This window comes from Micromonospora sp. NPDC000316 (assembly GCF_042898885.1).
Taxonomy (GTDB): Bacteria; Actinomycetota; Actinomycetes; order Mycobacteriales; family Micromonosporaceae; genus Micromonospora.
This window is the reverse complement of record NZ_JBIAZG010000001.1, coordinates 269,982-327,302: the sequence shown is the minus strand read 5'-3', so window position 1 is coordinate 327,302 and position 57,321 is coordinate 269,982. Positions and strand designations below refer to the sequence as shown.

The 57,321-nt window shown below is 71.3% G+C and carries 50 protein-coding genes (2 of these 50 running past the window's edge); 29 read left to right on the top strand and 21 right to left on the bottom strand.

Annotation, left to right across the window (positions count from 1 at the left end):
• The 12 genes from ACFY2Q_RS01485 to ACFY2Q_RS01430 form a co-directional block, all read left to right on the top strand.
• A protein-coding gene (locus ACFY2Q_RS01485) for an NADH-quinone oxidoreductase subunit D (protein WP_387126462.1) crosses the window boundary here: on the top strand, nt 1-1,118 show its 3' portion. Its footprint begins 208 nt before the window's first position; only the last 1,118 of its 1,326 coding nucleotides appear in the window; its start codon lies beyond the left edge, outside the window; it ends in the stop codon at nt 1,116-1,118.
• Entirely contained in the window at nt 1,115-2,284 is a 1,170-nt protein-coding gene (gene nuoE, locus ACFY2Q_RS01480) for an NADH-quinone oxidoreductase subunit NuoE (RefSeq protein ID WP_387126460.1), read from the top strand. The genes ACFY2Q_RS01485 and nuoE overlap by 4 nt, the downstream gene beginning before the upstream one ends.
• Complete coding sequence (nuoF, locus tag ACFY2Q_RS01475) at nt 2,281-3,597, top strand: NADH-quinone oxidoreductase subunit NuoF (RefSeq protein ID WP_357003975.1); 1,317 nt, start codon at nt 2,281-2,283, stop codon at nt 3,595-3,597. Before nuoE ends, nuoF begins: the two co-directional genes overlap by 4 nt.
• Nucleotides 3,597-6,104 carry an NADH-quinone oxidoreductase subunit G gene (locus tag ACFY2Q_RS01470; RefSeq protein WP_387126458.1) on the top strand — a complete coding sequence of 836 codons (2,508 nt, stop codon included), beginning with the start codon at nt 3,597-3,599 and terminating at the stop codon, nt 6,102-6,104. Before nuoF ends, ACFY2Q_RS01470 begins: the two co-directional genes overlap by 1 nt.
• A 61-nt stretch (nt 6,105-6,165) precedes the next feature.
• Nucleotides 6,166-7,512 carry an NADH-quinone oxidoreductase subunit NuoH gene (gene nuoH, locus ACFY2Q_RS01465; RefSeq protein WP_387126456.1) on the top strand — a complete coding sequence of 449 codons (1,347 nt, stop codon included), beginning with the start codon at nt 6,166-6,168 and terminating at the stop codon, nt 7,510-7,512.
• Between the two features lies 1 nt (nt 7,513).
• Nucleotides 7,514-8,155 (top strand): NADH-quinone oxidoreductase subunit NuoI, encoded by a 642-nt coding sequence (gene nuoI / locus ACFY2Q_RS01460; RefSeq protein ID WP_387126454.1) that lies wholly within the window; start codon nt 7,514-7,516, stop codon nt 8,153-8,155.
• Nucleotides 8,152-8,922, top strand: coding sequence for an NADH-quinone oxidoreductase subunit J (locus tag ACFY2Q_RS01455; RefSeq protein WP_387126452.1), 771 nt, complete (start codon nt 8,152-8,154; stop codon nt 8,920-8,922). The genes nuoI and ACFY2Q_RS01455 overlap by 4 nt, the downstream gene beginning before the upstream one ends.
• 58 nt (nt 8,923-8,980) lie before the next feature.
• Entirely contained in the window at nt 8,981-9,298 is a 318-nt protein-coding gene (gene nuoK, locus ACFY2Q_RS01450; RefSeq protein WP_306272991.1) for an NADH-quinone oxidoreductase subunit NuoK, read from the top strand.
• A 79-nt stretch (nt 9,299-9,377) separates the two neighbouring features.
• Nucleotides 9,378-11,267 carry an NADH-quinone oxidoreductase subunit L gene (nuoL, locus tag ACFY2Q_RS01445; protein WP_387127544.1) on the top strand — a complete coding sequence of 630 codons (1,890 nt, stop codon included), beginning with the start codon at nt 9,378-9,380 and terminating at the stop codon, nt 11,265-11,267.
• A gap of 64 nt (nt 11,268-11,331) precedes the next feature.
• Nucleotides 11,332-12,864 (top strand): NADH-quinone oxidoreductase subunit M, encoded by a 1,533-nt coding sequence (locus ACFY2Q_RS01440; RefSeq protein WP_387126450.1) that lies wholly within the window; start codon nt 11,332-11,334, stop codon nt 12,862-12,864.
• Nucleotides 12,861-14,414 carry an NADH-quinone oxidoreductase subunit NuoN gene (nuoN, locus tag ACFY2Q_RS01435; protein ID WP_387126448.1) on the top strand — a complete coding sequence of 518 codons (1,554 nt, stop codon included), beginning with the start codon at nt 12,861-12,863 and terminating at the stop codon, nt 14,412-14,414. The genes ACFY2Q_RS01440 and nuoN overlap by 4 nt, the downstream gene beginning before the upstream one ends.
• 90 nt (nt 14,415-14,504) lie before the next feature.
• Nucleotides 14,505-15,590, top strand: coding sequence for a polyprenyl synthetase family protein (locus ACFY2Q_RS01430; protein WP_387126446.1), 1,086 nt, complete (start codon nt 14,505-14,507; stop codon nt 15,588-15,590).
• A 37-nt stretch (nt 15,591-15,627) separates the two neighbouring features.
• On the opposite strand, the gene ACFY2Q_RS01425 is transcribed toward ACFY2Q_RS01430, so the two are convergent.
• The gene (locus ACFY2Q_RS01425) at nt 15,628-16,821 is read right to left on the bottom strand and encodes an MFS transporter (protein WP_387126444.1); all 1,194 of its coding nucleotides are present in this window, start codon (nt 16,819-16,821) and stop codon (nt 15,628-15,630) included.
• A 153-nt stretch (nt 16,822-16,974) separates the two neighbouring features.
• Here ACFY2Q_RS01425 and ACFY2Q_RS01420 point away from each other — a divergent pair, with 153 nt between their 5' ends.
• Nucleotides 16,975-17,757, top strand: a complete 783-nt coding sequence (locus tag ACFY2Q_RS01420) for an IclR family transcriptional regulator (protein ID WP_387126442.1) — start codon at nt 16,975-16,977, stop codon at nt 17,755-17,757.
• An 80-nt stretch (nt 17,758-17,837) separates the two neighbouring features.
• Here ACFY2Q_RS01420 and ACFY2Q_RS01415 read toward each other — a convergent pair whose 3' ends face one another.
• Nucleotides 17,838-19,952: a PhoX family protein gene (locus tag ACFY2Q_RS01415; RefSeq protein WP_387126440.1), complete on the bottom strand. Its 2,115-nt coding sequence runs from the start codon at nt 19,950-19,952 to the stop codon at nt 17,838-17,840.
• A gap of 258 nt (nt 19,953-20,210) precedes the next feature.
• On the opposite strand from ACFY2Q_RS01415, the gene ACFY2Q_RS01410 reads away from it, so the two are divergent.
• The gene (locus ACFY2Q_RS01410) at nt 20,211-20,705 is read left to right on the top strand and encodes a sigma-70 family RNA polymerase sigma factor (RefSeq protein ID WP_053652241.1); all 495 of its coding nucleotides are present in this window, start codon (nt 20,211-20,213) and stop codon (nt 20,703-20,705) included.
• Entirely contained in the window at nt 20,702-21,412 is a 711-nt protein-coding gene (locus ACFY2Q_RS01405; RefSeq protein WP_387126438.1) for an anti-sigma factor family protein, read from the top strand. Before ACFY2Q_RS01410 ends, ACFY2Q_RS01405 begins: the two co-directional genes overlap by 4 nt.
• A 9-nt stretch (nt 21,413-21,421) precedes the next feature.
• Here ACFY2Q_RS01405 and rarD read toward each other — a convergent pair whose 3' ends face one another.
• The 4 genes from rarD to eccE all read right to left on the bottom strand — a co-directional run bounded on the left by rarD (nt 21,422) and on the right by eccE (nt 25,189).
• Complete coding sequence (gene rarD / locus ACFY2Q_RS01400; protein WP_387126436.1) at nt 21,422-22,348, bottom strand: EamA family transporter RarD; 927 nt, start codon at nt 22,346-22,348, stop codon at nt 21,422-21,424.
• Nucleotides 22,345-22,842 (bottom strand): GNAT family N-acetyltransferase, encoded by a 498-nt coding sequence (locus ACFY2Q_RS01395; protein ID WP_387126434.1) that lies wholly within the window; start codon nt 22,840-22,842, stop codon nt 22,345-22,347. The genes rarD and ACFY2Q_RS01395 overlap by 4 nt, the downstream gene beginning before the upstream one ends.
• 131 nt (nt 22,843-22,973) lie before the next feature.
• The gene (locus ACFY2Q_RS01390; RefSeq protein WP_387126432.1) at nt 22,974-23,360 is read right to left on the bottom strand and encodes a phage holin family protein; all 387 of its coding nucleotides are present in this window, start codon (nt 23,358-23,360) and stop codon (nt 22,974-22,976) included.
• A gap of 62 nt (nt 23,361-23,422) precedes the next feature.
• A complete protein-coding gene (gene eccE / locus ACFY2Q_RS01385; protein ID WP_387127542.1) occupies nt 23,423-25,189 on the bottom strand; it encodes a type VII secretion protein EccE in 1,767 nt (588 codons plus the stop codon).
• Between the two features lie 547 nt (nt 25,190-25,736).
• On the opposite strand from eccE, the gene ACFY2Q_RS01380 reads away from it, so the two are divergent.
• Entirely contained in the window at nt 25,737-26,057 is a 321-nt protein-coding gene (locus ACFY2Q_RS01380; protein WP_387126430.1) for a WXG100 family type VII secretion target, read from the top strand.
• A 20-nt stretch (nt 26,058-26,077) separates the two neighbouring features.
• Complete coding sequence (locus tag ACFY2Q_RS01375) at nt 26,078-26,371, top strand: WXG100 family type VII secretion target (protein ID WP_387126428.1); 294 nt, start codon at nt 26,078-26,080, stop codon at nt 26,369-26,371.
• 160 nt (nt 26,372-26,531) lie between these two features.
• Here the strand turns inward: ACFY2Q_RS01375 and mycP are convergent, their stop codons facing one another.
• On the bottom strand, nt 26,532-27,755 hold the full coding sequence (gene mycP, locus ACFY2Q_RS01370; RefSeq protein WP_387126426.1) for a type VII secretion-associated serine protease mycosin: 1,224 nt from the start codon (nt 27,753-27,755) through the stop codon (nt 26,532-26,534).
• 152 nt (nt 27,756-27,907) lie between these two features.
• On the opposite strand from mycP, the gene ACFY2Q_RS01365 reads away from it, so the two are divergent.
• A complete protein-coding gene (locus ACFY2Q_RS01365) occupies nt 27,908-30,913 on the top strand; it encodes an SseB family protein (protein WP_387126424.1) in 3,006 nt (1,001 codons plus the stop codon).
• On the top strand, nt 30,910-31,275 hold the full coding sequence (locus ACFY2Q_RS01360; protein WP_387126421.1) for a hypothetical protein: 366 nt from the start codon (nt 30,910-30,912) through the stop codon (nt 31,273-31,275). The genes ACFY2Q_RS01365 and ACFY2Q_RS01360 overlap by 4 nt, the downstream gene beginning before the upstream one ends.
• A 4-nt stretch (nt 31,276-31,279) precedes the next feature.
• Here ACFY2Q_RS01360 and ACFY2Q_RS01355 read toward each other — a convergent pair whose 3' ends face one another.
• From ACFY2Q_RS01355 to acs, 5 genes are all read right to left on the bottom strand, one after another.
• On the bottom strand, nt 31,280-32,212 hold the full coding sequence (locus ACFY2Q_RS01355) for an alpha/beta fold hydrolase (RefSeq protein ID WP_387126419.1): 933 nt from the start codon (nt 32,210-32,212) through the stop codon (nt 31,280-31,282).
• Between the two features lie 84 nt (nt 32,213-32,296).
• A complete protein-coding gene (locus ACFY2Q_RS01350; protein WP_387126417.1) occupies nt 32,297-32,779 on the bottom strand; it encodes a hypothetical protein in 483 nt (160 codons plus the stop codon).
• Nucleotides 32,780-32,910: 131 nt separating this feature from the next.
• Nucleotides 32,911-35,343: an immune inhibitor A domain-containing protein gene (locus ACFY2Q_RS01345; RefSeq protein WP_387127540.1), complete on the bottom strand. Its 2,433-nt coding sequence runs from the start codon at nt 35,341-35,343 to the stop codon at nt 32,911-32,913.
• A 340-nt stretch (nt 35,344-35,683) separates the two neighbouring features.
• Nucleotides 35,684-38,479: an immune inhibitor A domain-containing protein gene (locus tag ACFY2Q_RS01340; protein WP_387126415.1), complete on the bottom strand. Its 2,796-nt coding sequence runs from the start codon at nt 38,477-38,479 to the stop codon at nt 35,684-35,686.
• A gap of 270 nt (nt 38,480-38,749) precedes the next feature.
• Nucleotides 38,750-40,714: an acetate--CoA ligase gene (gene acs, locus ACFY2Q_RS01335; RefSeq protein ID WP_387126413.1), complete on the bottom strand. Its 1,965-nt coding sequence runs from the start codon at nt 40,712-40,714 to the stop codon at nt 38,750-38,752.
• 224 nt (nt 40,715-40,938) lie between these two features.
• On the opposite strand from acs, the gene ACFY2Q_RS01330 reads away from it, so the two are divergent.
• The gene (locus ACFY2Q_RS01330) at nt 40,939-41,685 is read left to right on the top strand and encodes an oxidoreductase (protein ID WP_387126411.1); all 747 of its coding nucleotides are present in this window, start codon (nt 40,939-40,941) and stop codon (nt 41,683-41,685) included.
• A gap of 7 nt (nt 41,686-41,692) precedes the next feature.
• Here the strand turns inward: ACFY2Q_RS01330 and ACFY2Q_RS01325 are convergent, their stop codons facing one another.
• The 4 genes from ACFY2Q_RS01325 to ACFY2Q_RS01310 all read right to left on the bottom strand — a co-directional run bounded on the left by ACFY2Q_RS01325 (nt 41,693) and on the right by ACFY2Q_RS01310 (nt 45,450).
• Nucleotides 41,693-42,325 carry a TetR/AcrR family transcriptional regulator gene (locus tag ACFY2Q_RS01325; protein ID WP_387126409.1) on the bottom strand — a complete coding sequence of 211 codons (633 nt, stop codon included), beginning with the start codon at nt 42,323-42,325 and terminating at the stop codon, nt 41,693-41,695.
• Nucleotides 42,220-43,584 carry a methyltransferase gene (locus tag ACFY2Q_RS01320; protein ID WP_387126407.1) on the bottom strand — a complete coding sequence of 455 codons (1,365 nt, stop codon included), beginning with the start codon at nt 43,582-43,584 and terminating at the stop codon, nt 42,220-42,222. Before ACFY2Q_RS01320 ends, ACFY2Q_RS01325 begins: the two co-directional genes overlap by 106 nt.
• Nucleotides 43,581-44,486, bottom strand: a complete 906-nt coding sequence (locus tag ACFY2Q_RS01315) for a hypothetical protein (RefSeq protein ID WP_387126405.1) — start codon at nt 44,484-44,486, stop codon at nt 43,581-43,583. Before ACFY2Q_RS01315 ends, ACFY2Q_RS01320 begins: the two co-directional genes overlap by 4 nt.
• A 160-nt stretch (nt 44,487-44,646) precedes the next feature.
• Nucleotides 44,647-45,450: an HAD family hydrolase gene (locus ACFY2Q_RS01310; RefSeq protein ID WP_387126403.1), complete on the bottom strand. Its 804-nt coding sequence runs from the start codon at nt 45,448-45,450 to the stop codon at nt 44,647-44,649.
• Between the two features lie 491 nt (nt 45,451-45,941).
• On the opposite strand from ACFY2Q_RS01310, the gene ACFY2Q_RS01305 reads away from it, so the two are divergent.
• Nucleotides 45,942-46,277 (top strand): hypothetical protein, encoded by a 336-nt coding sequence (locus ACFY2Q_RS01305; protein WP_387126401.1) that lies wholly within the window; start codon nt 45,942-45,944, stop codon nt 46,275-46,277.
• Between the two features lie 192 nt (nt 46,278-46,469).
• Here the strand turns inward: ACFY2Q_RS01305 and ACFY2Q_RS01300 are convergent, their stop codons facing one another.
• A complete protein-coding gene (locus ACFY2Q_RS01300) occupies nt 46,470-47,027 on the bottom strand; it encodes an AAA family ATPase (RefSeq protein WP_387126398.1) in 558 nt (185 codons plus the stop codon).
• A gap of 114 nt (nt 47,028-47,141) precedes the next feature.
• The gene (locus ACFY2Q_RS01295; RefSeq protein ID WP_387126396.1) at nt 47,142-47,783 is read right to left on the bottom strand and encodes a class I SAM-dependent methyltransferase; all 642 of its coding nucleotides are present in this window, start codon (nt 47,781-47,783) and stop codon (nt 47,142-47,144) included.
• Between the two features lie 358 nt (nt 47,784-48,141).
• Here ACFY2Q_RS01295 and ssd point away from each other — a divergent pair, with 358 nt between their 5' ends.
• The 7 genes from ssd (at nt 48,142) to ACFY2Q_RS01260 (ending at nt 53,376) form a co-directional block, all read left to right on the top strand.
• Entirely contained in the window at nt 48,142-49,197 is a 1,056-nt protein-coding gene (gene ssd, locus ACFY2Q_RS01290; protein WP_387127538.1) for a septum site-determining protein Ssd, read from the top strand.
• Nucleotides 49,194-50,405: a TadA family conjugal transfer-associated ATPase gene (locus ACFY2Q_RS01285; protein ID WP_387126394.1), complete on the top strand. Its 1,212-nt coding sequence runs from the start codon at nt 49,194-49,196 to the stop codon at nt 50,403-50,405. The genes ssd and ACFY2Q_RS01285 overlap by 4 nt, the downstream gene beginning before the upstream one ends.
• A 320-nt stretch (nt 50,406-50,725) precedes the next feature.
• Nucleotides 50,726-51,643, top strand: coding sequence for a type II secretion system F family protein (locus ACFY2Q_RS01280; RefSeq protein ID WP_387127536.1), 918 nt, complete (start codon nt 50,726-50,728; stop codon nt 51,641-51,643).
• Nucleotides 51,644-51,807: 164 nt separating this feature from the next.
• Complete coding sequence (locus ACFY2Q_RS01275; RefSeq protein ID WP_387127534.1) at nt 51,808-52,371, top strand: type II secretion system F family protein; 564 nt, start codon at nt 51,808-51,810, stop codon at nt 52,369-52,371.
• 20 nt (nt 52,372-52,391) lie between these two features.
• Nucleotides 52,392-52,559 carry a DUF4244 domain-containing protein gene (locus ACFY2Q_RS01270; RefSeq protein WP_081883916.1) on the top strand — a complete coding sequence of 56 codons (168 nt, stop codon included), beginning with the start codon at nt 52,392-52,394 and terminating at the stop codon, nt 52,557-52,559.
• 50 nt (nt 52,560-52,609) lie between these two features.
• Nucleotides 52,610-52,990, top strand: a complete 381-nt coding sequence (locus ACFY2Q_RS01265) for a TadE family type IV pilus minor pilin (protein ID WP_387126392.1) — start codon at nt 52,610-52,612, stop codon at nt 52,988-52,990.
• The gene (locus tag ACFY2Q_RS01260) at nt 52,987-53,376 is read left to right on the top strand and encodes an Rv3654c family TadE-like protein (RefSeq protein ID WP_387126390.1); all 390 of its coding nucleotides are present in this window, start codon (nt 52,987-52,989) and stop codon (nt 53,374-53,376) included. Before ACFY2Q_RS01265 ends, ACFY2Q_RS01260 begins: the two co-directional genes overlap by 4 nt.
• Before the next feature lie 255 nt (nt 53,377-53,631).
• Here ACFY2Q_RS01260 and ACFY2Q_RS01255 read toward each other — a convergent pair whose 3' ends face one another.
• From ACFY2Q_RS01255 to ACFY2Q_RS01245, 3 genes are all read right to left on the bottom strand, one after another.
• The gene (locus ACFY2Q_RS01255; RefSeq protein WP_387126387.1) at nt 53,632-54,210 is read right to left on the bottom strand and encodes a hypothetical protein; all 579 of its coding nucleotides are present in this window, start codon (nt 54,208-54,210) and stop codon (nt 53,632-53,634) included.
• Between the two features lie 157 nt (nt 54,211-54,367).
• Nucleotides 54,368-54,571: a hypothetical protein gene (locus ACFY2Q_RS01250; protein ID WP_387126385.1), complete on the bottom strand. Its 204-nt coding sequence runs from the start codon at nt 54,569-54,571 to the stop codon at nt 54,368-54,370.
• A gap of 97 nt (nt 54,572-54,668) precedes the next feature.
• Nucleotides 54,669-57,062 (bottom strand): DEAD/DEAH box helicase, encoded by a 2,394-nt coding sequence (locus tag ACFY2Q_RS01245; RefSeq protein ID WP_387127532.1) that lies wholly within the window; start codon nt 57,060-57,062, stop codon nt 54,669-54,671.
• A gap of 170 nt (nt 57,063-57,232) precedes the next feature.
• Here ACFY2Q_RS01245 and ACFY2Q_RS01240 point away from each other — a divergent pair, with 170 nt between their 5' ends.
• A protein-coding gene (locus ACFY2Q_RS01240) for an STAS domain-containing protein (protein ID WP_387126382.1) crosses the window boundary here: on the top strand, nt 57,233-57,321 show its beginning. 268 nt of this gene lie beyond the right edge of the window; only the first 89 of its 357 coding nucleotides appear in the window; the start codon lies at nt 57,233-57,235; its stop codon lies beyond the right edge, outside the window.

Sequence of the window (57,321 nt, the reverse complement as noted above, 5' to 3'; positions counted from 1 at the left end):
GCTCGGTCGTCGGCTACCTGCACACCGGCATCGAGAAGAACCTCGAATACCGCAACTGGGTGCAGGGCTCGACCTTCGTGACCCGGATGGACTATCTCGCCCCGATCTTCAACGAGACGGCGTACGCGCTCGCGGTCGAGAAGCTGCTCGGCATCACCGACGACATCACCGAGCGGGCCACCACCATCCGCGTGCTGATGATGGAGCTCAACCGCATCTCGTCGCACCTGGTCTGGCTGGCCACCACTGGCATGGAGCTGGGCGCGATCTCGATCATGTTGTACGGCTTCCGCGAGCGGGAGTACATCCTCGACATCTTCGAGACGATCACCGGCCTGCGGATGAACCACGCGTACGTCCGGCCGGGCGGTGTGGCGCAGGACGTCCCGGACGAGGCGATCGTCAAGATCCGCGAGTTCCTCAAGATGATGCCGAAGAAGCTCAAGGAGTACGAGGACCTGCTCTCCGGCCAGCCGATCTGGACCGAGCGCACCAAGAACGTCGCGGTGCTGGACGTGACCGGCTGCGTGGCGCTCGGCATCACCGGGCCGGTGCTGCGCTCTGCCGGGCTCGCCTGGGACCTGCGCAAGACCATGCCGTACTGCGGGTACGAGACGTACGAGTTCGACGTGCCGACGCACCCCGACGGCGACGTGTGGGGCCGCTACCTGGTCCGGCTCGCCGAGATCCGGGAGTCGATGAAGCTTGTCGAGCAGGCACTGGACCGGCTGCGGCCGGGCCCGGTGATGGTCGCCGACCGCAAGATCGCCTGGCCGGCCCAGCTCGCCATCGGTGTCGACGGCATGGGCAACTCGCTTGAGCACGTCGCCAAGATCATGGGTCAGTCGATGGAGTCGCTGATCCACCACTTCAAGCTGGTCACCGAGGGCTTCCGGGTCCCGCCCGGCCAGGTGTACGTCGCCATCGAGTCGCCTCGCGGCGAGTTGGGCGTGCACGCGGTCTCCGACGGTGGCACCCGGCCGTACCGGGTGCACTACCGGGAGCCGAGCTTCGTCAACCTCCAGGCCCTGCCGGCGATGGCCGAGGGCGGCCTGATCGCCGACGTGATCGCCGGCGGCGCCTCGCTGGACCCCGTGATGGGTGGGTGTGACCGATGAGCTTTTCTGACGAGACCCGGGAGCGGGCGCGCGAGATCATCGCCCGCTACCCGGCGGACCGGTCCCGCTCGGCGTTGCTGCCGCTGCTGCACCTGGTCCAGTCGGAGGAGGGCTACGTCTCTCCGGCCGGTGTCACGTTCTGCGCCGAGGTGCTCGGCCTGAACAAGGCGCAGGTCGGCGCGGTGGCCACCTTCTACACCATGTACAAGCGCAAGCCGACCGGTGACTTCCTGGTGAGCGTCTGCACCAACACGATGTGCAATGTGCTGGGTGGCCAGGAGGTCTACGACACCCTCACCGAGCACCTGGGCGTCGGCCACGACGAGACCACCGCCGACGGAAAGATCACGCTGGAGCACGCCGAGTGCCTGGCGGCCTGCGACTACGGCCCGGTGATGACGGTCAACTACGACTTCTTCGACGGCGTCGACCCGTCCACTGCGGTCGGTGTGGTCGACGAGTTGCGCGCCGGTGGCCGGCCGATGCCGACCCGCGGCGCCCGGCTCTGCACGCTCAAGGAGATGGCGGTGCAGCTCGCCGGTTTCGCCGACGAGCGCGAGGGCGCGGTCGCCGACGGCGGGCCGGGCGAGGCCACCCTGCGCGGGTTGCGGCTGGCGCAGGAGCACGGCGTCTCGGTGCCGGGCTTCGACCCGAACACCCCGATCCGCAGCAAGGCGGAGGCGGACAAGGCCGCCGCCGAGGCGAAGGCGAAGGCGGAGGCCGCAAAGCCGGCGCCCGCCGAGGCCAGCGCGGCACCGGTCAAGGGCGGCGACGGGGCTTCCGCTCCGACGGGTACGCCCGCAAACGCCGGCGCCGGCGAGCCGGCTCCCGCAGCGGCGGCGACCGGCAGCACCGCACCGGACGTGAAGGCACCGGACGACAAGTCTCCGCAGGTGCGTACCGCCGAGACCCGGCAGCCCGACGCGAGCACCGCCGCGCCGGACGCCCCCGGCACCAAGGTCCCGGCGGAGACCTCGCCGCCGGCCCCGCGCGACGCGCAGCGGGCCGAGGCCGCCGGCGTGGCGGCAAACGCGCCGGCCGGCGACGGCAAGCCCGCTGGCGACGACGCCGGGGCGCAGGAGCGCAACCTCACCGAAGCGAAAACTGGCACGGACGCCGACGGCACCGATCCGGCGGACGCGAACGAAACGGGGGCCCAGAAGTGACCACTCCCCGCCAGGAGACGCTGGCCAAGCTGACGCCGGTGCTGACCAAGCGCTGGCTGTCGCCGGACGCCTGGCGGATCGGCACCTATGAGCAGTTGGACGGCTACGCCGCGCTGCGCAAGGCCCTCAAGGCCCACCCGGACGACCTGATCCAGCTGATCAAGGACTCCGGGCTGCGCGGCCGGGGTGGCGCGGGCTTCCCCACAGGTCTCAAGTGGGGCTTCATCCCGCAGGGCGACGGCAAGCCGCACTACCTCGTGGTCAACGCCGACGAGGGCGAGCCGGGCACCTGCAAGGACCTGCCGCTGATGACCCACGACCCGCACGCGCTCGTCGAGGGCGTGATCATCGCGTCGTACGCGATCCGGGCCAACCGCGCCTACATCTACATCCGGGGCGAGGCGGTGCACGCCGCGCGGCGGCTGCGCAACGCCGTCCAGGAGGCGTACGACAAGGGTTACCTCGGTCGGAACATCCTGCGCAGCGGCTACGACCTGGAGCTGGTGGTGCACTCCGGCGCCGGGGCGTACATCTGTGGCGAGGAGACGGCGCTGCTGGACTCGCTGGAGGGGTTCCGTGGTCAGCCCCGGCTGCGCCCGCCGTTCCCGGCCACCCACGGCCTGTACGCCAGCCCGACGGTGGTGAACAACGTCGGCACCATCGCCAGCGTGCCGCCGATCGTGCTCGGCGGGGCCGACTGGTGGAAGTCCATGGGCACCGAGAAGTCGTCCGGGCCGATGATCTACTCGCTCTCCGGCCGGATCGTGAACCCCGGCCAGTACGAGTGCTCGATGGGCGTCACGCTGCGCGAGCTGCTGGAGCTGGCCGGCGGGATGCAGCCCGGCCACAACCTGCGGTTCTGGACCCCGGGCGGCTCGTCGACCCCACTGCTCGCCGCCGAGCACCTGGACGTGCCGCTGGACTTCGAGGGGGTGGCGGCGGCCGGCTCGATCCTCGGCACCACTGCCACCCAGATCTTCTCCGACCAGGACTGCCCGGTCTACGCGACGTACCGGTGGCTGGAGTTCTACCACCACGAGTCGTGCGGCAAGTGCACCCCGTGCCGCGAGGGCAACTACTGGATGGTCCGGGTCTACCGGCGGATCCTCGCCGGTCAGGGCACCCACGAGGACCTGGACACCCTGCTGGACACCTGTGACAACATCCTCGGCCGCTCGTTCTGCGGCCTCGGTGACGGCGCGACCAGTTCGGTGACCTCGTCGCTGAAGTACTTCAAGCAGGACTACCTCGACTACATCGAGGGTCGTACTGCGCCGAAGCTCTCCGACAAGCAGCTGGTTGGAGCTCACTGATGACGGACGTAGCCAAGCAGACCGAAACGGTCACCCTCACCATCGACGGCGTCGAGGTCACCGCTCCCAAGGGGACGCTGCTGATCCGGGCCGCCGAGCAGATGGGCACCGAGATCCCCCGGTTCTGCGACCACCCGCTGCTGGCCCCGGCCGGCGCGTGCCGGCAGTGCCTGGTCGAGGTGGAGGGGCAGCGCAAGCCTGTCGCCTCCTGCACCCAGACCGTCGCCGACGGCATGGTCGTGCGCACCCAGCTCACCTCGCCGGTCGCCAAGAAGGCGCAGGAGGGGGTGATGGAGCTGCTGCTGCTCAACCACCCGCTGGACTGCCCGATGTGTGACAAGGGCGGCGAGTGCCCGCTGCAGAACCAGGCGATGTCCACCGGCCGCACCGACTCGCGCTTCCACGAGCACAAGCGGGAGTACGAGAAGCCGATGGCGATCAGCAGCCAGGTGCTGCTGGACCGCGAGCGCTGCGTGCTCTGCCAGCGTTGCACCCGGTTCTCCGAGGAGATCGCCGGCGACAAGTTCATCGACCTGATGGGCCGGTCGTCCGCCGAGGAGATCAACATCTACCGGGACGACGCGTACGGCGAAGAGGGCGACGCCGGGGACGTCCCGTTCAACTCCTACTTCTCCGGCAACACGGTGCAGATCTGCCCGGTGGGTGCGCTTACCGGCGCCCAGTACCGCTTCCGGGCCCGCCCGTTCGACCTGGTCTCCAGCCCGAGCGTCTGCGAGCACTGCTCGGCCGGCTGCGGGCAGCGCACCGACTGGCGGCGCGGCAAGGTGCTGCGCCGGCTGGCCGGTGACGAGCCGGAGGTGAACGAGGAGTGGAACTGCGACAAGGGCCGGTGGGGCTTCCAGTACACCCGCGCCACCGACCGGCTGACCACCCCGCTGGTCCGCGACGAGCGCACCGGTGAGCTGCGCGAGGCGTCCTGGAGTGAGGCGCTCACCGTGGCCGCCGAGGGGCTGCGCGCGGCCCGCGACAGCGGCCAGGGCACTGCGGTGCTCACCGGCGGTCGGCTGACCGTCGAGGACGCGTACGCGTACGCGAAGTTCGCCCGCGTCGCGCTGAACACCAACGACATCGACTTCCGGGCCCGGCCGGTCTCCCGCGAGGAGGCCGACTTCCTGGCCAGCTCGGTCGCCGGGGTCACCGACGTCACCTACACCGACGTGGAGAACGCGCCGGCGGTGGTGCTCGTCGGCCTGGAGCCGGAGGAGGAGTGCCCGATCCTCTTCCTGCGGCTACGCAAGGCGTACCTGAAGAAGACCCTGACGGTGTACGCGCTGGCGCCCTTCGCCACCCGCGGCCTGGAGAAGCTCGGCGCCAAGCTGGCCCGGGTGGTACCGGGCGAGGAGGCGAGCGTGCTCGCCGAGCACGCCACAGTCGCCGAGGCGCTCAGCGCGCCGGGAGCGGTCCTGATCGTCGGCGAGCGGCTGGCAAGTGTGCCGGGCGGGCTCTCCGCCGCGGCGGACGTGGCCCGGCGTACCGGCGCGAAGCTGGCCTGGGTGCCGCGGCGCGCGGGTGACCGTGGCGCTGTCGACGCGGGCTGCCTGCCCAACCTGCTCCCCGGCGGCCGGCTGGTCAACGAGCCGGCCGCGCGGGCCGAACTGGGCGAGGCGTGGGACATCCCGGCCGGGGTGATCCCGAGCCAGGCCGGTCGGGACACCGACGGCATCCTGGCGGCCGCCGCCAACGGGCAGCTCGGCGCGCTTGTGGTCGGCGGGGTCGACCCGGCCGACCTGGCCGACCCGCGACTGGCCGAGACCGCCCTGGACGCGGTGCCGTTCCTGGTCAGCCTGGAGCTGCGCGGCAGCGCGGTGACCCGGCGGGCGAACGTGGTCCTGCCGGTCGCCCCGGTGGTCGAGAAGGCTGGCAGCTTCCTGGACTGGGAGGGCCGGCTGCGGCCGTTCGAGGCGGTGCTGAAGACCGCGGCGATGACCGACGGTCGGGTGCTCGACGCCCTGGCGGCGCTGCTCGACGTGCGACTCGGCACGGCCGACGTGCCGAGCGTGCGCCGCGAGCTGGGCTCGCTGCCGGCCACGCGGATGTCACGGCCGGCTCCGCCGTCGGTGTCGCCGGGCGCGACGCCGCAGCCGCGTGACGGGGAGGCCGTACTGGCCACCTGGCACCAGCTGGTCGACCTCGGCAGCCTGACCGACGGCGACGAGCACCTCGCCGGCACCGCCCGCCCGCCTGTCGTCCGGCTGGGCAAGGGCACCGCAGAGGCGCTCGGTGTCGTCGACGGCGACGCGGTCACGGTCGGCACCGACCGGGGGGCATTGACCCTGCCGGCGGCGCTCACCGAGATGCCGGACGGCGTCGTCTGGGTGCCCACGAACTCGCCGGGCTCGACAGTGCGACGCAGCCTCGGGGCGACGTCCGGCACTGTCGTCCGGATCTCGGTCCCCGCACCGAGCGTGGCCGTGCCGGCCGGGCGGGTGGCGGCCGACGAGGCCGGCCTCCCGGGTCCGCTCCTCAACGCTGGGGGTAACCAGTGAGCGCGAGGAGTGAACGAGCGCAGCGAGTGAGCCCCGCAATCGCGAACGAAAGGTGGGCACAGTGAGCGTCCTCCTAGCCCAGGATCCGACGCTTGCCGATTTCGGCCAGGATCCGTTGTGGCTGGTCCTCATCAAGATCCTCTTCGCGTTCGTCGTCGCTGTGCTGGCCACCCTGTTGGGCGTCTGGTTCGAGCGGCGCGTCGTGGGCTACATGCAGGTGCGGCCCGGCCCCAACCAGGTCGGTCCGTTCGGCCTGCTGCAGACCCTCGCCGACGGTCTGAAGCTGGCCTTCAAGGAAGACATCCTGCCGAAGGCGGCGGACAAGGTCGTCTACTTCTTCGCGCCGGTGATCTCGGTGGTCTGCGCGGTCACCGCGCTGTCGGTGATGCCGTTCGGCCCGATGGTCAGCATCTTTGGCCACCGGACGCCGTTGCAGGTCACCGACGTGCCGGTGGCCGTCCTGCTGGTGCTGGCCCTGTCGTCGCTCGCGGTGTACGGCATCGTGCTCGGCGGCTGGGCATCCGGCTCCACGTACCCGCTGCTCGGCGGCCTGCGCTCCGCCGCCCAGTTGGTCTCCTACGAGGTCACGCTGGGCCTGAGCGTGGTCGCGGTGTTCATGACCGCGGGCACGATGTCCACGAGCGGCATCGTCGCCGCCCAGGGGGACGCCACCGAGCTCAGCATCGGCGGCGTCACGGTCCACGCTCCCGGTTGGTACGCGATCCTGCTGCTGCCGAGCTTCGTCATGTTCTTCATCGCCATCGTCGGTGAGACGAACCGGGCGCCGTTCGACCTGCCCGAGGCGGAGTCGGAGCTGGTGGCGGGCTTCCAGACCGAGTACAGCTCGCTCAAGTTCGCGCTCTTCATGCTCAGCGAGTACGTCGCGATGGTGACGATGTCGGCATTCACCGTGACGCTCTTCCTCGGTGGCTGGCACGCGCCGTGGCCGATCACGATCTGGGAGGGCGCCAACTCCGGTTGGTGGCCGATGCTCTGGTTCTTCGGCAAGGTGATCATGCTGGTCTTCGTCTTCGTGTGGCTGCGCGGCACGCTGCCCCGGCTGCGCTACGACCAGTTCATGCGGCTCGGCTGGAAGGTGCTGCTGCCGATCAACCTGGCCTGGATCCTGGTCCTGGCGGGCCTGCGGTCCATCGAGGACTGGGACTCGCGCGGCAAGCTCATCGCGGTAGGCATCCCGGCCGGCATCCTGCTGATCGCCACGCTGTTCTGGCCGAACCGCAAGCCCAAGCCGACGCCGACCACGCAGGAACAGGTGGACAGCCGGCCGTACGGCAGCTTCCCGCTGCCACCGATGGATCTACAGGTACCACCGAGCCCGCGTATCACGCGCGTGGTCGCCGAGCGGGAGCCGGCCAACATCGCCGGCTCGGACTCCAGGGAGGTGTGACGTGGGCGCGATAACCGGAACGTTCAAGGGATTCGGGGTCACCTTCTCGCACATGTTCAGGAAGGTCGTCACCACCGACTATCCGTTCAAGCCGCCGGTTTCGGCGCCGCGCTACCACGGGCGGCACATCCTCAACCGGCACCCGGACGGCCTGGAGAAGTGCATCGGCTGTGAGCTGTGCGCCTGGGCCTGCCCGGCGGACGCGATCTACGTCGAAGGTGGCGACAACACCGACGAGCAGCGCTTCTCGCCGGGTGAGCGGTACGCGAGCATCTACCAGATCAACTACGCCCGGTGCATCTTCTGCGGGCTGTGCATCGAGGCCTGCCCGACCCGTTCGCTCACCATGAGCAACGAGTACGAGCTGGCCCGGGACAACCGGCAGGACCTGATCTTCACGAAGGAGCAGCTGCTGGCACCGCTGCTCGAAGGCATGGAGCAGCCGCCGCACCCGATGCGGCTGGGCGACAGCGAGAAGGACTACTACGTCGGCGCGCTCGACAACCCGGGCACCTCCGCCGGTGCCGAGACGTCCCCGATGGGCCCCGGCCGCTACAAGGTCGAGGAGCACCCCGGCGTGACGTTCCCGGGTGCCGAGCAGGCCGCCCAGCGTGCGGCGGCCGGCAAGGGAGAGGAAGCATGACCACGTCTACGGTGCTGGCCGCGGCGGGCGGGGTGTCCGGCGGCGAGCAGGTCACCTTCTGGATCCTCGCGCCCCTCGCGCTGCTCGGCGCGATCGGGATGGTGGCCGCACGCAACGCCGTGCACTCGGCGCTCTGGCTGGTGCTCACCATGCTCTGCCTGGGCGTGTTCTACGTGCTCCAGGCCGGGCCGTTCATCGGCATGGTGCAGATCATCGTCTACACCGGCGCGATCATGATGCTGTTCCTGTTCGTGCTCATGCTTGTCGGCCGAGACGCCTCCGACTCGTTGATCGAGACGCTGCGCGGCCAGCGGGTCGCCGCCATCGTGCTGGGTGTGGGCTTCGCCGGCCTGATCGGCAGCGGCGTCTACCACGCGCTGGACGGCACCACAGCTGTCGGCCTGGAGCAGGTCAACGCGGAGGGCAACGTCGAGGGCATCGCCCGGCTGCTCTTCACCAAGTACGTCCTGGCGTTCGAGTTGACGTCGGCGCTGCTGATCACCGCGGCGGTCGGTGCCATGGTGCTCGCACACGTCGAGCGGCGTAAGCAGGACAAGGTCGACCAGCCGTCGACGATGCGGGCCCGCTTCGCGCCGGGCAACTACCCCGGCCCCAAGCCCGGCCCCGGTGTCTTCGCGACGTCCTCCTCGGTGGCCACCCCGGCCCGGCTGCCCGACGGCCGCCTGACCGACCGCAGCACCCCGGCGATCCTTCCGCAGCGCGAGCTGACCGCCGAGGAGACCTCGCTGAAGGGGACGGACCGGTGAGCGCGAGGAGTGCAGCGAAGCGGAGCCCCGCAGTCGCGAACGGAAGGCGAGACAAGTAATGGAATCGTTCTTCTCGGTCGAGCCGAACTACTACCTGGTCCTCGCCGCGGTGCTGTTCACCATCGGCGCCGCCGGGGTGCTCGTCCGGCGCAACGCGATCGTGCTGTTCATGTGCGTGGAGCTGATGCTCAACGCGGCCAATCTGACGCTTGTCACCTTCAGCCGGATCAACGGTGACCTCAACGGCCAGATCATGGCGTTCTTCGTGATGGTGGTGGCCGCGGCCGAGGTCGTGGTCGGGCTCGCGATCATCATGTCGATCTTCCGGACTCGACGCTCCGCGAGCGTCGACGACGCCAACCTGCTCAAGTACTAAGGGGCAAGCAGTGGAAGAGAATCTGGCGCACGCCGCAGCGGCGCCGCTCGGGGACGTCGCCTACGGCTCGGCAGGCGGCATGCTCGGCGGCGTCTGGCTGCTGGTGGCGATCCCGCTGGTAAGCGCCGCCGTCCTGCTGCTGCTCGGGCGGCGGGCCGACCGCTGGGGGCACTGGTTGGGCGTCGCCGCCATCGGCGCCGCGTTCGTGCTCGGCCTGACCTTCTTCTTCCAGTTGCGTGGCCTGGAGAACAAGTCGGTCGAGCTGAGCCTCTGGGACTTCATCGCGGTCGGTGACCTGCGAGTCGACTTCGGCCTGCTGTTCGACCCGCTGGCCGCGGTCTTCGTCCTGCTGATCACCGGCGTGGGCTTCCTGATCCACCTGTACGCCGTGGAGTACATGGCGCACGACTCGGGTCGCCGCCGGTTCTTCGCGTACTTCAACCTGTTCGTCGCGGCCATGCTGCTGCTGGTGCTCGGCAACAACTACGTGATGTTGTACTTCGGCTGGGAGGGCGTCGGTCTGGCGTCGTACCTGCTGATCTCCTTCTGGTACGGGCGGCCGAGCGCGGCCACCGCCGGCAAGAAGGCGTTCCTGATGAACAGGGTCGGCGACGCCGGCCTGGCCATCGGCATCTTCATCATGTTCGCCACGCTGGGTACCACCCAGTACGACGAGGTGTTCAACGGTGTCGGCGCGCTGACGAGCACCACAGTGCTGGTGCTCGGCCTGCTGCTGCTGCTCGGCGCGGCCGGCAAGTCCGGCCAGTTCCCGCTCCAGGCGTGGCTGCCGGACGCGATGGAGGGCCCCACCCCGGTGTCGGCCCTCATCCACGCCGCCACGATGGTCACCGCTGGCGTCTACCTGATCGCCCGGTCCAACCCGATCTTCTCCGCCAACTCGACGCTCCAGCTCGTGGTGGTGAGCGTCGGCGCGCTCACCCTGCTGATGGGCTGCATCATCGGCGCGGCGAAGGACGACATCAAGCGGGTGCTCGCCTGGTCGACGGTGAGCCAGATCGGCTACATGTTCCTCGGCGTCGGCCTGGGTGGTGGCGCGTACGCGCTGGCCATCGTGCACCTGCTGGCGCACGGCTTCTTCAAGGCCAACATGTTCCTGGGCGCCGGCTCGGTCATGCACGGGATGAAGGACCAGGTGGACATCCGTCGCTTCGGCGGGCTGTCGAAGCACATGAAGATCACCTGGTTGACGTTCATGATGGGCTGGCTCGCCATCATCGGCATGTTCCCGTTCTCCGGCTTCTTCTCCAAGGAGCCGATCATCGTGGCCGCCTTCGAGCGGGAGGACTGGACCGCCTGGCTCTTCGGCGGGGCCGCGCTGCTCGGTGCCGGGCTTACCGCGTTCTACATGACCCGGCTGTTCGTGCTCACCTTCCACGGTCCGAAGCGGTGGACGGAGGACATCGAGCACCCGCACGAGTCGCCGAAGCTGATGACCATCCCGCTGATCCTGCTGGCGATCGGTTCGGTCGGCGCCGGGTTCCTGCTCGCCACCTCGGTGCCCGACTGGCTGACGGCGACCGCCGGGCTGGGCGGCGAGCACGCGGAGCACGAGGCTGTCCTCTCGCACGCCGCGATCACCACCCTGTCGCTGCTTGTCACCGTGCTCGGTGCCGGGCTTGCCTGGGTCCTGTTCCGGGCCGGTACGGCCACCGCGCCGCAGCCGGCCGGTGTGCTTGTCACCGCCGCCCGGCGCAACCTCTACACCGACACGGTGAACGAGGCGGTCTTCGAGAAGCCGGGCATCTTCCTCACCCGGGCGCTTGTCTTCCTCGACAACAGGGGTGTCGACGGGCTGGTCAACGGTCTCGCCGCCGCTGTCGGCGGTGGGTCGGCCCGCCTCCGGCGGATGCAGACCGGCTTCGTCCGCTCGTACGCCACCTCGATTCTTGCCGGTGCGCTGCTGGTGATGGCGGCGTTCCTGGCAGTGCAGGCGGGGTGGTTCGCGTGATCGACCTCTTTCCGGCCGCCCCCGCCGGCGGACTACGCATCCACGACGGAGGTAAGGCCGCATAATGTCCAACTTCCCGTTCCTCTCGGTGCTCACCGTGGCGCCGCTGGTGGGCGCCCTGGTGGTGGCCTTCCTGCCGCGCCGCCGGCCGGAGCTGGCCAAGCAGGTGGCCTTCGCCTGGTCGCTGCTGGTGCTTGTGCTCTCGGTGGTGATGTGGGTCAGCTTCAACGCCGGCGGTGACCGGTTCCAGTTCCGCGAGTCGTACTCGTGGATCCCGAACTGGGGCGTCAGCTTCACCTTCGCCGCGGACGGCATCGCCCTGGTGATGCTGATGCTGATCGCGGTGCTGGTGCCGCTGGTGATCCTCGCGTCCTGGCACGACGCGGAGTCCTCCAAGCGGTCCATCCCGGTCTACTTCGCTCTGCTGCTGATCCTCGAAAGCACGATGATCGGCGTCTTCGCCGCCGCCGACGTCTTCCTGTTCTACGTGTTCTTCGAGGTCATGCTGGTGCCGATGTACTTCCTGATCGGCAGCTACGGCGGCCACCAGCGGCAGTACGCGGCGGTGAAGTTCTTCCTCTACTCGCTTGTCGGCGGTCTGTTCATGCTGGCCGCGGTGATCGGGCTCTGGGTGGTCGGCGGGAAGACCTTCGACTGGCAGGCGCTGTCGCAGGTCGACATCAGCACCGGCACCGAGCGGTGGCTGTTCCTCGGGTTCTTCCTCGCGTTCGCCATCAAGGCCCCGTTCTTCCCGTTCCACACCTGGCTGCCGGACGCCGGTGGTGCGGCCCCGGCGGGCGCCGCGGCGCTGCTTGTCGGCGTCCTGGACAAGGTGGGCACGTTCGGCATCCTGCGGTACTGCCTGCCGCTGTTCCCCGAGGCGTCGAAGTGGTTCGCGCCGTGGGCGCTGGCGCTTGGTGTGATCGGCATCGTCTACGCCGCGCTGCTGGCCGTCGGTCAGAACGACCTCAAGCGGCTGGTGTCGTACACCTCGATCGCGCACTTCGGCTTCATCGGGGTCGGCATCTTCGCCTTCACCACCCAGGCCGGCACCGGTGCGGTGCTCTACATGCTCAACCACGGGTTGGCCACCGGCCTGCTCTTCCTGGTGGTGGGCATGCTGATCTCCCGGCGTGGCTCGTCGCTGATCAGCGACTTCGGCGGCGCGGGCAAGCTCGTCCCGGTGCTCGCCGGTGTGCTGTTCTTCGCCGGTCTCGCCTCGCTCGCGCTGCCCGGCACCGCGCCGTTCATCTCCGAGTTCCTGGTGCTGATCGGCACGTTCACTGTGAACAAGCCGGTCGCGGTCATCGCCACGCTCGGCATCATCCTCGCCGCCGCGTACGTGCTGTGGATGGTGCAGCGCACCACGCAGGGCACGCTCAACCCGGCGCTTACCAAGATCGACGGGATGCGTCGGGATCTCAACCTGCGCGAGAAGGTGGTGGTCGCCCCGCTGATCGCACTGATCGTGCTGCTCGGCTTCTATCCCAAGCCGGTTACTGACGTGATCAACCCCGCCGTCCAGGCAACCATGGACGACATCGGCAGGACCGACCCCGCCCCGTCGGTGGGCACCGTCCAGGAGGCGGCAAAGTGACCGAGTTGAAACTGCCGTCGCTCGACTACGCGGCGCTCGCCCCGATTCTGATCATGCTGGGCGCCGCGTTGCTCGGCGTGCTGGTGGAAGCCTTCGTGCCCCGGCGACTGCGGCACGTGGTGCAGTTGACCCTGGCGCTGCTGGCCGTCCTCGCCGCCCTGACCATGGTCGTCCTCAACGCCGACGACCGGCTCATCACGGCCGGTCAGGCCATCGCGGTGGACGGGCCGGCGCTCTTCCTCCAGGGCGCGATCCTGGTGCTCGCCGCGATGGCGCTGCTGCTGATCGGCGACCGTTCGGTGGAGCGCGGCGGTGCCTTCGTGGCGCAGGCCGCGGTGACCGCCGAGTCGGCCGACGACCGGCGGCAGGCCGCGGGGCGTAACGGGCTCACCGAGGTGTACCCGCTCGTCACGTTCGCGATCGGCGGCATGCTGATCTTCGTGGCGGCGAACGACCTGCTGACCATGTTCATCGCGCTTGAGGTCTTCTCCCTGCCGCTGTACCTGCTCTGCGCGCTGGCCCGTCGCCGGCGTCTGCTGAGCCAGGAGGCGGCGATGAAGTACTTCCTGCTCGGCGCGTACGCCTCGGCGTTCTTCCTGTTCGGGGTCGCCCTGATCTACGGCTTCACCTCCGGGACTCCGGGGCGGGGCGCAGGCGTCGACTTCGCCACAATCAACGCGGCGGTGGCCGAGTCGCCGGCCAGCCCGGTGCTGCTCTTCGCCGGCATGGCGCTGCTCTCCATCGGTCTGCTCTTCAAGGCCGCCGCGGCTCCGTTCCACGTGTGGACGCCGGACGTCTACCAGGGCGCTCCGACGCCTGTCACGGGCTTCATGGCCGCCTGCACCAAGGTCGCCGCGTTCGGCGCGCTGCTGCGGGTCTTCCACGTGGCGTTCGCCGGTGCCGGCTGGGACTTCACGCCTGTGCTCGGCGCGGTGGCGGTGCTGACGATGCTCGTGGGCGCGGTGCTCGCGGTCACCCAGACCGACATCAAGCGGCTGCTCGCGTACTCCTCGATCGCCAACGCCGGTTACCTGCTTGTCGGTGTGCTGGCGCCGAGCCGCGACGGGCTGTCCGGCACGATGTTCTACCTGGTCGCGTACGGCTTCTCGGTGCTTGCCGCGTTCGCTGTGGTGACACTGGTCCGCGACGCCGACGGGGAGGCCACCCACCTGTCCCGCTGGGCGGGGCTGGGCCGCCGTTCCCCGTTCTACGCGGGACTGTTCACGTTCATCCTGCTGGCCTTCGCCGGTATTCCGCTGACAAGTGGCTTCACGAGCAAGTTCGCGGTCTTCGGGCCGGCGCTTGACGGTGGTCACGCCTGGCTGGTGATCGCGGGTGTGCTGACAAGCATGGTGCTGGCGTTCCCGTACCTGCGGGTCGTGGTGATGATGTGGCTCTCCGAGCCGGGCGAGTCCACCCCGACGGTCACCGTCCCTGGCGGGCTCACCTCCGCCGCGCTGATGATCGGCGTGGTGGCCACCCTGGCGCTGGGTATCGCCCCTGCGCCGCTGCTGGACCTGGCAAACGGGGCCGCCGAATTCGTGCGCTGAGACGAACCTCGGCCACCGGGGCCGGCACGCTGCACAGCGTGCCGGCCCCTGGTCGTATCCCCGACCCGGAGCAGGTCGAACGCGTGTGGCATGGTTGATAGCGTGGTGATTCCGGCTGGCCAGCGATCAGGTGCCACCGGTTCCGGCGGTCGCCGGGGTCGGGTGAGCACGAGTCAGTTCGGCGCGCTCGGCCTCCATCTCGCCGATGCTCGCGTCGAGGCGTCCGTGCTGGGCCTGCTGGACACGGTCGAGGTCGAGTTGCGGGCAAGTGTCGCCAGCGCCGACCCGTTCGTGACCGAGGCCGCCCGGCATCTCGTCGAGGCCGGCGGTAAGCGTTTTCGGCCGCTGCTGGTGGCGTTGGGCGCCCAGTTCGGTGACCCGGCCGGCGCGCAGGTGGTCCCGGCGGCAGTGGTGATGGAGCTCACCCACCTGGCCACTCTGTACCACGACGACGTGATGGACGAGGCTGCCGTGCGCAGGGGCGCGCCGAGCGCCAACTCGCGCTGGACCAACTCCGTCGCCATCCTGGTCGGCGACTATCTCTTCGCCCGCGCTGCGGACATCGCGGCCGACCTGGGCCCCGAGGCCGTCCGGTTGCAGGCGCAGACGTTCGCGCGGCTGGTGCAAGGCCAGATCGCGGAGACCGTGGGCCCGCGCCCCGGTGACGACCCCGTGGCGCACTACCTGAACGTGATCGCCGACAAGACCGGTTCCCTGATCGCGACGTCGGCCCGCTTCGGCGGCATGTTCGGCGGCGCCTCCAGCGAGCACATCGAGGCGTTGGCCGGGTACGGCGAGACGATCGGCGTCGCCTTCCAACTCTCCGACGATCTGCTGGACATCGCCTCGGAGTCGGTGCAATCGGGCAAGACGCCTGGCACGGACCTCCGTGAGGGAGTCCCGACGCTGCCGGTGCTCTACGCCTGCGCGGCGGACGACTCCGACGCGTCCTCGGTGCGACTGCGGGAGATCCTGGCCACCGGCCCGCTTACCGATGACGCGTTGCACGCCGAGGCCCTGGGGTTGCTGCGGGAGAGCCCGGCGCTCAAGCGCGCCCGGGAGACCGTGCGCAGCTACGCCGAGGACGCCCGCGCACGCCTGGCCCCGCTTCCCGACACCCCGTCGCGTGAGGCCCTGGAGTCGCTCTGCGACTACATCGCCGACCGCACCAGCTGATCCAGCACCCCGAGACGCACGTGGCTGGGCACCGCCCTCAGGCGGGCTGGGCCGGGCGGGTCAGGAGACGGCTGCCGGTGAGCATGAGGCCGGCGGCGAGCAGCATGGACACCGCCGCTGTGGTCCACATCGTCGGATAGCCGAGGTGGGCGGCGAGCGGGCCGAGGGTCAACGGGCCGAGGCAGCCGCCCGCGTACACCCCGGTCTGGGTGATCGACGTGGCGGCGGCCGGTGCCTGCGGGTGCAGCCGGACCACAGCGAAGTTCATGAGGCCGGGCCAGGCCCACCCCAGGCCGAAGCCGAGCACCACACCCACCACAAGCGGCACGGTGCCGGCCAGCGCGAGCAGTCCGAGCCCGGCGGCCCCGACCACAAGCATCCCGGCGATGAGCGCGACGTGGCCGCTCGCGCGGCGGTCGGCCAGCCAGCCGGCGCCCACCCGAGCCGCCACGCAGACCGCGCTGCCCAGGGTCAGGGTCAGGCCCGCGAGGCCCGGTGAGAGGCCCCGAGCGGCGGAGGAGTCCACCAGGAATGTGCCCAGCCCGTTGGCCGCCGCCGCCGCCAACGTCGCCGCCGCGCCGATCACCACGAGCGCCGCCGTGGCCCGGCCGGCGCGTGCGGCTGCGGCCCGCCGGGCCCGGCCCGGCACCTGCCGGGGTACGGCGGGCAGCGTCGTCAGAGCCGCGACGGCGGCGGCCACGAACGCCCAGCGCCAGCCGGCGGTGAGCGCGATGGTGGGCACCGCCGCACCCGCCAGCAGGGTGGAGACCGGAATGGCCGCCTGCTTGACGCCGAACGACAACCCCTGCCGGCCCGGCGGCACGTGTTCGGCGAGCGCGGCGTTGCTCGCCAGTTGGCCGAGGGCGTTCGCGGCGGCGCTGAGCGCCAGCAGCCCGAGCAGCACCGGGTACGACCGGGCGAGCGCCGCTATGGCCAGCATCGACCCCGCCGACAGCAGGATGCCGCAGCGGGCCACCAGGGCCGGGCCGTGCCGCTCGACGAGGCGGCCGGAGGGGACCGACGCCAGCGCGCTGACCCCGAAGTAGACGGCCACTGCCAGGCCCAGGCCAGCCGGGGAGAAGCCGAGGTCCGCGCCCATCTGGACGGCGAGGCCGCCGAGCAGGAAGACGGGAAGCACGCAGGCCACGGTGGTGACCACGGCACCGGCGCTGGCCCGGATCGGGCGGGTCCGGGCGCGGTCCGGAGCGGAGGTGAGAGCGGTGTCGGTCATCGTCGGCAAACCTACGCGAGTCATACTCAGGCCACGCTTCGTGACCGACGGTTCACGAGCAGTGGATGGTGATCTGGCATCCTCGATCCGAACAGGCATTTCGCACCCGCCCTGTTTTTCATATGGTGTAAGTCCCCGGCGGCGGAGGTGGTTGTGCGCGACCCCTTGGCAGAACCTTCGGACCTGATCCGCAGTGTGTCCCGAGCACTGCGGGTCCTGGAGTCGGTCGGTCGCGCCCCGAAGGGCCTGACCGTCAAGCAGATCGCCCGGCGGTGCGAGCTGACCGTGGCCACCACCTACCACCTGGTCCGCACGCTTGCCTACGAGGGCTACGTGATCCGTCGGGAGGACGGCACGTACATCGTGGGGTTGGAGGTCGCCGACCGTTACCGGGAGTTGGTGACCGCGTTCCGGGGCCCACCAGTGGTGGGTGAGACGTTGCGCCGGGCAGCCGTGGACACCGGCTACAGCCACTACCTGGGCCGGTTCGTGGGCGGCCAGGTGGCCCTCACGGCCCTGGCCGAGGGGCACCGGTCGCCCTACCTGGAGGATCTGGTCCCCGGGTTCGACGAGGGGGCGCACGCGACAGCCCTGGGCAAGGCCCTGCTCGCCACCCTGACCACCGAGCAGCGGTTCCGCTACCTGCGCGAGTACGGCATGCGTCCGTTCACCACCGCCACGCTCACCACCACCGAGACGTTCGAGGCGGACCTGGCCGCCGGTGACAGGCGCGGGATGCAGTTGGAGTTGGGGCAGTTCCGGCAGGGCGTGGCCTGCGCGGCGGTGCTTGTCGCGCCGGACAAGGACATGGAACGTCGGGTCGTGCTCGCCTGCGCGCTCCCGGCGAGCGAGATGATGACCTCCGCCCGGGTCGTCCGGGCCAAGCTGCTCACTGTCGCCCGCGCCGTCGCCGACGGCATCGCCGCCGACCACTGACCCACCGACGCCGAAGGGCCCCCTCCCAGGCGGGGAGAGGGCCCTTCGGGGCGGTCCAGCGCCAGACCGCCGGAGCAACGTCAGCTGCCCACCGGGCCGCCGTCGAGACGCCAGGTGACCACCACGCCCGGCTTGGCGTAGTCGCCGTCCGGCCAGTTCGAGGCAGGGTTCTCGACCGAGGCGCCGGTGATCTCACCCGGGTGCTGCACCGCGACGAAGAGCGAACGGTTGTCGCCGGTGATGAACGGGCCGCAGGTCTCGGCACCCAGCGGCACGGTCAGGAACTGCTTGAGGTGACCCCGCTCCGGGCCCTCGACGGCGGTGGCGAAGAGCCCGTCGTTGCTGCCCAGCGCGTTGCCGTCGGTGGAGATCCACAGGTTGCCGGTGGCGTCGAAGGCGACGTTGTCCGGGCAGGAGATCGGGGAGACCTTCGTCTTGTCGTACCCGGCGAAGAAGGTCGACGGGTCGGTCGGGTCGCCGCAGACGATCGGCAACGACCAGGCGAACGTCTCGGCGGTGTTGTCGCCGCGCTCCTCGACCAACTCCAGGATCTGCCCGTGCTTGTTGGCGTTGCGCGGGTTGGCCTCGTCCGCCTTCGGGTTGCCGCCGACGCCCCGGTTGGTGTTGTTGGTGAGCGCCACGTACACCTTGCCGGTGAGCAGGCTGGGCTCGACGTCCTCCGGACGGTCCATCTTTGTCGCGCCCACCGTGTCACCGGCCAGCCGGGTGAAGGTGAGCACCTCCGCGGCGGTCATCCCGTCGACGAACGAGCGGTTGCCGCTCACCAGCTTGATCCAGCGGCCCCGGCCGTTGAACGCGCCGTCGGTGGGGAGCGTGCCCGAGCCGTCGATCTCGGCGGCGCTGCTCTGGTCCAGCTTCGCGACGTAGAGGGTGCCGGACTCGAGCAGGGTCAGGTTGTGCTTGCGGGCAGCCCAGGAGTTGCCCTTCAGGAACTTCTTGTCCGAGACGAACTTGTAGAGGTAGTCGAACCGCTCGTCGTCGCCCATGTACGCGACCACGCGCCCGTCCCTGGCGATGATCACGTTCGCGCCCTCGTGCTTGAACCGGCCAAGCGCGGTGTGCTTGCGCGGGCGGCTCTCCGGGTCGAACGGGTCGATCTCGACGATCCAGCCGAACCGGTGCGCCTCGTTCGGGTGCCGGGCCAGGTCGAAGCGCTCGTCGGCGCGCTCCCACTTGCGGCTGCCGCTGGGGTAGCGGGACGCGGTGCCGATGCCGTAGCGGTCCAGCTTCGGCTTCAGCTCCGCCGGGGCGGCCTCAGCGCCGACGAAGTACTGGTTGAAGTTCTCCTCGCCGGAGAGCACGGTTCCCCACGGGGTCACGCCACCGGCACAGTTGTTGAGCGTGCCCACGACCGTACGACCCTTGGGGTCGGCGGCGGTCTTCAGCCAGGCCGAGCCGGCCGCCGGGCCGGTCAGGTCGAACTTGGTGCCGAGCGCAGTGATCCGCCTGTTGTACGGCCGGCGGCCGTTGGCGACCGGCTTCCACTGCCCGGTGCCGGCGACCCGCTCCACCTCCACCACTGACATGCCGTGGGCGGCCATGGCGGTGCGCAGTTGCTCGACCGAGAGCCCGTCCAGGCCACCGAAGCCGGGGAACATCAGGTCCTCGTTCGTGTACTCGTGGTTGACCACGAGCAGCGCCCGGTTGCCGCGCTTGTCGAGCGGCAGCACACCGACGAAGTCGTTGTTGTAGCCGAACTGCTTCGACTGCGCCGCCGCGGTCTGACGGTGCACGTTGAACTCGGGCGCGCCCGGCACCACCGGGTCACCCCACTTGATCACCACGGCGTGGTCGTAACCGTTCGGCACCACAAGGGTGTCCAACTTGTTCGGCGGGATCGGCTTGAAGGTGAGCGCACCGCTGCCGACACCGGCGCTGGGGCGACCGAAGCCGAAGCCCTCCGGCACGTCGGGGGTCGCGGGGGCGGCCAGAGCGGGTGTCGCACCGGCGACCGCGCCGCCGAAACCGAGGACCAGGGCGCCGACCGCGCCGGCCCGGACCACGCCGCGCCGGGAAACCTCCGCGTTCACCACATCACCGAAGTACGCGTTGTCGGACGTGTTCGCCACGGGGTGCTCGCAGGCGTTGCCGCAGCGGTAGAGACAGGTCATGGCATCACGGCTGCCGTGGCGCGTGGCGCCCAACAGGGGGAGCAGCCGGGGACGGTCGCTCATGGGGGAAGCCTCCTGGGAAGGTCGGTGACACACCGGATCAGTCGTCGGGGGGCGTACCTGCCGGACGCTAGGAGGGCGCGGTGAGCTGTCGTCGGCAGCCGCGTGAACCAGACGTGAACACCTCTGCGGCACGAGCTGTCACGCAACCGTCTGACCTCGGGCTGAACCGATCGGCGTGACGGCACGTATTCCCGAGCGGACGCACCGCCGGACCCGCGCCGGAATGAGGAGACCGCCATCAGCGACCACGACGCCCAACTGCTCCGGGCGCTGCACGACGAGCACGCGGAGGCGCTCTACGCGCACGCCCTGCGGCTCGTCAACGGCGACCGGCAGCGGGCCGAGGACCTGGTGCAGGAGACGCTGCTGCGGGCCTGGCGGCACCCCGAGTCCCTCGATCCACGACGCGGCTCCGTACGCGCCTGGCTGTTCACGACCGCCCGCAACCTGGCCATCGACGCCTGGCGGCGCCGGTCCACCCGGGTCGGCGAGGTCTTCACCGACGAGCTGCCCGAGCCGCCGGACGCCGTCGACGAGGCCGAACGCGCGGTGGAGGCGTGGACTGTCGCCGAGGCGTTGAACCGGCTCACCCCGACCCACCGGGAAGTGCTCGTCGAGTGCTTCTACCAGGGACGGTCGGTGGCCGAGGCGGCGTCCCGGTTGGGGGTGCCACCGGGCACCGTGAAGTCGCGCACCCACTACGCGCTGCGCTCACTACGGTTGGTCCTGGCCGAGATGGGGGTGACGGGATGACGCAGTGCGAGTTCGCGCACGACGATGGCGCGTACGTGCTGGGCGCCCTCGCCCCCGCCGAGCGGGTCGCGTACGAGCGGCACCTCGGTGGTTGCGGGTCCTGCCGGGACGCGGTCGCCGAGATCGCCGTCCTGCCGGGGCTGCTCGGCCGGCTCGACCCGGCGGGGTTGGAGCAGTTCCTGCCGCCGCCGGCACCGCCCCGGGTGCCCGCGTTGCTGGAGGAGGCCCGCGTCCGGCGCCGCCACGAGCGGGCCGCGACACGTCGGCGGTACGCGCTGACCGGGCTCGCCGCCGCCGCGCTGGCCCTGGTGGTAGGCGTCGGCACAGCCGCCGTGCTGCCCCGTCCGGCCGCGCCACCTGGTGCACAGGCCACCCGTCCCGGCCCGCAGGTGTCGATGGTCGCCATGCGGCCGGTGGCCTCCACCGGGCCGGTGCACGCCGAGATCGGGCTGATCCGCAGCAGGTGGGGCACCGAGGTGACAATGCACTGCGGGTACGACGCGCGGACCAGCTACGGCAAGGCGTACCCGTTCCGGCTTGTGGCGCGCGGCCCCAACGGCGCCAGCGAGCAGATCGGCTCCTGGCTCGCCGCTCCGGGTGACGACCTCCAGTTCACAGGCATGACCCGCTTCACGGACGCCGAACTGGTGAGCGTCGAACTCCAGCGCGCCGACGGGACGCCTCTGCTCACCTACGCGGTCCCCTGACCTCGCCGGTCAGGTCGTGAGGACGGGCACCTCGACGGCGGCGGCGCGGGTGCGGGCCCGGTTGTGGCGGGCGTGTCGGACGGCGTCGGCGGTGAAGACGGCGAGTGCGAGCCAGACGAGCGCGAACCCGGCGAGGCGTGCCGGTGGCATCGGCTCGTGGAAGATCAGCACACCGCAGCCGAGCTGGAGGATCGGCGCCACATACTGGATCATGCCGAGGCCGGTCAACGGCAACCGGTTGGCCGCACCGGCGAAGAGCAGCAGTGGGATCGCGGTGGCCGCGCCGGCCAGCACCAGCAGCGCGGTGTGCCCGGCCGAGACGTGCCCGAAGGTCAGCTCGGCGCGCCGGGTCAGCCAGGCCAGGTAGCCGAGCGCGGGCAGCGCCAGCACCGCCGACTCGACGAAGAGCCCCTCGGCGGCGGGCAGCCCGAGCCGCTTCTTGACCAGGCCATAGCCGGCGAAGCTGAAGGCCAGGGTCAGGGCCAGCCAGGGTAGGTGGCCATAGTCCACGGTGAGCACGACGACGGCCGACCCACTGATGCCCAACGCCACCCACTGCAGCGGGCGCAGCCGCTCCCGCAGCACAGTGACGCCGAGCAGCACCACCACGAGCGGGTTGATGAAGTAGCCGAGCGCCGTCTCCACCACCCGCCCGGAGTTGACCCCGTAGATGTAGGTGCCCCAGTTGACCGCGATCAGCGCGGCGGCGACGACGATCCCGGCCATCGCCCACGGCCGGCGCAGCAGCGCACGCAGGAAGCCGACGTTGCGCAGCGCGCCCAGCAGCAGCGCCACGAAGACCACCGACCAGACGATCCGGTGGGCGAGGATCTCCAGCGGGCCGGCGGGCCGCAGCAGCTTGAGGTAGAGCGGGAAGAAACCCCAGATGAGGTACGCGCCGAAGCCGTAGAGGTATCCCAGGCGGAGAGGCGTCACGCCTCCACCGTAAGGGGTGAAGCGTCGCCTTGTTCCTTTCCCGTGACCTGGGTCACCGGCGGACGCCTGTCGAGCTGCATCCACCGCTCGGGAGCGTCCAGCGGCGTGAAGCCCACCCGCGCGTACACCTCGTGCGCGTCTTTGGTGGACAGCAGGATCCGGCGTACGCCCAGCTCGGCCAGGTGGTCGCGGACCGCGCCGGCCAGCCAACCGCCCAGCCCGATACCCCGGGCGTCGCGGTCGACGTACACGTCGCAGAGCCAGGCGAAGGTGGCGCCGTCGGTGACCACCCGGGCCACCGCCACCTGGCGGCCGTCCTCGGGCCGGTAGACGCCGAACGGCACCGACCCGGCGAACGCCCGCTCGACAGTCTCCCGATCCCGGCCCAGCGCCCAGTAGGCGTCGGTGGACAGCCAGTGGTGGACCAGGTCAAGGTCGAGCCGGGCGGGGTCGGTGCTGATCAGGTGGCCGTCGCTGCGGGTCAGAGAGAACACGTCGGCGACGCTAACCGACCCGGCCGGCTCCCGCGCCGACCAATTCCCGGAGTCTGGTCAGCGAACCGCCCGGCTCCGTCGGGGAGCCGGGCGGCACGGGTCGGTGGTGGTCGGTGGTGGTCGGTCGTCGGTCAGTCCCGGTCGAGGACGGCGCCGAGGATCCAGGTCACGATGCTCACGAACAGGGCGCCGAGTACGGCCGCCGGCCAGAAGCCGTCCACCGAGAACGGCAACCCGGCCTGGTCGGCGATCCAGCTGGTGAGCAGGAACAGCAGCCCGTTCACCACAAGCGCGATGAGGCCCAGAGTGAGCAGATAGAAGCCGCAGCCGACGGTCTTGATGATCGGCTGGAGCACCGCGTTGACCACACCGAAGATCGCCGCCACCAGAAGCAGCGTGGTGACCGTCTCGGTGGTGGAGCTCGAATCCAGGTCGATGCCCGGAATGAGCAATGTGGCCAACCAGAAGGCCAGCGCCGTCGTGGCCAGCCGAATCAACAACCCTTTCAGAAAACCCATGGCGGGGATCGTGCCACGGACCAACCACCGGCGTAACCCGCCAGTTGACCATCCGGGCGGTGTCACACCCGCGCTGGCGGGCCGATCAGCTGTGCCTCGATCGTGGTGGGACGCAGCAGCGCCCAGCGCAGGGCGCGACGGTTGACCACGGCCACCATGTCGTCCCGGATCCGGGTGAGCCAGTCGGCCGACCCGCCCAGCCCCAACGCCGCACCGGCAAGCGCGGCCTCCGTCGCGTGCAGCGGTTGCAGCACCGCCAGGTCGGCGCGGCTCAACGTGTCCACATCCGCAGGGGTCAGCTCGTCGCGCACCACGAGGGTCGCCCGCCACCGCTGGCCCGGCTCGGCCTCCGCCGACACCGGACCGGCGTCGACCACATGCAGCAACGGCCGCAGTGCCGTGCCCACCCCGTCGGCGACCGGCCGACCCGGCGGGATCAGCGGGATCGTCCCGCCCGGGGCGCCCACCCCCCGCACGAACGGCTCCCAGGCACGCGGTCGCGCCGTCTGCACCACTACCAGCGCGCCCAGCGCCATCGCCCGCAGCGCCACCAGTTGGGCGGCACGCACCCCACCCACAAGCAGCACGCGGGTGCTCTCCGGCCGGAACAGTCGCACGGTGACCGCACCGCCGTGCCGATTCGTGCCGACCATCATCCCGGCCCCGCCCAGTGTCAACTCCCAGTCGTCAGGCGTGGACCTCGGCTGCGCCCCGGCGGCGGTAAGCGGCAACGGCAGCGTGCCGGCCAGCGCCTGGGCTCCGGCGGCGGTAAGCGCCAGCGGCAGCGTGCGGGCCAGCCCGGTCAGATGCGCGCCGTCGAGCCGTCGCAGGCCACCGCCCAGGCCGGTCACCAGGCGGTCCAGCGCCTCGGCGGCCACGGTCAGCTCGGCCGGCGTCCCGGCCGCCAGGCGCACCGTCAGCTCGGTCGGCGCCGCACCGACGCCGCCGACCGGGCCGGCGCAGAGTGACACAGTGGTAGCGGTCGCCGGCAACGCGAGGAGTCGGGGCACCAGCCGCCGCGCACCCGCACCGCTGGCCTCCGGCCAGCGGACCAGTCGGAACGTGGCCTGCACCAACGCGCCGGACCGGAGCGCCGGCCAGGACTCCCGCACCGGATGGCCGTCGTGGTGGGCCAGTTCGCCCAGGACGCGCAGCGCAGCGGGCACGCCGAGCGGCCGGGCGGTCAGCGCCCCGAGCCGGCGGACGATCCGGCGCACTGTGCCGGCGAGCACCCGGCGCAGGTCCTCATCCGACCAGCCGTCCACCCGCAGAACCCGGACCGCCAGCACCGCCCGTTCCCGCCCGGCGAGCCGGCCGTCGGTGAGCTGCCGGTACGACGTACCGACAGTGCCGCCCGCCGCCGGCACGGGTGCCGGCGTTCCGGAGAGCAGCAGTTGGATCCGCAGGGGCGGGGCGTCCGGACCCGGCGGGGGCAGCAGCGCGGCCGGTGCGGGGATCGCCCGGGCCGCGTCACCGAGCAGGTCCCCGGGGTCACCAAGCACCAACACCACCACCATGCCGCCGGTGTCCTCCAGAACCGCCGCCGGCCCGTCGGACAGCTCCGTCGAGCGGATCACCGCACCCGGGGCGACCAGATCGAGCAGCTCGGCGGGGCCGGCCTGCCCGGTCAGTGCGCGGCGACGGGTCAGGTGCCCGCCGGCCGTGCCCAGCCACTCGAAGAGCCACCGGCCCCGAACCCGGACGCAGGCGACCACCACCAGCAGCACCGCCGCCAGCAGGGCCGCGACGACGACAGGCATCCCCCGGCCCAGAGCGGCGAGGACGAGCGCTACGGCGACCTGCCCGGCGACCAGTTGGCCGGCGCGCATCCCACCATCCGGGCGCTGCCCGGCCCCGACCCAGCGGGCGATTGACGACCCGAGCGCGTCGCGCTGGCCGATGCCCTCGCGCGTGCCCGGCCCGGCGGTCGTGCTCTGCCGGGCAGTCGTGCCTGGCCCGGTGCTGGGGTGCGTGCCCGCCGCTGTGTTCGCGGGTGGACCGGCGGCAAGGGCGTCAGCGGTCGTGCGCCGGTTGGAGCCGAGCGGAACCGCCGGCTGGGGCCCCCCGGTGGTGATCGCCGGCACCGTGCCTCCTCGACCAGTGTGGACAGCTGTCGATGCGGCATGGGTCGCGCGGCGACCCGTCACACGCCGCGACGTGGCTGCGGCACATCGTAAGCGACCGATGGCTGCCGTGGTTGTCCACAGGGGAGAGGCACGGGGTAGCAGAAGCGCAATCGGACCGCTACCGTCAGCCACGAAGTTCATCGCTGACCCGTGTCCACAGTGCTCATCGACCGGGCCACGCGAGCGGTGCGCCCCTACGGTGAGCGCGCCGACGGCCAGAAAACGACCGAGGAGACGAGGTGACGTCCGGGTGTCTCAGACCCAGGCAGAAGCAGCGGTGATGCAGCAGACCGCCGCGAAGTTCGAGCAGGCGGACCAGTCGTTGCAGTCCATGCTCACCGGCTTGCTGGCCGAGCTGGAGGTGTTGCAACAGGCGTGGCGTGGCGCCGGTGGGCGGTCCTTCGAGCAGGTCAAGCAGCAGTGGTCGCAGGATCAGGCGGCGCTGCACCGGGCGCTGCGGGAAACCGCCGGGGCCATCCGCACCGCCGGCCGGCAGTACGACGTCTCGGACGACGAGGCGGCCAGCCGGGTGGCCGGCACCAACCGCGGCGGCATCCAACTGCCGCTCTGACCGCTCGGGAGGGAGCTCCGATGGACAATGGTGTGCTTGTCGTCAATTTCGCCGCGCTGCAACAGGCCGGCGCGGACATCCAAAAGGCGCTGAACACGCTCGACTCGCAGCTCGGTCAGCTCGAACGGGACGCCGCCCCGCTGGTGGCGAGCTGGACGGGCGGGGCCCAACAGGCGTACGAGCAGCGCCAGGCGCGCTGGCGGTCCGCCTCGCAGGACCTGCAGGCAATGCTGCGTGCCATCAAGTTGGCGGTGGACGACTCCGCCGCCGACTATCTGGACACCGAGAAGAAGAACACCGGGCTGTTCCAGTGAACCCGGCGGGCCGGGAGCGCTGACCGTGCCCAGGTCAGCGCCCCGGCCGCGCCTCATCCGCAAGCGGCCCGGCGAGATGCCGGGGCAGGCAGTGCTGGAGCGTTCAGTGCCGGGGCAGGCAGTGCCGGAGCGCTCGGTTCGGGAGCGTGCCGTGCCGGGGTCAGGCCGGGTCGGCTGGACGCCAACGCCGGCGTGCCCCTCGGGGCAGCACCAGAGCGAGCAGCACCACGGCGACGGCCGTCGCGCCGATCACCATGCCGACCCCCAGGGCCCGGTCCCGGGCCGTGGCCCGGCGAGCCTGGCGGGCGAGCGACGCCGGGTCGGCCCGGTCGTCGGCGAGCGCGGCAACAGGCCGAGGGGCTACATCCCGGCCGCCGCCGGTCTCGGTGACCGCCCGGTAGGGGTTCAGCACGCCGGCGCCGTACCCGCCACTGTCTCCCGAACCGGGTGCCGGATCGGCCGTCGCGACGATCCGCTCCACCACCTGAGCGGCGGTCAACTCGGGCCGGTACGACCGCAGCAGCGCCGCGGTGGCGGCCACGAACGGCACCGCGTAACTGGTGCCCTCGACTCGCTGGTGGCCCTGGCCGGGCGCGGCCACCAGCACGTCACTGCCCGGTGCGACGAGGTCGACGTATGCGCCGATCTGGGAGAAGGCCGCACGTGTGCCGTCCGCCCCGATCGCACCAACGCCGAGCACCCCGTCGTACGCGGCGGGGAACGGGCGCGGGTCGCCGCTGTCGTGCAGGTTGCCGGCGGCGGCCACCAGCACCACGTCCCGGTCGACCGCATACCGCACGGCGGAGCGGACCTGCGGGTCGTCGACGTACAGCACCACGGAGAGGTTCACCACGTCGGCGTCGTGGTCGACGGCCCACCGGATCGCGCGGGCGAACTCGTCGGCGCTCACCGTACGTCCCGATTCCCGCCCCTGCACCACCTGCTGCTCACTCACCCGTACCGGCAGGATCCGGGCACCCGGGGCGAGACCGTGAAAGGCGATGCCGGGTCGGGAGGTCGCCGCGATGATGCTCGCCACGCCGGTGCCGTGGCCGGCGCAGTCCCGCCCGCCGTCTCCGCCGGGGTCGAGCAGATCGGTGCCGGCCAGCACCCGCCCGGCCAGTTGAGCGTGCACCCGATCAACCCCGGAGTCGACCACCGCGACAGTCACCCCGTCGCCGCTCGTGAGCGGCGCGAGCCGTGCGGTGTCGTACCGCTGCTGGGGCCAGGGTCTGGCCGCGACCGGCCGGACGGGCGCGAGTGGGCTCGCGCAGGCCGGCACCTCCCGGGCGGCGGCGTCGGCGGCGGCGGGCGGAAGGGTCGTGCCGGTCAGCAGGGCGACCGACAGACCGGCCAGAACCGGGCGCGCAATCGACCGCGACATCGACGGCCTCCGTATCGTGTCGGTTACGGAACGGGATGTTATCGCCTCGCCGACACCCCGGCGGGCCGCCGCCGGCCAGCCATTGTGATCTTGATACCACCTTGTAGGTTGTACGCGATACCTGTGGCCTGTTCTCGGAAGGAGAGGTGGCCGTGACCGAATGGGAGCCGGCCACGGAGGCCGAGGTGGCGATGCGGGACGCGCTGCGCGCCAACGATCAGGAGCTCTACTTCCGCCTCCTGTCCCGCACCGATCTGCTGTTGCCGGTGTCCGCGCCGGCGCTGCCCGGTCAAGCGCCCTCCGGCTGGGGCACCTGGACCACGGGTGGCCGGACCCACGTGCTGGCCTTCACCTCCGCCGCCGCGCTGCGCGCCTGCCTCGGCGAGCACGCCGGCAGCACCCGGCGCATCCCGTTCACCGACCTCGCCCTGGGGTGGCCCAACCACGAGTGGTGGCTCGCGGTCAACCCGGGCTTGCCTGTCGAGGGCTACCTGCCGGCCTGGTTCGTCTCGCAGCTCTCCCGGGGGGATGTGCGGCTGCCCGGCCGCGCCATGGGTGCCCGTGCCCGACTGGAACGGGCCGAGACCCTGGCCCGCACCCGAGCAGGCGCGACCGGCCGGGACGCGGCACCCGCCACCGGGCCGGCGCCTACCGGAGCGGAGCCGACGATAACCCTGCCAGGGCGGTCCGCGCAGACGGGCGCGCTGCCTCCGAGCGGCGGGCCGACGGCACCGGGCGCGCCGACCCGCACACCCGGCCAGGGCGAGCTGTCGCGGCGATCCGGCGTGGACGACATGCCCAACGCCGGTCAGCGGCACCCGACTGATCCGCCCCGGCCCGCCCGGCACGGTGAGGTCTCCGTACCCGGCGCGTCCCGGTACGCGGCGTTGACTCCTCCCGACCAACCCGTGGCCGTCCCAACCGACGCCTCTGCCCCCGGTCGAGCCTGGCCGCCCGCGAGCCGACCGGCGCCCGACGCCGACGGGCCGGCTGCCGCGAACGGCAGCGCCCAAGACAGCCGGCGCTCCTTCTTCGAGCCGACATCGGGTCGTGGCCGGCCGTCCGGCCCCACCTCCGGTGACGTCCGCTCCGGCGACCGCGCGGCGCCGCCGTCCCGGTTCAGCCGCGGCAGCCAGCCCTTCCCGCGCCGCCGCCCCGCCGACGACGACGCCACCCGGGCCTTCCCGATGCCCCAGCCGAACACCGCCCGGCCGCCACGGCCGTCGGCCGGCGACCTGGGGGCACCCCGAGGGGTACGAGCGCCCGCGCCGAACGAGGAGGCCACACAGCCTCTGCCGCCACGTCGGCCCGATCCGCTGGCTCAGGAGCCCACCCGCGCTTTCCGGGTGCCCGGTCCGGCCACCGCAGGTGAGCCTCCGCTGGCCCGACCCGCTCCCTCGGCGGACGAGACGCAGGCGATCCCGCGCGGCTGGCCGGTCGATCCGCGACGGTTCGAGCCGGCCGAGGAGTTGCCGCCAACAGTCGCGGAGCCGGTCTCCGGGCCACTCGGTTCGCGCCGCGGCTTCACGCCCATCGTCATTGAGGGCACCATCGTCGAGTCCCGCGATCTCACCGACGACACCGAGGCCGAAGCACCGGTCGAGGCGCCCCGACGGCCCGACCCGGCCCCCGCCCCACCATTGTTCGACCCGCCCGCCCGGGATCCGGCTCCGTCCGCCACCGACCCGGCACCGCCCGCCACCTCGGCCCTGTTCGGAGTGCCTGCTACCGACCGGCCCCCTGTCGACCCGCCCGCTTCCGAACCTTCCTTGTTCGACGCGCCGCCGTCGTTCCGTACCGCGTCGTCCGACACGGGCCTGTTCGAGCCCGCGGCCACCGGCCCGGCCCTGTTCGCGCCGGCAGACACCGGCCATGGTGCCGGGGGTGGCTCGGTGGACACGGGCCAGGCTGCCGGGGGCGGCTCGGCTGATGCTGACCTGGGTGGCTTGCGCGCGGACGAGGGCGTCGGTGCCCCCGTCGCTGACGATCGCGCCGACCACGGCGTACCCCCGGTTGACGTGGACGGTGCGGACCGGATCGGTGGTGCGGACGTCGGTGCGAAGCCTTACCGACATCTGGTGGACGGCGGCCCGGAGACGGGCCGCCCCGACGTGGACACCGCCGACGGCCCAGAGCACGGGGTCGTGGACGGGCAACGCCCGCCAGCCGACACGCCCACGCCTGTGGAGTTCGAGCCGGCCAACACGGTCGAGGAGGACCTGCTCAACGCGGCCGGTGCCGGCAGCACTGACACGTTCCTGTCCACCCTGTTGCTGGCCCGGGTCCTGCTGCCGGCGGCGCCGGACTCGCCGCGTGGCAGCCGGCCCGGTGACCCGGGATTCGTCTGGCGCACGGCGCAGCTCGACAGCGAGACGTACGTAGTGGTCTACACCTCGCCGGAGCGCCTCGCCGACCACGCCGAGGGCGACGTCGACACGGTACGGGTGAAGTTCGCCCAACTGATCCGGCGCTGGCCGGACGAGGACTGGTCGTTCGCCGTCAACCCGGGCACTCCGGTCGGTGCCAAGCTGCCCGGCGAGCAGATCGTCGCGCTTGCCAACTGGGCTGCCGAGGTGGGGCTCGGCGACGACCTCGAGGTGGATCCCCAGGAGCCGGCAGCGGTCGAGGAACCCGCCGCCCGGCCCCGGTACGCCCCGGTGGCGGTCGACCCGACCCGACCGACAGTGATGCAGAAGGCGATCGCGCCGAGCCAGCTCGCGTACTACCTGGAGCGCGGGTACGACCGGGTCTCCGGCTTCGTGCACCGCGCGGGGGAATTGGCCCACCTGACCACGCCGGCCCAGTTGCACGACGCGCTCGGTCTCAGCTATCCGGAATCGCCGTTCATACGGGACGCCGAGGAGATCTACGTGCTGCGCTGGCCGGCGCACCGGCCGAGCCTCTACCGGATCCCGTACGGGGGGCAGAACGAGGCGGCGATGCGTGCCATGGAGGGCTGGGTCATCGAGCGTCCGCCTTTTCGCGGCAACGGCTTCGCCCCGGGTGAGAGCAGCGACGTGGTGGCGGAGTTCAAGGTGGACAGTGTGCGGCTCCCGCACGGCGCGCAGCTCTGGCGGATCGGCGGGGACGGCACCGAGCGCGTGGTAGCGGTGCTCGACACGGACGCGGTGGTGTGGCGACGGGTCGGGGAGGCGTGATGCGCGACGGCTACGTGGCCCGGTGGCGGGGCCGGGAATACCAGGCCAGCCCGGACGGCGACGACATCCGGCTGTACCAGCCGGAGCCGGCCGAGGGCTTCGAGGAGATCCGGCCCGGGCGGTACGTGCGGGTAATGCCGGCGAGCGAGATCGAGGACCTGGCGTACGTGCGGACCACCTGCACGTGGCAGGGGCAGCCGTTCATCGTGCTCGGTGAGCACGACGCCTGGCTGCGCGTGGAGTACACCGGCGGTCGGTGGCCGGTGGCCGAGGCGATGCGGCTTGAGGTCTTCGACTTCGGTGTCTACCAGGGCTGGGCGCCGGCCGCCGAGGTCACCGACCTGCGGGAGCAGCGGGTCTGACCGTTCAGGACTTCGCCCAGCGAAGGATCTCGCCGAGCACCAGATCCGGGGCCTCCAGGTGCGGAAAGTGCCCCACCCCGTCGAGCAGCCGCCACTCGTACGGTGCGACGACGTACCGGCCGGAACCGAGGGCGGTGCGCGGCAGGGCGGCGACGTCCCGCGCGCCGTGCAGTTGCAGGGTCGGCGTGACCAGGGGCTTCTGCATCAGGCGGACGAACCGGTAGCCGTGCAGCCGCAGCAGCGAACGGAACGCCCAGCGGTATCCCTCCAACGCGCAGAACGCGGCCTGCGGGATGCGCATCGCCTCCTGGCACCGCTCGGCGTACGCCTCGAAGTCTGGCCCGTTCACCCAACGTGGCCCGCCCCAGCGGCGCAGGATCTCTCCGACGGCCGCCGCGCCGTCCCGGGTCAGCACGTGCTCGTAGCGGGGGAGTTGGAACTTCAACGCGGGGGTGGAGGCGGCGAACTGGCCACGCGGGTCGGCGAAGATGCCGGCGCGCAGCCGCAGCGGGTGCGGCGCCCCCAACACCACAAGCCGGCGGACCAGGGACGGGTGGAACGAGGCCACCGTCCAGGCGACCATGCCGCCGACGCCACTGCCGACGACCGTCGCCGAGCGTTCACCGAGCGCGCGGATCAGCCCGGCGATGTCGGCGGCGAGCGTGTAGCCGTCGTACCCCCTGGGTGGTTTGTCGCTGGCGCCGTAGCCCCGCAGGTCGACGGCGACCGCCCGGAAGCCGGCGTCGGCGATCGCGGGAAGCATCTGGTGCCAGGCCCACCAGTGCTCGGGGAAGCCGTGCAGGAACAGCACCATCGGGCCGGTGCCGGCCTCGACCACGTGGAAACGGCTGCCGTTGGCGCCGACGAAGCGGTGCGTCCATGGCCCCTCGGTGAGGACACAGGACTCGTCGACGGCATCGCCGCGCTGGTCGGTCATGCACCCAGCCTAGGTGCCCTGGCACAGCGCGCGGTCCGGGCCCGTCCGTCGTGGCCGCTGCTCAGCCCGTAGCCGTGCGACGGCTCACCGGGACACGATGGTTCTCGCGAGGCCCGGGCCGCAGGCGATGCGCGCTCGCGCCGGGCCGAGCCGCAGCGTGACGAAGCTTCCGGTCCGTAGTTCGCCGGCGTCCGGGCCGTGCAGGGCGTACTCGATTCCGTCCTCGCTGACGAGGCCGTAGCAGGGCCCGGTGCCGCCCCGGGTGACGGTGCCGCTGACCAGGTCGGTCTGCCGCAGGTCGCTTGGTGGGCTCGGTTTGACGGCGGGTGGAGGCATCGTGGGCGGCTCGGTGGCGGACAGCGGCGGTCGGGTCGGAGCGGCGGTGACGGCCGGTGGTGCCGGGCTGGGTGGGTCGAGCGGCGGCATCGCGGCCGCGCTCGGCGCGGGTGGGGTGGCGGACGGGACGGGTCGGTCCTCGGGTGGCGTGCCGCCGTCTCCGGGGCTGGCGCACGCGACAACCGTCAGCAGTGGAAGAAGCAGGACCAGGGCGCGGATGGTTGTCGGCACGCCTCTTCGACGCTGCTCGGGGCCGCCTGGTTCCCGCTAAGAGCGCAGCCCAGGCGTGGTCGGCCCGTCGGTGCCGGAAACGGCAGCGGCGCCCGGGGAAGCCCCGGGCGCCGCCGTCTACTGCTGAGGAACTAGGAGATACGGATCTTCATCGAAGTGCCGTCCTGCTCCTGAACCCTGATCTTGACACCGACTGCGGGGAGCTTGACGCCGTGGTTCGGCAGCTCCTCGTAGAAGTACTGCTGGGTGTCGTCGAACAGCGGCTCCGCATCCTGGCCGCGGATGTACTGCGCCTGGCTGTTGAGGCGCAGCGTGAACGAGTCGGCCTTCTTGAGGCTGAACGGTGCGTCGTACACCTGGACGCGAGCACGCCAGGGGGCACCGGTCAGGTTGTAGATCGGGCGCGGGTGCGCGTCGATGTACAGGTTCCGGCCCTCACCCGGGTGACCGCCCGGGTTCGTCGGCGACACCGGTGCGGTGTTGTTGTCGTTCCAACGGGTGTTCCAGTACGAGATGAGCAGGCCCTCCTGGTACGCGTAGTGGTCCACGTAGTCCGGGCGGGTGTTCGCGTACCCGAAGAAGTACGGACCCGTCTTCAGGTACTTGTCGTACGAGACGTACGACCGGTTGCCAGCGATGTAGTAGTTGTCGAACAGCCGGGTGTAGGTGGCCCCGACCACCTCCCAACCGCTCAGGGCCCAACCCGCGTTCGCGGTCTCGGCACCGTCGCTGAACACCGTCGCACCGTCCGCGGTCACGGTGATCGCGTCACCGAAGAAGCCGCCCTCGGCGACGCCACCGTCGGTGACGTAGTGCAGGCGGATCTGCGCGACCTTGCCGGCGAGCGAGTTGAGCGGGATGTTGATGTCCGCCCAGGCGCCGTTGCTGGTGCCGTCGAGGGCCGGACGGTTGGCGTTGTCCACGCCGATCGGCTGGCCGTTGACAGTGCCGTCCAGGTCGGTCCAGGTCTGACCGCCGTCCGTCGAGGCCTCGAAGTAGAGGAAGTCGTAGTTCTCCTCGATGCTGTACTTGCCCTTGAGCGACATCGCCGCCGAGGTCTTGCCGGTGAGGTCGAACGTCCTCGTCATGGTCTGGTTGAGGTCGTCGTCGTTACCGGAGAAGTACTGCTTGGAGCCTTCGAACGGTGCGCCGTAGTTGAACGTGTACTCCCGGTCGGGCAGCACCACCACGACAGCCTGCGCCTTTGGCGAGTTGTATTCCTGCGGGCCGAGTTCCAGGGTGCGCTTCTGCCCCGCCACGACCACCTCGTAGTCGAGCCAGCCGAGCTGGAGCTTGTTCCACGCACCGAGGTCGCCGCCACGGTCGCCGATGCCGGCGTCGTTCTTGGCGCCGAGCCGGCTCTGGGCCATCAGGGTCCAGTGCTCGTTGTTGTTGTCGGCCGGTCCGTAGTCGTCCGGCAGGCCCAGGTCGTGGCCGTACTCGTGGTAGAAGACGCTGCGGCCACCGTTTTCCGGCTGGATCGTGTAGTCGCGGATCCAGACGCCGGTGTTGCCGATCTGGGTGCCACCGATCGGGAAGTTCGGCGGGCCGACCGGCGAGCTGTTGAACGCCGACCAGCGGTGGCTCCAGATCGCGTCCTCACCCTGCTGCGGGTCACCGTCGGCCTGGTCGCCGCCGGAGTGGACGATCTGGAAGTGGTCGATGTAGCCGTCCGACTCGTTGAAGTCGCCGTCACTGTCGTAGTCGAACCGGTCCCACTGGTCGTAGGAGCGCATCTCCTCGGCGATCTGGCTGTCCGTCCGGCCCTTGGCCTTCTGGTCGGCGACCCACTGGTTGGCGGCGTCGCGGATCAGGGCCCAGGTGTTCGAGCAGACGCTGTCGCCGCAGACGGCGGGGTCGCCGGTCGGGTCGCTGTCGGCCTTCGGGTCGTCGGAGCGACCGTAGCGGGCCTCGTTGTACGGGACCTTGACCCAGTCGGTGACCTGGCCCTCGACCGTGTAGCGGCCGGAGGACTGGGCCTCGTAGTACTGCTTCAGCGACTCGTCACCGGGGTTGGTGCCGAAGTAGATCTGGCGGAAGTGGTCCGGGCTGAAGTCCGGCTGCCAAATGGTGGAGTTGTCCACGGCCCGGTTGGGCTGCGGGATCTGGTTGTGCAGCGGCCCTTCGAAGGTCGCCGGCCCGGCGATGTTCGGGTTGAGGTCCTTGTCCGGGTAGGACGGGTGCCGCTGGTTGCCGAACTCGGCAAGGATCACGAAGATCTTGTCGGTCCGCTCGCGCTGGAGCTCGACGTACTGGTCCTGGGTCGGCTGCGCGGCGGCGGTGGAGCGGGCGTTGGGATTGGTGCCCGCCTTGCCGACCTTTCCGACCTTGACGACCGTGCTGCCGTTGCGCTGAATCGGCTTGCTGCGACCGCTCAGCACGTCGCTGAGGCCCTGCTCACGCAGTGCACGGCGCTTGGATTCGAGCTTGTCGGGGAGTTCGTCCTTGAGTAGCTGCGGTTCGGCGGCGGTCGAGGCTGCCGGCAGTTTGGGCTGAGGCGCCGCCGAGGCGGACGGGCCGAAAGCCAGGCCCGTCGCCGTCAGTGAGAGCCCGAGCAGACCCACTGCGACTTTGCGCACGTGGTACCTCCGGTGTGAGGGAACCGGCCCAACGGGGGTACAGGCCGGCGATAGATCGACGATCCCACTAGTGGGACCAATGGTGAACATAGACACTGCTGCGTCGGGTGGGAAGACGAACGCGTCGATTTGTTGCAAGATTTTGTTGAGAACGCTTTTCACCGTCACACTGCTGCGCCTCATCTGGGCGTTGAGCAGGGTCGATTCGGCGCGAGCGCATATAGCGATGCATTTCGATAAGTGTGCTCGGTGGTACGACAGTGGGGCCGGCGGCGTTCCCGCCACCGGCCCCACCGATACCGCTGCTGTCAGTTACGCGAAACCGTCACTGCCTCGCCGAGGTGACGTGGATCGTGGCTGACGTGTTGTCCCGCGCGGCCTTCTTGATGGTGAGCGAGACGCCGTAGTTCACGCCCTGGTCCCCGGGGTTGCCGGTGCCCAGCACGATCGCACCGCCGCCAAGCGTCACGCCGTAGAACTCCGGCGCCGGTCGGCCGTCCGGGTAGGTGACCCGTGTGGTGTACGGCGCATTGCCCCGTGACGGGAGCACCACCGAGGCGTCGTTGTCCCGCGCGTACGCGGCACCGTCGCGCATCTCGATGCCCGGGTACCAGCCCTTGGCGTCGGTGAAGCCCTTCACCGGCGGCAGCGCCTTGAACTTCGTGCAGTACGCGCTGTACGGCTCGTCCGCCGCCTCCAGGCACTCCGTGAAGGGGTACGTCGGCTTCAACGAGAACGCCGCGTTCGACGACTGCGGACGGCTGGGCAGGTTGTCCGTCACCGATGGGTCCTTCACCGCCGCCTCGCCGGTGCGCCGGTACGGGTCGAAGTGCGAGTCGACGATGAGCAGCCCGCCCTTCGCGCCGTAGCTGGGCAGCGCCGTCATCTGCCCGGTGACGTGGTTGACGTCGCCGAGCGCGGTGTCCCGGTACCACACAAGCATGCCCGGCGCGTTGTACGCGATCCGGTCGACCTTCCACGACTCGTGCGAGTAGATCGTGTCGTAGGTGTACTTCAGGCCCTCGTCGAAGCCGTCGAAGTTGCGCCACTCGGCCAGGTAGTACTGTGCGTGCACCTCGGTGCCGGTGCTGACCTTCCAGCCGGCGCCGGTGGTGTCGACGAAGGTGCCGCCGGTGGCGGTCCAGCCGTTGTCGCCGCCCTCGACGTCGTCACTCCACGTGGTGGCGCCGCCGCCGGCGACCGAGAAGTCGTCGACGAACCAGTTGCGCTCCTCGAACGCCTCGTCGGTGGCCAGCCGCAGCCGCACCTGCACAGTGGTGCCGGCGTACGCGGACAGGTCCACGTAGTCGTGCCGCCAGCCGTCGGTGCTGCCGGTCAGGCCGTACTTCTTGCCGCCGAAGTCGTTCATCCGGCCGTTCGGGTCGGGATAGCCGTCGGGCGTGGTGACAGCGACGCCGGCCTCGTTGTAGACCTTCTGCTCGGCCCAGGTCGTGCCGCCGTCGGTGGACAACTCGACGAAGCCGTAGTCCCAGTCCTGCTCGATGATGTAGTTGTTCCACATCCAGAACTTCGCGTCGGCGGCCGCCGGCACGTCGACCGAGCGGCTGAGCTTGACGTCGGCCCACTCCTGGTCGTTGTTGCTGTGCCACATCTTCGTGCCGCTGTGCGGGGTCGCCAGCGTGGTCACCTTGTCCGGCAGGTCGACCTTGATGCCGTCCTCGGTGCGCACGGGCGTACGTGAGGTCTGCCCGACCTCCACCGTGCGCGGGCGCGAGCCGGGCGTCACGGTGAGCGGGTCGGCCCAGCCGAGCACCCACTTGTCCCAGATGCCCATGTGCGTGGGCAGCGCCTGGAAGATCTCACCCGAGTGCGAACCGGAGGCCATCAGGTCCCAGAAGTCCACGTCGGAGTCGGCGTTGCCGGACGTGTCGTACAGGTCCGGCAGGCCGAGGTCGTGGCCGAACTCGTGCGCGAAGACGCCGACGCCGGCGTCCTCGGGCTGCACGATGTAGTTCGACACCTTCAGGTTGGTGCCCGGGACGGTGTAGCCGCCGGTGACGGTGGAGGAGTGCGCCCAGACGGCGTACACGCCCTCGGCACCGCCGCCGCGCGACTTGCCCTGCCCGGCGTGCACGAGCACGAGGTGGTCGATCACGCCGTCCGGCTCGAAGAGGTTGCCGTCACCGTCCCGGTCGGCCTGGTCCTCGATGTCGTAGTCGGCCCACGGGAAGTTGGGGACCTGCGCGGCGAGCGCGTCGATGGCGTCGGTCGCCAGTCGTCCCGCGCCGGCCGGGTTGTCCGGGTGGCCGTTCATCGACTGCTCACGGCCGGGGACCCAGGCGCCGGTCTCGTCCTGGAAGCAGCGGTTGGCGGCGTACCAGCCCTCCGAGTGCGGCACGGTGATCCACGGGCTGGCCTGCCCGGCGACCGTGTACGCGTTCTTGGACATCTCCAGGTACATGTTGTGCATGGTGCGGCCGGAGAGGTCGATGCCGCGCTTGCCGTCCGGGCCCTTCAGGTCCTTGCGGACCCGCTCGGTGATGCCCTTCTTGCTGTACAGCATCTTGTCGTAGTGCGACGGCGAGAAGTCCGGCACCCACATCGAGTTGTTGTCCTCGTGCGGCAGGGTCGCCGGGTTCGGGATGTTGTTGTGCTTCGGGCCGTTCTGGACGGTGCCGGGAACGCAGGTGCGGTCCTCGAACACCGTCTCGGGGACCATCACGCTTGTGAAGTCGTCGTTCGCCTGGTCGTTGAACTCCACAAGCAGCGTCAGCAGCTTCGCCGTCTGGGTGGTGGGCGCCTTCTTGATCTTCCGGGGGTTCTTGCCCGTCTTGATCGACTTGGCTTCGATCTTGGCCAACTGGCGGGCGGCCACCGGGTTGCCCCGGGCGTGCTTCTGATCAAACGCACGCGCGGCGTCGACACCGGGGGCGTAGACACCACCCTTGCCCTTGACCTCGCGGCCGGTGGTGTCCGTCTGCACCTCGGGCTCGGCGTAGTTGATGTAGTGCTCGTCGGCCCCGATCACCGCCTCGGGAACGCCGGACGGCGACTGGGCCGCCGCGCTGCCGGTCACGGTCAGTGACGAGGCCACGAGGGCGATGGCGGGTAACGCGACGAGGAGTCGTCGTCGCGCCCCGGACTGCGGTTTGTGGTTCATGCCGCTCCGTTTCTCGGGCACGGGGAGTGAGGACGCTGGGCGTCGTCGATCATCGAAGTGATGAGCGTCGAACTGCCCCAACTCGCGTGAACCTAAGGCACAACCGGCCGAAAGGACAGAGGTCACCCACCGCCTGTGTCCGTTCAGCCGCTCCCAGCTCAGCCGACCGACCGATGTGACGCAGGTGAGATGCCCTGCGTCGTACCCGTAAGAAATGACGGAGGGTGGCGGTCCGCACGGACCGCCACCCTCCGATGTGTACGCCTGCCGTCAGTCCTCGTCGGACTTGGTGCCGCTCATCCCCGAGGAGATCAGGTCCATCACCGACGAGTCCTGCAACGTGGTCACGTCGCCGAGCGACCGGTTCTCGGCCACGTCCCGCAGCAACCGGCGCATGATCTTGCCCGAGCGGGTCTTCGGCAGCTCCGGCACCAGCATGATCTGGCGCGGCTTGGCGATCGGGCCGAGGGTCTTCGACACGTGGTTGCGCAGGTCCGCGATGAGCTGCTCACCGGCCTCCCCGGCGATGTCGGTGCTGCCGCGCGGAATGGCGAACGCGACGATCGCCTGCCCGGTCGTCGGGTCGGTCGCGCCGACCACCGCCGCCTCGGCCACCGACGGGTGCGACACCAGCGCCGACTCCACCTCGGTGGTGGAGATGTTGTGCCCGGACACCAGCATCACGTCGTCCACCCGGCCAAGCAGCCAGATGTGCCCGTCGTCGTCCTTCTTCGCCCCGTCACCGGCGAAGTACATGCCCTCGAACCGCGACCAGTACGTCTCGATGAACCGGTTGTCGTCACCCCAGATGGTGCGCAGCATCGACGGCCACGGCTCCCGCAGCACCAGATAGCCGCCACCGCCGTTCGGCACCGGCTGGCCCTGGTCGTCCACCACGTCGGCCACGATGCCCGGCAGCGGGGTCATCGCCGAACCCGGCTTGGCCGCGGTCACCCCCGGCAGCGGGGAGATCATGATGGCGCCCGTCTCGGTCTGCCACCAGGTGTCCACGACAGGCAGCTCACCCCGGCCGACGTGCTGCCTGTACCACATCCAGGCCTCGGGGTTGATCGGCTCGCCGACGCTGCCCAGCAGCCGCAGCGACGACAGGTCGAAGCCGGCCGGGATGTCGTCGCCCCACTTCATCATCGTCCGGATCAGGGTCGGGGCGGTGTAGAGGATGCTCACCCCGTACTTGTCGATGATCTCCCAGAACCGGCCCTTGTGCGGGGTGTCCGGGGTGCCCTCGTACATCACCTGGGTGGCGCCGTTGGAGAGCGGGCCGTACACGATGTAGGAGTGGCCGGTCACCCAGCCGATGTCGGCGGTGCACCAGTAGACGTCCGTCTCCGGCTTCAGGTCGAAGACCGCGTGCGTGGTGTACGACGCCTGCGTGAGGTAGCCGCCGGTGGTGTGCAGGATGCCCTTCGGCCGGGCCGTGGTGCCGCTGGTGTAGAGGATGAACAGCGGGTGCTCGGCGTCGAACGGCTGCGCGGTGTGCTCGGCCGACGCCGACTCCACCGTCTCGTGCCACCAGTGGTCCTTCGCCGTCCAGGCCACGTCCTCGCCGGTGCGGCGGACCACAAGCACGTGCTCGATCGACGGGCAGTTCGCCACCGCCTCGTCCACCGTCGGCTTCAACGCCGACGGCTTGCCCCGCCGGTAACCACCATCCGCGGTGATCACCACCTTGGCGCTGGCGTCCTGGATCCGGTTGCTCAACGAGTCGGCGGAGAAGCCACCGAAGACCACGCTGTGCGCCGCGCCGATCCGGGCACAGGCCAGCATGGCGACCGCCGCCTCCGGAATCATCGGCAGGTAGATCGCCACCCGGTCACCGGCGGTGACCCCCAGGTCGGTGAGCGCGTTCGCCGCCTGACAGGTCAGCTCGTGCAGGTCGGCGTAGGTGAGGGTCCGGGTGTCGCCCGGCTCGCCCTCCCAGTGGATCGCCACCTTGTCGCCCCGGCCCGCCTCGACATGCCGGTCCAAGCAGTTGTACGCCACGTTGAGCTGCCCACCGACGAACCACTTCGCGAACGGCGGGTTGGACCAGTCGAGCACCTCGTCCCACTTCTTCGACCAGGCCAGACGGTCGGCCTGCTTCGCCCAGAAGGCGAGCCGGTCGCTCTCCGCCTCGGCGTACGCGTCGACTGTGACGTTGGCGTGCGCGGCGAGTTCGGCCGGCGGAGGAAACTGGCGCGTCTCGTTCAGCAGATTTGCCAATGCCTCGCTCATGCCGTGACTCCTCGTCCTCGGGGTGACCTGCGTCTCGATGGGCACGAGGTTAGTCGCGGGACCCCCGACCGGCGAGCGCTACCCGTTGCGTCGCGCCGAGCGGCCCCTGCCGCGCGCCCGACGGCGACCGCACCCGATGCCCCACCTCCGCGGGACGGATGGCGCATGTCGCGTTGCGGGCGGGTGCGGCTCCGACGGCCGGGCCGGGTCGCTAGCGTGGCGGGGTGACCACCGACCCGCTCGCGCCCCTGCTCGCGCTCGCCGACATCGCCGCCGCCGTCGAGCGGGCCCGCGAGCGGTTCGACAAGGCGCTCGGCCACCGTGCGCTGCGCCGTAACGGTGGGCAGGTCGCCGCCGAGGTCAGCCTCCGCAGCGCGGTGGCAAGCGCCGCCCTTGAGGGGGCCGTCCACGGGCGCGAGGAGGTCCGGGCCGGGACGGTCACCGACCCGGTGCTTCAGGGGGCGCTGCGGGTCGCCGGGGCGTTGCCGGGCCTGAGCGAACTCTGGCCGAAGGCACCTCGGCAGGCTCTCGCGAAGCTGCACGTACTCGCCGCCCGCGACATCGTGCCCGAGGCCGAGCTGGGTCGCCCGGTGACCGATCCGGTGGTCGCCACCCGGCTGGACGGGCTGGCCGGGCTTGTCGCTGGCGGCACGACTGTCTCCCCACTTGTGCTCGCCGCTGTCGTACACGGGGAGTTGCTGAACCTGCGTCCGTTCGCCGGGCCGTCAGGCGTGGTGGCCCGGGGGGCCGCCCGGCTGGTGCTGCTCGCCAGCGGCCTCGACCCGCGCGGCCTGCTCGCCGTCGATGTCGGCCATCGGGAGCGGGAGCCCGAGTACGTCGGTGCGGCCGGCGCGTTCGCCACCGGCACTCCGGACGGGCTGCGTTCCTGGCTACGCCACTACATGGCGGCCGTCGAGGTCGGCGCCGACCAGCTCACCGTCATCGGCGACGAGATCCTCGCCGCCGCCTGAGTGCCGATCAGGTCCGCCGTGTCGCCCGGCTGACCTTGGCCTGGAGGGCCCGGCGGGCGATCGGCCCGAGGTCGTCCACGATCTCCAGGAGCAGCGCGAGCTGGTCGAGCGCGGCCATCGCCTGATCGGCGCCGGCCCGGTCCACCCCGTCGTAGAGTTCCAGGCCGATGAACGCGGCCGAGACCGCACGGGCCAGGCCGGGTACGTCGGCGACCTCGGCGAACGGTGACCCGGCGAGCAGCCTGCGCAGGACGACCTCGATCTCGTCCACCCAGAGTTGGAGCGCACCGGCCGTGGGTGCGGCCATTCGTTGGTCCGCCTGTGCCCCCGCCAACATCTGTGCCAGGAAGCTGACGTTGCCGAGCTGGCGCTCCTCCTCGTGCAGAGCACGCCCGACGGCGAGCAGATCGCGCAGCGACCCGGCCGAGGCCAGACGTGCCGACCAGTGCTCGACCCGCTTGGCGGTGGCGTCCCGGCAGGCCGCCGCGAGCAGGTCGTCCACCGTGCCGTAGTGGTAGAAGACCAGGGCCTGGTTCACTCCGGCGGCGGCGGCGATGGTGCGGGCGGAGACGCCGGCGATGCCGTGTTCGCGGATGGCGGTGATGGCGCCTTCAAGGAGGCGTTGCTTGGTGTCGGACATGGCTCTCCTCGCGGGCGGGCCGGGTGCGGCGGTGCGATCATCGCATCGGTGACCAGTTGGGCCAGCCAGGTGACCCCGGGCAGTCGCAGGGTCCAGCCGACCACAGCCCAGCCGAGGTGGACGTGTTCGAGTCCGCGGGCGACGGCGGCCACCCCCCGTTCCGCATGACCGTCGCCGCCCACGTACTCGGCCCGCCACAGCACGCGCTGGTGTTCCCGGGCCGGGCGGATCCGCAGCCCCACCGGGTGCCGCCGGGCCACCATCCGCCAGATCGCCGCGCAAGGTCCGCAGTCGTCGTCCAGCCAGAGCACCGCAGGCGGTCCGGAGGTGTACGGCCGCCAGCGAGGCCACCAGTCGCGGACCTGCCGCCGGTACGAGACCCACGAGTCGCCGTACCGTGCCCGTAGGTCGTGTCGCTCGTGTGGCCCGGCCACCGCCGCTCCGAAGGCTCCGGCCGACACGGCAGCCAGGGCCAGGGCGACGCTCCGGGTGAGCGCGGCGGTGCACAGCAGCAACACCACCGCGGCGAGCTGCATCGGGTTGGCCAGGTAGGCGTACGGGCCGGTGGTGACCAGACGACGCGGCGGATCCCACGGGTACGGCGTACCGCCGCCCCGCACTGCGAACTCCGCGACGGCGGCCAGCGCCGGTGTGGCCGCCAGCAGGGCCAACTGCGCCACCACGAGCAGCCCGGTGTGGTTCAGCCCGGTCAGCCCGGCCCACGACCCGTCGCCGAGCTCGAAGGCCAGGGTGGGCAGCAACCAGAGCAGCAGGACGGTGAAGACTCCCACCTGGAGCAGCGTTCGCACGCCGAGGTGCCGGCGGTCCGCGCAGAACCGGCCGAGCAGTTGGGCGGGCATGGCTACGAGGAGCAGCCCGACCACCTCTCCGACGAGCCAGTGTGGGCCGAGGCGGACCAGCGGGTCCAGCGCCGGCATCGCCACCGCGTCCACCCAGAGCAGCAGACCGAGGGCGACCGGCAGGGGCAGCACCCGGCGCAACAGCACCGGCAGAGGGCCCCAGAGGGCGGCCCAGCCGATCCACAAGTCCACGGGCATGCCCCGGTAGGCGCCGTCGACAGGCGTGAACGCGTACCAGCCGGCCAGGCGGGCGACCTCGTGCAGCGCGGCGATGCCGATCCCGGCGGTCACGAACGCCAGCAGCGCCGCAGCACGGGAGGCGTGGTCCCGCTCTCGGACGCCGACGGCGAGCACAGCGAGGAGCGGCAGCACGAGGCTCAGCCAGCGGGCGACTGTCATTCCAACGCCAGCATGTCGAGCAGGTGCCCGACCCCGGCGCCGAGCAGCACCTGCTGGATCGGGCCGAAGTACCAGGACGGGTCGAGGCCCCGCGCGTAGTCGACCTGGATCGTCACCTCGGTGCGCCCGGGACCCATCGCCTGCCAGGTCAGCTCCGCGTGCCGCCAGGTGAACCAGCGCGCGGTGATGGAGCTGTCCGCGACGAAGCGGAAGCCGACCCGCCCCGGTGCGACGTCCTCGACCTCGGCGAGCAGGTGGCCGCCCGGCCCGTGCGCGCTGCCGTGGTAGCCGAACATCCACCTGTCGCCGAGGTCGAGCCCGTCGCCGCTGACCTGCCCGGGCGTGGGGACGCCCAGCAGCCGCAGCGGTGCGGAACGGACGGCGGTCGGTCGGGGGCCGGCGGCGAGAAGCTCCGCCACCCGGTCGACGGGCAGCTCGACGACACGGGTCACCTCCACCGTCTGCTCCGGATCGACCCGGGGAGCGATGCCGCTGCCCTCCAGACCAGGCAGGAGCAGCAGTGGTACGGCCACGATGGCGTACGGCCGGTTGGCCTCCCGCAGGGCACGGATCAGCGCTGTGCTGCCGTGGGCCACGGCGTACACAAGCGGGGCGGCCAGGATGACGCAGACCGCTCCCTCGTGCAGCGCCACCGCCGCGAGCAACAGGGCCACAGTGGTGGCGCCGAAGACCCTGCCGTGGGCCGTCCGGCGGGGGGTGAGGGCGAGGGCGGCGGCCAGCAGCACCGGCAGTGCCACGAAGAGCACGGCGCTGTCGGCGCGGCCCTGCCGGACCACCACGATGAAGACGACCAGCCCGAAGAGCGTGATCAAGCCGGCCAGGGTCCAGTGGGCAGCGGTCCGTTGTGCGGTGGGTGCTGTCGTTTCGTCGACGTCGACCATGCTGATCTCCCCGATTTAAGCGTTCGCTCAAACGGAGGGTACGACTATTTGAGCGACCGCTCAAGATGGTTTGGATAGGCGCGCCCCGCCGCTACAGCGACGAGCACACACTGCGGGAGAAGCACGAACTGCCGGAGAAGGTTGACGCTGCCTGATCTGGTCAGGCGCTGGCGGCGGCGCGTGTCCGGCGATGCCGGCCGTACCAGGCGATGCCGATGGCCACGCCGACCCCGACCCCCAGGGCCGCTGCGGCGACCGGGACGGCCGGCCGCTCCCGCAGCCGACGGCCCAGCGGGATCGGGTGCCGGAACTCCAGCACCGGCCACGCGTTCTCCGAGGCCAACTTGCGCAGCTGCCGGTCCGGATTGACCACACTCGGGTGGCCCACGCACTCCAACAAAGGGCGATCACTGTACGAGTCGGAGTACGCGTACGAGTCGGCCAGGTCGTAGCCCCGAGCGGCGGCCAACTCGCCAACCGCCTCGACCTTGCTCGGACCGGCCGCGTAGAACTCGACCTCGCCGCTGTAGCGACCGTCCTCCACTGTCATCCGGGTGGCGATCACGTCGGTCACCCCGAGCAGCGCGCCGATAGGCCGGACCATCTCCTCGCCGGAGGCGGACACCAGCACCACATCCCGGCCAGCCGCCTGATGTTCCTCGATCAGGGCGGCGGCCTCGGCGTACACATAAGGGTTGATCAGCTCGTGGAGCGTCTCCGCGACGATCTGACGGACCTGGTCCACCTGCCAGCCCTTGCAGAGCGCGGCCAGGTAGTCCCGTGTTCGGGCCATGGTCTGCTCGTCGGTGCCGCCCAGCCGGAACATCAGCTGCGCGTACGCCGACTTGACCACGTCACGCCGAGTGATCAGCCCGTCCCGGTAGAACGGACGACCGAACGCGAGAGCGCTCGACTTGGCGATGACGGTCTTGTCCAGATCGAAGAAAGCGGCACTTCGGCCCACGGCGCGAAAGTCTAGCCGGATGGTCTATCGTCGGCGGGTGCCCGGGGTCACGCCACCCCTCGGACCTGCGGGCCGGCGCCACCAACTCCGCTCGGCGTGATCGCGCTCACACTCCGCGAGGAGATTTTCGCACTGAGTGGAGTGCACACCACTCGACGTGACGAGCCTGCTCAGGCAGACTTGTCCGCAAGACGAGCTTTCACATCGTGGAAACAAACAGACTCTCGGCGGTTGCACCCCCCGTGATCGCCGAGCGGTTCGGCTCGACCCCCCCGGAGCCGAACCTTCGACGACCCCCGTCTCCCCCCGACGGGGGTCGTCCCTTTCCTCGGTGAGCGCGCCACAGCAGTTCACAGTGCCTCCTCCGGGCCGTCCAGACCGTTCAGGGACGGCGTTTCTGCGGTCGGTGCCCCCCTTCGCCATCTCGGCCAGCGGCGGGATGTCATGCTCCGACGCGTTCTAGCTCTTCCACTACTGACGGGTGGCCTGCGGTGGACCATGAGCGAGCAAGATCAGAGCTGCGGGCCGGTGGGCGCTGGCGGGCGGCCATCCTCGGGCTACGGACGGCACTGCTGGGCTTCCTGCTGCTGCTCACGTTGATGCTGGTGGTGCGCTTCGTGGGCGGCGAGGAGGTGATCGTGCCGATCATCTTCGTGGTCCTCGCAGTCACCATCGGGTCGATCCTGACCGGCTGGCTCGCCGCTCTGCTCCTGGTCCGCGACACCAGCCGGTACACGGGGGCGAGTTCGGGCCGGGTCAACCCCGCCCGGCTCGCAGAACTCGTGCGGGCGGTCGGGTCGGATCTGACCGATCTGCGGCGGTGGTAGCGAGACGCGCGGGATGACGGGAGCGATGGCGCACGGTGTCGAACCGCCGCGCCACCGCTCCGGGGCGCTGCGGGTCTACGGCCGGAGGCCCGGGGTGCCAGGGATGGACCTTGTTCAGCCGGGCACCGTGCGGGACAGCTCGACCGTCGAGGGCATACGCGCAGGCCACGTCCACAGCGGGTAGCCAACGAGTCAGGACATCGCGTCACGCTTCAAGTGAAGCCATGAGGTTCCTCCGGTAGTGCGGATGACGATCTGCATGGCGACTTGGGCGGGAGTCAGGTGCGTGGTGTCGACGACCTCGGCCTCGGCATGCAGCCACGTGCGGGCCGCCTCGGCGTAGGGCTCGAGGTACTTGAGACGGAACGGCGACGGAACGGCGTGTTCTCCCTCGATACGCCGGCGAAGGGTGTCTTGATCAGCGTGGAGGACGAAGTGCCTTACCGGGATGGCGTGTTGGGCGAGGCCCGTACTGATTTCGCGCCAGTACTGCTCGACCAGGACAGTCATGGGTATTACCAAAGTGCCGCCGGTGTAATCGAGCACGCGGCGGGCGGTCTCGACGACGAGTTGCCGCCACGGCGGCCAGTGCTGGAAGTTGTCCGTCTCGGGCAACCCCGGCGTGATGTCCATGAGCGTCTCGCCGACCTTCTCGGCGTCGAATACCCGTGAATCCGGGATCAGTTGCTGCACGAGTGAGCCGGTCGTTGTCTTGCCCGCGCCGTGGGTGCCGTTGAGCCATACGATCACGGAGCACATTAACGCTCGTTGACGTGTGCCGCCGCCAGTTGGCAGCGGTCGACGGCGCGGGCCCGGATCTCGCGACGGGGGTTGTCCCTTTCCGCGGGAGCGCGCCACCACAGCTCACGGGTGGAAGGGCGCGGTCGGTGGCCGGTGCGCCCAGAACAGTGCGTGCCCGCTGGTGCCTTCCGGGACGAATTCCTCCGAGGTGATCTCCAGCCCCGCTCGCTGCAGCCACGAGCGGTAGGTGGGGGCGTCGGCGTGGCTCCACCACATGGCAGCCGGGCCGTCGAGCCAGTTGTCCTCGGTGCCGGTCCACGCGTTGTCGCCGACGGTGGTCAGCAGCCAGCCGCCGGGTCGAAGCCAGGTGGCGATCCTCTTGATGAGCTGCGGTTGGTCTGCCAGGGGCATGTGGATCAGCGCATAGAGGCAGACCACCGCGTCGAACGAGGCCGACGGCAGATCGAGTTGGGTGGCGTCGGCGCACAGGAAGGTGCCGCTGGGTACCAGGCGCCGTGCCCGTTCGATCTGCACATCACTGATGTCGATGCCTGTGACGTGGTGCCCGGCTTTGGCGAGGTGACGGGCGACCGGCAGGCCGCAGCCGCATCCGAGGTCCAGGACCGTTGCCGAGGCTGGCAGGCGGCCCTGCAACTCGTCGAGCCAGGGACCGTAGTGGCCAGCCTCGGCATCGTCCGCGCGGTAGCGGTAGGAGAGTTCGTCGTACCCGCGTCGGACCAGGTCTCGCTCGTCGTCGTTGCCCATCCTGACGAGGCTAGGAGGCCCGGTCCCGCCTGCCGAGCCGTTTATCCCGCAGCGGAGATGCCGCCACCGAGGACGGGGCGGTGCCGTCCGCGCCGACTTGGCGACGGGGACGTGTCGGCCGAGCGATCATGCTGTGTCCCATCCGGGGGCGGTAGCTGCGGCGCAGCCCGCGCGCATAACAGATCAACCGTCCCGACGGGCGTTGTCCACAGGGCGTCGAGTTGTCCACAGGCGAGGTGGTCGGGGGCGCTGAGCGGGGCCGATGGCGAGCAGGGTCGGCGGCACAGAGCCCCGACCGCTGGAGGCCGCGATGGCACCCCGTACCTCCGTTCCGCCGATCCGCCGGCTCCCGCTGGTCATCACGGGGGACGACGACCTGCTCGACGATCTGCTCCGGCTCGCCGCCGCTGGCGGGACCGAGGTGGAGCTCGCCGGCGATCCGGCTGCTGCCCGTACCCGCTGGCTTCCCGCGCCGCTGGTGTTGCTCGGGGCCGACCAGGCGCAGCCGTGCCTGCGAGCCCGACTGCCGAAGCGACCTCGGCTGGTGCTTGTCGGTCGGGCCGGCCAGCTCGATCCCGGCTGGCAGATCGCCGAGATGGTCGGCGCCGAGCACGTCGCCGTGCTGCCCGCTGCCGAGCCTTGGTTGTTGGACCGGTTCGCCGAGCAGGGTCCCGACCATCCGGACGCGGGCGGTGCCCGGGTCGTCGCGGTCCTGGGTGGGCGAGGCGGCGCCGGGGCGAGCGTCCTCGCCGGCGGGCTCGCCGTGACCGCCGCGCGGGCGCGACTGCGCACCCTTCTGGTTGACGCCGACCCGCTCGGCGGCGGCCTCGACCTCGTGCTGGGTTGGGAGCAGTTGGAAGGGCTGCGCTGGCCGTCGCTCACCGGCGCGGACGGGCGGGTGGACGCGCCCGCGCTGGTCCAGGCGCTACCCAGCCGGGGTGACCTGGTGGTGCTCTCCTGGGACCGCGGGGAGATGCTGGCGCTGCCCGCCGCCGCGATGGCGGCGACCATCGACGCTGCCCAGCGCGGCCGGGACTTCGTCGTGATCGACCTGCCCCGGCAACTGGACGACGCCGCCGTGATCGCGTTGCAGGCGGCCGACCACGCGTTCGTCGTCGTCCCGGCGGAACTGCGGGCCACAGCGGCCGCCGCCCGGGTGGTGGCCGCCGCCAGTCCGCACTGCGCCGCGCTCTCGGTGGTGGTGCGGGGGCCCGCCCCGGGTCGGCTGCGCGCGACCGAGGTGGCGCGGGCGCTCGGGCTTCCCCTCGCCGGCGCGCTACGCCCCGAGCCCGGGCTCTGCCGTGGCCTGGAACGAGGCGAGGCGCCGGCTGCCGCCGGCAAGGGTCCGCTGGCAGTGCTCTGCCAGCGGATCGTCGCGGACCTCACCGGCGTGCCCGTGCCTGGTGCGGCATGACCGGCCGCCCGCAGGACCGCGGCCTTGCTGCCCGGGTGCGGCAGCGGATCGCCGCCGGCACCACCCCGGTCACCCCGGCGACGATCGTTTCGGCGGTACGGGCCGAGCCCACAGCCGTGGTGTTGGGTGACACCGCCGTGCTGCGGATCGCCGACCGGCTGCACGACGACCTCGTCGGTGCCGGGCCCCTGGCCCCGCTACTGGCCGACCCGGAGGTCACCGACGTCCTTGTCAACGGCACCCGCGTCTGGGTCGACAGGGGATCAGGGCTGCACCAGGTCGCGATCCCGGTGGGTTCGGTGGAGGACGTCCGCCGGTTGGCGCAGCGACTGGTTGCCAGTGCCGGTCGGCGGCTCGACGACGGCTCCCCGTACGCGGACGCACGGCTGGCCGACGGCAGCCGGTTGCACGCGGTGCTGCCGCCGGTTGCCACCGAGGGTCCCTACCTGTCCCTGCGGACGTTTCGGCATCGGCCGTTCACCCTCGACGAACTGGTACGGCAGGGGACGGTGCCGCGACCGGTGGCACCACTGCTCGCCGCCGTCGTCGCGGCACGGCTGGCGTACCTGGTTACCGGCGGCACGGGGTCGGGCAAGACGACTCTGCTCAACACGTTGCTCGGGTTGGTGCCGGGCACCGAGCGGATCGTCCTGGTGGAGGACGCCGCCGAACTGCAACCGGGGCACCCGCACGTGGTGGGGCTACAGGCCCGTACGGCAAACGTGGAGGGAACGGGCGTGGTCAGCCTCGCCGACCTGGTTAGGCAGGCGTTGCGGATGCGCCCCGACCGGCTGGTAGTCGGGGAGTGCCGGGGCGGTGAGGTGGTCGACCTGTTGGCGGCTCTGAACACCGGCCACGACGGCGGTGCCGGGACGCTGCACGCCAACACCCCGTCCGACGTGCCGGCCCGGCTGGAGGCGCTCGGGATGCTGGGCGGGCTGCCGCGCGCCGCGCTGCACGCCCAGGTGGTCGCCGCGCTACAGGTGCTGTTCCAGGTGCGCCGTGGCGACCGGGGACGAGTCCTGGAGTCGATCTGCCTCCTGCTTCCGGAAGGGCCGGAACGGTTGGTCACCGTGGTGCCGGCCTGGGTACGCGGTCGCGGGCTGGGGATGGCCGCCCGTGCTCTCGGTGCACTGTTGAGGGACCGCGGCGTAGCGGTGCCGCCGATCCTCAGCGAGCCGTGGCCTGGATCGGCGGGTCCGGCATGAGCGGCGTGACGACGCTTGTGGCAGTGCTGCTGTTGGCTGCCGCGATCTTGGTGGGCTGGCCCGTGCGGAGCATTCGTGCCCGCCGCCGTCGGGTACTCGCGCGGCGTGGCAGCACCGGCGGCGATCCGGACGACGCCCTGGTGGAGTGGGTCAGGAGCCTCGGTCGCGTACTCGATGGGTCTGTGGACAAGCCCGGTGTGGCGCTGAGCTCGGCGTATCCCACGGGAGCACCGGATTCGAGTGTCGGGCGGACGGCCGTCAACTGGTCTACTCGGGACCGCGACGACAGCACGAGCCGGCCGAGGGCGTCGGACGGCCCGCTGGGGTCCACCCGACCGACGGGCCCGGGACGTCCGCCGACGCGTCGGGATCCCCGGCGGCCGGCTGCAACAGCCCGTCCGGAGGCCGCGACCCTGGACATCGGACGGCGGGTTGGCCCGTCCGTGGCCACGCCGACGATCGACGGCATAGATCTGGAGCTGGACTGGCCTGGCGACAGTCAGGGCGCACCGGGGACCGACGGCAGGCCAGAGGGCGGCCCAGACATCGAGCAATCCGACCCGGTGCGGGCTGATCTCACGGACCCGGCGGCGGACCGGCCGAAGGCGCGACTGGCGATCCGTGTCGGGCAGCCACCAACGCGTTTGTTGCTGCTGGTTGGCCTGGCGGGCGCCGGCGTCGGTGCTGTGACAGCCGGGCCGGTGGCCGCCGTCGCGGTGGCCGGTTACGGCACGCTTGCCGTGCGCGCCCTGCTGCGGTGGCGGACAAACCGGCTCGCCGAGCGGGCCCGACGGCGAGGGTTGGACCTGCTCTGCGGTCTGGCGGCAGACCTCCGGGCGGGCCTACCCGTCCCGCCGGCACTCGAGATCGCGGCCGTCAGCGGGTCGGGCGGGTCGGACCGGCTTCGGCAGCTGACCTCGGCAGCGGTGCGGCTGGCTGACCGGACCGGTGCGCCGCTGGCGGAGCTGGTCGAGCGGATCGAGGCGGATGCCCGGGCGACCGACCGAGGGCTGGCCGCCGCCGCGGCGCAGGCGGCCGGTGCCCGGGCCACGGCCTGGTTGCTGGCGGCCCTGCCGGTCGGCGGGATCGGGCTCGGCTACGGGATCGGGGTCGACCCTCTGGCGGTGCTCCTGCACAGCACTGTCGGCGGGGTCTGCGCGGTCCTCGCCGTGGCCCTGCAGGTCATCGGTCTGTTCTGGGCCGAGCGGCTGGGCGCTGCCCCAGGGCGGCCCGCGTGATGTCCCGGACGGCTCTCGTGGCCGGAGCTCTGGTGGTGGCGGCGCTGCTCGTCGCGCCGTTACGGCTGCGCCGGCCGGCTCGCCGAGCCGATCCCCCGGCAACCTCCCCACCACCCGGACCAGGCGGCCGACGACGACCGGACGCGATCCGGCTCGCCGCCGGGATGGCCGGGCTCGCCGTGGCCGTGGTCGTCGGAGGCTGGTTCGGGCTGCTCGGCGCGATCCCGACCGCGGTCCTGTTGGACGTGCTGTTGCGGCGGATCGAGCCCCCGGCGGCGCGCAACCGGAGGCTCCGCGAGGCCGGCGACCTGCCGCTCGCCGCCGACCTGCTGGCAGCGGCGATGCGGGCGGGTGCCCCGGTCGACCGCTCGGTGCTCGCCGTGGCCGAAACGCTTGACGGTCCGCTCGCCGACCGGCTGGCCCGGGTCGGCCGCACCCTTCTGCTCGGCGGTGGCCCGGCGGAGGCGTGGTCGGCTCTGGACGGGGTGCCCGGTGCGGAGCGGCTGGCCGCTGCGGCGTTCCGCTCGGCCAAAAGCGGCGCAGCCCTGGCAGGTGCGCTGACGCGGCTTGCCGACGACCTGCGTGCCGACCGGGCCACCGCCGCCGAGGCGTCGGCCCGTCGGGCGGGTGTGTTGATCGTGCTGCCGCTGGGGCTCTGCTTCCTGCCCGCGTTCATTCTCGCTGGCCTGGTGCCGGTGATCGTCGCCGTCCTCGGCGACGTGCTCTGACCCATCGAGAGGGGAAAACCATGCGTAAGCTCATCGCCCGCCTGCGCGGCGACGCCGGGATGAACACCGCCGAGTACGCCGTCGGCACACTCGCCGCAGTCGCCTTCGCCGGGATCCTGTTGAAGGTGCTGACCTCCGGCAACGTCCAGTCGGCGCTGACCGCCGTCATCGACCGGGCGCTCAAGTGATCGGGCGCCGGGAGGCTGGCCGCGATGGGCGGTCCGGCACCCCCGGGCGGGTGACCGGCGGCGGGCGACGACGGCGCGCTGTCGAACGGGCCGCCGAGGGGGATCGGGGATCCTTCACCGCCGAACTGGCGGCTGGCCTGCCGGCGCTGCTCCTGCTCCTGCTCGCCGGGCTGACCACGGTCAACGCCGTCAGCGTTCGGGCCGGTTGCCTGCACGCCGCTCGGGAGGCGGCGCTTGCCGCCGCGCGGGGCGAGGCCGGGAACCTCGGCCCAGGCGCGCCGCCGGGCGCGGACGTGTCGGTGTCGATCGTCGGGGACCGGGCGCAGGCGACGGTACGGGCACCCGTGCGCGCGTTGGGCGGCCGGCTACCACGGATCACCGTGGTCGCCACCGCCGTCGCCGCACTCGAACCCGGGCAGGGGGCCCGGTGAACGAGTGGCCAAGGGGTGAGCGACCGGGCATCGAGCCGTCGGGCGGTGAGCGAGGCGGAGCGACAGTCCTGCTGTTGGCGGTCGGGCTGGTCTTCGTGCTGGTGGGGACATTCGGCGCTGCCGTCGCCGTGGCGACAATGGCGGCTCAGCGGGCGGCCGTGGCGGCCGACCTCGGTGCCCTCGCCGGTGCCGCCAGGGCGCTCGACGGCGACGCGGTGGCCTGCGCCGCCGCCGGGGACATCGCGGGCCGCAACGGCGGCCGACTGGTCGGCTGTCGCCTTGACGGGCTGGATGTGCTGGTGATCGTCGAGGTGGTGTTCACGCCGCTACCCGGGCTGACCAGGGTCGCCGCGTCGACCGCGCGGGCTGGCCCGGTGCGCGGTTGACCGGGGCGGGACAACCAATCCGCCGGAGGTCGAGCCCTGCACCCGAGCGGCCGAAGGTCGGGCGCCGCACCCGACCGGCCGAAGGTCGGGCGCCGCACCCGTCGGGCCGGGGTCGGGGGCCATGCATCGGACCGGCCGGGACCGGGGCGTGACAGCCGACCGGCCGGGAGCGGGCGGATGCCCTGTCCCGGCCGGCGGCCGAACGGGGGTGACTGAGCGCGAGGCGACCAGGTCAGCGGGCGACTAGGTCAGCGGTCAGCGGGACTGGAGCGCGTCGAGGGCGACGGCCATCGCGATGACGAGGCGGCGGTCGATCTGCGGGTTCTGCACCTCGACGACGTACTTGTCGCGCAGGCCCCACTTCTTGATCACGGAGAAGACCGGCTGGCCGCCTGCGGTGAAGTCGAAGTGGTACGGCAGCCAGGACAGCGAGTCGACGAACCGGCGCAGCAGCGCCACCGGCATGCTGCGCTCCTGGCCCGTCACCTGCGGCAGGCCGGCCTGCTCGACGTGCCAGGTGGAGCGGAGCAGCGACTGGGCGAAGTCCTTACGGAACAGGCCGATCGGGTTGCCGGCCGCGTCGGTGACGTCGTACGTGGCGCCGAGGTCGAGGCGCTGGCGGGCCTTGAAGCCCAGCAGGGGCTGCTGCTTGGAGTCGTCGGTGTAGATCGTCACCTGCTCCTTGAAGGCGAGCCGCTTCTGCTGCGCGAAGGCCAGCAGCTCACCCTCGGTGCCGTCCGGCGCGACCGCCCGGACCTCGTACTGGTTGACCATCATCCGCAGCCGCTGGCGGATGTGGAACTGCTGCAGGGTCTGCAATTTGTCGAACTGCATGTGTTTCTCCTCAGAGGGGCTGATGCGCCGGAGTCTCGCACAGGCCGGCAACTGCCGCCGGCCCGCCGCCTCCGGCGCTCCCGCCCCTGGTCGGCCCGCCCCCCGACTCGATCAACGAGCGGAAGGACGCCGCCCCGCCCGACCTTTCACCTGGCTGTCAGCGGCCGTCCACGGTGACGCGCAGCGCCCAGCCGTTGAGAACCTGGTGAATGCCGCGCAGTCGTTCGTTGATCTGCTCCAGTCGTTCCGCCTGGGCCAGGGCGGCCAGCGCGGACCCGAGCGCGATCTGCTGGTCGAGGGTGAGTTGTTCCTGGTCGATGGTGTAGAGCAGGTCGACGGTCTCGGCGATGGTGTCGGCCACAACTCCTCCTCAGGCGGGGCGAACAGCGGGAATAAGCATCGATGGAAGCGCTCCCAGACTATTGTGCCCAGCCCTGCCCGGGTTCATGCAAGACGACTCAGGCGGGCAGATTCGCCAGCACCACGTCGAGGACCCGGATCGCGTCCGGCTTGGAGAGCGGATTGTTGCCGTTGCCGCACTTCGGCGACTGCACGCAGGATGGGCACCCGGTCTCGCAGCCACACTCCGCGATCGCGTCCCGGGTCGCCCGCAGCCACGCCGAGGCCGTCCCGTACGCCCGCTCGGCGAAACCCGCCCCACCCGGGTGCCCGTCGTAGACGAATACCGTCGGCGCCTCGGTGTCCGGGTGCAGCGCTGTGGAGAGCCCACCGATGTCCCACCGGTCGCAGGTCGCCATCAGCGGAAGCAGGCCGATCGCGGCGTGTTCGGCGGCGTGCAGCGCACCCGGAACGTCGGACGGTTGCACCCCGGCGGCCGTCAGCGACTGCGGGGACAGGGTGAACCAGACCGCCACCGTGCGCAGTTCCCGGGTGGGCAGGTCCAGGGGCCGGGTGTCGATGACCTCGCCGGTGGCGATCCGGCGCCGCTGGTACGACACCACCTGACTCGTCACGTCCACCTCGCCGAGGAACATCCCGACCGGCCCGGCGTCCACGTAGGAGCGCACGGACACCACGGACAGGTCGGTGACGTCGCGGGCGTGGGTGGACCAGTCCGGCTCCTCGGTGTGCACCAGCGCGCAGCCGTCGGCCAGGTCGAGTGAGTCGACCACGTACGAGACGCCCTGGTGCAGATAGACGGCGCCGGGGTGGAGCAGGAAGTGCGAGGAGCCGCCGTCGACGGTGCCGAGCAGCCGGCCGGTCGACGACTCCACCACGCAGACCGGGGCGCCGCCCTCGCCGCGCAGGTCCACGTCGGGGCGTTCTCGGTGCCGCCAGTACCAGCCGGTGGGCCGCTGCCGAAGCGCCCCGGCCGCCACCAGTTCGTCGATCGCCTCCTTCGCGCCGTCGCCGAAGAGCGCCAGATCGGCAGAGGTGAGCGGCGCCTCCGCCGCGGCGCAGGCCAGTTGTGGGGCCAGCACGTACGGGTTTGCCGGGTCGAGCACTGTGGCCTCCACCGGCGCACCGAAGATCGCCTCCGGGTGGTGTACGAGGTAGGTGTCGAGTGGGTCGTCCCGGGCCACCAGGACCGCGAGGGCCTCCTGCCCGGAGCGCCCGGCGCGGCCCGCCTGCTGCCACAGCGACGCCCGGGTGCCCGGGTAGCCGCAAATCAGCACCGCGTCCAGCCCGACCAGGTCCACACCCAGTTCCAGGGCGTTTGTGGAGGCCAGGCCGAGCAGGTCGCCGTGCAGCAGTGCCCGCTCCAGCTCGCGTCGCTCCTCGCGCAGGTAGCCGCCCCGGTAGGCGGCCACCCGGTCGCCGAGCCCTGGGACCGCGTCGTCCAGGGCCCGGCGCGCGTTGGCGGCCACCACCTCGGCGCCCTTGCGGGACCGGACGAAGGCGAGCGTGCGTACCCCCTCGGCGACCGTGTCGGCGAGCAGGTCCGCGGTCTCGCGCAGCGCCGACCGGCGGACCTGACGGAGGTCATCGTGGTCGCCCGTCGCCTGCGCGGGCACCGAGGGCGAGGAACCCGAGTCGGGGGGTGGGAGCAGCGGCGGCTCCCACAGCGCGAAGGTCACCCCGCCGCGTGGCGACGTGTCCTCGGTGACGGCCGTCACCGGCAGGCCGGTCAGCCGGCCGGCGGCGGTCGCCGGGTCGCCGGAGGTCGCCGAGGCGAGGACGAACACCGGGGTGGCCCCGAAACGCGTGCACTGTCGGCGCAACCTGCGCAGCACGTGCGCCACGTGCGAGCCGAACACCCCCCGGTAGGTGTGGCATTCGTCGATCACCACGTACGCCAGTCGGCGCAGGAAGCCGGACCACTGGGCGTGCCCGGGCAGGATGCCGTGGTGCAGCATGTCGGGGTTGGTCAGCACGAAGCGGGAGTGCCGGCGGATCCACTCCCGCTCGGCGCGCGGAGTGTCCCCGTCGTAGCAGGCGGGGCGTACCCCCTCCAGTTCCAGCTCGGCGACGGCCCGCAGCTGGTCGGCGGCGAGCGCCTTGGTCGGCGCCAGGTAGAGGACTGTGGCGCGGGGGTCGGCGAGCAGGGTGGCAAGCGCCGGAAGTTGGTACGCAAGCGACTTGCCGGACGCGGTGCCGGTGGCGACGATCACGTGCCCGCCCTCGTACGCCAGGGTGGCCGCCTCGGCCTGGTGCTGCCAGGGCGCGACCACGCCGCGGCGGGCGAACGCCGCGCGTAGCTCCGCCGGTGCCCACGACGGCCACGGTGCGGGCACCCCGGCGCGGGCCGGCACCCGCTCGACGTGGGTGACCGGGTCGCCGGCACCCCTGGCGCGCAGCCGGCGCAGCAGGTCGACAGGCGCTGACCCAGGGCCGTGACCTGCGGGCGTGGTGGCTGCTGTCGACGGCTTCAGGTCGCTGACCGGCGACAGGCGCGCCGAGCTGAAGTCGTCGGAAGTCACGTCCTGCACTCTCGCACTGGTGTTCGGAGATGAAAAGTCAGGCCCGGGGGTAAGGGATAGCCTCCGCCGGTGACCGCAGGGTGCCCCGGCGGTAGTGGTTAGATGCCCAGGAGAGTTTACGGCTCTGGCGAGGAGGACCGATGGAGCTGTCGTTGGCGACGCGCACCGTGGGCGAGCACACGGTGCTCGAGGTCGGCGGTGAGGTGGACGTCTACACCGCGCCCCGGCT

Excerpts from the sequence above, each read along its gene's own strand:
- ACFY2Q_RS01275 (WP_387127534.1), top strand. The coding sequence starts at position 51,808 with ATGGCCGGGCTCGCCGTGGCCGTGGTCGTCGGAGGCTGGTTCGGGCTG.
- ACFY2Q_RS01375 (WP_387126428.1), top strand. The coding sequence starts at position 26,078 with ATGGACAATGGTGTGCTTGTCGTCAATTTCGCCGCGCTGCAACAGGCC.
- nuoK (WP_306272991.1), top strand. The coding sequence starts at position 8,981 with ATGGAATCGTTCTTCTCGGTCGAGCCGAACTACTACCTGGTCCTCGCC.
- ACFY2Q_RS01430 (WP_387126446.1), top strand. The coding sequence starts at position 14,505 with ATGGTTGATAGCGTGGTGATTCCGGCTGGCCAGCGATCAGGTGCCACC.
- ACFY2Q_RS01355 (WP_387126419.1), bottom strand. The coding sequence starts at position 32,212 with ATGACCGACCAGCGCGGCGATGCCGTCGACGAGTCCTGTGTCCTCACC.
- ACFY2Q_RS01340 (WP_387126415.1), bottom strand. The coding sequence starts at position 38,479 with ATGAACCACAAACCGCAGTCCGGGGCGCGACGACGACTCCTCGTCGCG.
- ACFY2Q_RS01295 (WP_387126396.1), bottom strand. The coding sequence starts at position 47,783 with ATGGGCAACGACGACGAGCGAGACCTGGTCCGACGCGGGTACGACGAA.
- ACFY2Q_RS01270 (WP_081883916.1), top strand. The coding sequence starts at position 52,392 with ATGCGTAAGCTCATCGCCCGCCTGCGCGGCGACGCCGGGATGAACACC.
- nuoL (WP_387127544.1), top strand. The coding sequence starts at position 9,378 with ATGCTCGGCGGCGTCTGGCTGCTGGTGGCGATCCCGCTGGTAAGCGCC.
- nuoE (WP_387126460.1), top strand. The coding sequence starts at position 1,115 with ATGAGCTTTTCTGACGAGACCCGGGAGCGGGCGCGCGAGATCATCGCC.
- ACFY2Q_RS01405 (WP_387126438.1), top strand. The coding sequence starts at position 20,702 with ATGACGCAGTGCGAGTTCGCGCACGACGATGGCGCGTACGTGCTGGGC.
- ACFY2Q_RS01285 (WP_387126394.1), top strand. The coding sequence starts at position 49,194 with ATGACCGGCCGCCCGCAGGACCGCGGCCTTGCTGCCCGGGTGCGGCAG.
- ACFY2Q_RS01315 (WP_387126405.1), bottom strand. The coding sequence starts at position 44,486 with ATGGTCGACGTCGACGAAACGACAGCACCCACCGCACAACGGACCGCT.
- ACFY2Q_RS01390 (WP_387126432.1), bottom strand. The coding sequence starts at position 23,360 with ATGGGTTTTCTGAAAGGGTTGTTGATTCGGCTGGCCACGACGGCGCTG.
- ACFY2Q_RS01320 (WP_387126407.1), bottom strand. The coding sequence starts at position 43,584 with ATGACAGTCGCCCGCTGGCTGAGCCTCGTGCTGCCGCTCCTCGCTGTG.
- ACFY2Q_RS01325 (WP_387126409.1), bottom strand. The coding sequence starts at position 42,325 with ATGTCCGACACCAAGCAACGCCTCCTTGAAGGCGCCATCACCGCCATC.
- ACFY2Q_RS01470 (WP_387126458.1), top strand. The coding sequence starts at position 3,597 with ATGACGGACGTAGCCAAGCAGACCGAAACGGTCACCCTCACCATCGAC.
- ACFY2Q_RS01455 (WP_387126452.1), top strand. The coding sequence starts at position 8,152 with ATGACCACGTCTACGGTGCTGGCCGCGGCGGGCGGGGTGTCCGGCGGC.
- eccE (WP_387127542.1), bottom strand. The coding sequence starts at position 25,189 with ATGCGCGCCGGCCAACTGGTCGCCGGGCAGGTCGCCGTAGCGCTCGTC.
- ACFY2Q_RS01425 (WP_387126444.1), bottom strand. The coding sequence starts at position 16,821 with ATGACCGACACCGCTCTCACCTCCGCTCCGGACCGCGCCCGGACCCGC.
- mycP (WP_387126426.1), bottom strand. The coding sequence starts at position 27,755 with ATGTCGCGGTCGATTGCGCGCCCGGTTCTGGCCGGTCTGTCGGTCGCC.
- ACFY2Q_RS01440 (WP_387126450.1), top strand. The coding sequence starts at position 11,332 with ATGTCCAACTTCCCGTTCCTCTCGGTGCTCACCGTGGCGCCGCTGGTG.
- ACFY2Q_RS01415 (WP_387126440.1), bottom strand. The coding sequence starts at position 19,952 with ATGAGCGACCGTCCCCGGCTGCTCCCCCTGTTGGGCGCCACGCGCCAC.
- acs (WP_387126413.1), bottom strand. The coding sequence starts at position 40,714 with ATGAGCGAGGCATTGGCAAATCTGCTGAACGAGACGCGCCAGTTTCCT.
- ACFY2Q_RS01255 (WP_387126387.1), bottom strand. The coding sequence starts at position 54,210 with ATGCAGTTCGACAAATTGCAGACCCTGCAGCAGTTCCACATCCGCCAG.